Annotated in this window: 44 protein-coding genes and 1 tRNA gene (1 of these 45 running past the window's edge); 25 read left to right on the forward strand and 20 right to left on the reverse strand. The window is 71.0% G+C overall.

What is annotated here, in order from left to right:
* A partial coding sequence (locus tag ACTIF1_RS05165; RefSeq protein WP_439595316.1) for a hypothetical protein occupies positions 1-526 on the forward strand: 526 nt, incomplete at its 5' end.
* Positions 527-680: 154 nt separating this feature from the next.
* Positions 681-1,373, forward strand: coding sequence for a PEP-CTERM sorting domain-containing protein (locus ACTIF1_RS05170; protein WP_439595317.1), 693 nt, complete (start codon positions 681-683; stop codon positions 1,371-1,373).
* A gap of 83 nt (positions 1,374-1,456) precedes the next feature.
* Here ACTIF1_RS05170 and ACTIF1_RS05175 read toward each other — a convergent pair whose 3' ends face one another.
* From ACTIF1_RS05175 to ACTIF1_RS05190, 4 genes are read right to left on the reverse strand one after another with little or no spacing between them, the layout of a single operon-like run.
* Positions 1,457-2,197 (reverse strand): amino acid ABC transporter ATP-binding protein, encoded by a 741-nt coding sequence (locus ACTIF1_RS05175; protein WP_439595318.1) that lies wholly within the window; start codon positions 2,195-2,197, stop codon positions 1,457-1,459.
* Complete coding sequence (locus ACTIF1_RS05180; protein ID WP_439595319.1) at positions 2,194-2,847, reverse strand: amino acid ABC transporter permease; 654 nt, start codon at positions 2,845-2,847, stop codon at positions 2,194-2,196. The genes ACTIF1_RS05175 and ACTIF1_RS05180 overlap by 4 nt, the downstream gene beginning before the upstream one ends.
* Complete coding sequence (locus ACTIF1_RS05185) at positions 2,844-3,476, reverse strand: amino acid ABC transporter permease (protein WP_439595320.1); 633 nt, start codon at positions 3,474-3,476, stop codon at positions 2,844-2,846. The genes ACTIF1_RS05180 and ACTIF1_RS05185 overlap by 4 nt, the downstream gene beginning before the upstream one ends.
* 30 nt (positions 3,477-3,506) lie before the next feature.
* Positions 3,507-4,409: a transporter substrate-binding domain-containing protein gene (locus tag ACTIF1_RS05190; RefSeq protein ID WP_439595321.1), complete on the reverse strand. Its 903-nt coding sequence runs from the start codon at positions 4,407-4,409 to the stop codon at positions 3,507-3,509.
* A 91-nt stretch (positions 4,410-4,500) separates the two neighbouring features.
* On the opposite strand from ACTIF1_RS05190, the gene ACTIF1_RS05195 reads away from it, so the two are divergent.
* From ACTIF1_RS05195 to ACTIF1_RS05205, 3 genes are all read left to right on the forward strand, one after another.
* On the forward strand, positions 4,501-5,457 hold the full coding sequence (locus ACTIF1_RS05195) for an isopenicillin N synthase family dioxygenase (protein ID WP_439595322.1): 957 nt from the start codon (positions 4,501-4,503) through the stop codon (positions 5,455-5,457).
* 24 nt (positions 5,458-5,481) lie between these two features.
* Positions 5,482-6,198: a UTRA domain-containing protein gene (locus ACTIF1_RS05200; RefSeq protein ID WP_439595323.1), complete on the forward strand. Its 717-nt coding sequence runs from the start codon at positions 5,482-5,484 to the stop codon at positions 6,196-6,198.
* 74 nt (positions 6,199-6,272) lie between these two features.
* Positions 6,273-6,962 carry an extensin-like domain-containing protein gene (locus tag ACTIF1_RS05205; RefSeq protein WP_439595324.1) on the forward strand — a complete coding sequence of 230 codons (690 nt, stop codon included), beginning with the start codon at positions 6,273-6,275 and terminating at the stop codon, positions 6,960-6,962.
* Here the strand turns inward: ACTIF1_RS05205 and ACTIF1_RS05210 are convergent, their stop codons facing one another.
* Positions 6,963-7,355: a DUF1622 domain-containing protein gene (locus ACTIF1_RS05210; RefSeq protein WP_439595325.1), complete on the reverse strand. Its 393-nt coding sequence runs from the start codon at positions 7,353-7,355 to the stop codon at positions 6,963-6,965.
* Positions 7,356-7,422: 67 nt separating this feature from the next.
* Here ACTIF1_RS05210 and selA point away from each other — a divergent pair, with 67 nt between their 5' ends.
* The 3 genes from selA (at position 7,423) to ACTIF1_RS05225 (ending at position 10,740) form a co-directional block, all read left to right on the forward strand.
* The gene (gene selA, locus ACTIF1_RS05215; RefSeq protein ID WP_439595326.1) at positions 7,423-8,769 is read left to right on the forward strand and encodes an L-seryl-tRNA(Sec) selenium transferase; all 1,347 of its coding nucleotides are present in this window, start codon (positions 7,423-7,425) and stop codon (positions 8,767-8,769) included.
* Complete coding sequence (gene selB / locus ACTIF1_RS05220; protein WP_439595327.1) at positions 8,766-10,643, forward strand: selenocysteine-specific translation elongation factor; 1,878 nt, start codon at positions 8,766-8,768, stop codon at positions 10,641-10,643. The genes selA and selB overlap by 4 nt, the downstream gene beginning before the upstream one ends.
* A gap of 6 nt (positions 10,644-10,649) precedes the next feature.
* Positions 10,650-10,740, forward strand: a tRNA-Sec gene (locus ACTIF1_RS05225).
* Here the strand turns inward: ACTIF1_RS05225 and ACTIF1_RS05230 are convergent.
* The 9 genes from ACTIF1_RS05230 to ACTIF1_RS05270 form a co-directional block, all read right to left on the reverse strand.
* Positions 10,703-11,539 (reverse strand): formate/nitrite transporter family protein, encoded by an 837-nt coding sequence (locus ACTIF1_RS05230; protein WP_439595328.1) that lies wholly within the window; start codon positions 11,537-11,539, stop codon positions 10,703-10,705. The two genes, ACTIF1_RS05225 and ACTIF1_RS05230, sit on opposite strands and share 38 nt — an antisense overlap.
* Entirely contained in the window at positions 11,536-11,838 is a 303-nt protein-coding gene (locus ACTIF1_RS05235) for a hypothetical protein (protein ID WP_439595329.1), read from the reverse strand. The genes ACTIF1_RS05230 and ACTIF1_RS05235 overlap by 4 nt, the downstream gene beginning before the upstream one ends.
* Positions 11,835-12,740: an NrfD/PsrC family molybdoenzyme membrane anchor subunit gene (gene nrfD, locus ACTIF1_RS05240; protein WP_439595330.1), complete on the reverse strand. Its 906-nt coding sequence runs from the start codon at positions 12,738-12,740 to the stop codon at positions 11,835-11,837. The genes ACTIF1_RS05235 and nrfD overlap by 4 nt, the downstream gene beginning before the upstream one ends.
* Entirely contained in the window at positions 12,737-13,567 is an 831-nt protein-coding gene (locus ACTIF1_RS05245) for a 4Fe-4S dicluster domain-containing protein (RefSeq protein WP_439595331.1), read from the reverse strand. The genes nrfD and ACTIF1_RS05245 overlap by 4 nt, the downstream gene beginning before the upstream one ends.
* On the reverse strand, positions 13,564-16,734 hold the full coding sequence (gene fdh / locus ACTIF1_RS05250) for a formate dehydrogenase (RefSeq protein ID WP_439595332.1): 3,171 nt from the start codon (positions 16,732-16,734) through the stop codon (positions 13,564-13,566). Before fdh ends, ACTIF1_RS05245 begins: the two co-directional genes overlap by 4 nt.
* The gene (locus tag ACTIF1_RS05255) at positions 16,731-16,955 is read right to left on the reverse strand and encodes a hypothetical protein (RefSeq protein ID WP_439595333.1); all 225 of its coding nucleotides are present in this window, start codon (positions 16,953-16,955) and stop codon (positions 16,731-16,733) included. Before ACTIF1_RS05255 ends, fdh begins: the two co-directional genes overlap by 4 nt.
* Positions 16,928-19,144: a selenide, water dikinase SelD gene (selD, locus tag ACTIF1_RS05260; RefSeq protein WP_439595334.1), complete on the reverse strand. Its 2,217-nt coding sequence runs from the start codon at positions 19,142-19,144 to the stop codon at positions 16,928-16,930. Before selD ends, ACTIF1_RS05255 begins: the two co-directional genes overlap by 28 nt.
* Before the next feature lie 66 nt (positions 19,145-19,210).
* Complete coding sequence (locus ACTIF1_RS05265; RefSeq protein WP_439595335.1) at positions 19,211-20,302, reverse strand: isocitrate/isopropylmalate dehydrogenase family protein; 1,092 nt, start codon at positions 20,300-20,302, stop codon at positions 19,211-19,213.
* Positions 20,293-20,964 (reverse strand): GntR family transcriptional regulator, encoded by a 672-nt coding sequence (locus tag ACTIF1_RS05270; RefSeq protein ID WP_439595336.1) that lies wholly within the window; start codon positions 20,962-20,964, stop codon positions 20,293-20,295. Before ACTIF1_RS05270 ends, ACTIF1_RS05265 begins: the two co-directional genes overlap by 10 nt.
* Before the next feature lie 134 nt (positions 20,965-21,098).
* On the opposite strand from ACTIF1_RS05270, the gene ACTIF1_RS05275 reads away from it, so the two are divergent.
* Together ACTIF1_RS05275 and ACTIF1_RS05280 are read left to right on the forward strand one after the other, a co-directional pair.
* The gene (locus ACTIF1_RS05275; RefSeq protein WP_439595337.1) at positions 21,099-22,997 is read left to right on the forward strand and encodes an ABC1 kinase family protein; all 1,899 of its coding nucleotides are present in this window, start codon (positions 21,099-21,101) and stop codon (positions 22,995-22,997) included.
* A gap of 62 nt (positions 22,998-23,059) precedes the next feature.
* Positions 23,060-23,929 (forward strand): class I SAM-dependent methyltransferase, encoded by an 870-nt coding sequence (locus ACTIF1_RS05280; RefSeq protein ID WP_439595338.1) that lies wholly within the window; start codon positions 23,060-23,062, stop codon positions 23,927-23,929.
* Here the strand turns inward: ACTIF1_RS05280 and ACTIF1_RS05285 are convergent.
* Together ACTIF1_RS05285 and ACTIF1_RS05290 are read right to left on the reverse strand one after the other, a co-directional pair.
* Positions 23,926-25,242: a cytochrome P450 gene (locus ACTIF1_RS05285; RefSeq protein ID WP_439595339.1), complete on the reverse strand. Its 1,317-nt coding sequence runs from the start codon at positions 25,240-25,242 to the stop codon at positions 23,926-23,928. The two genes, ACTIF1_RS05280 and ACTIF1_RS05285, sit on opposite strands and share 4 nt — an antisense overlap.
* Positions 25,243-25,244: 2 nt before the next feature.
* A complete protein-coding gene (locus ACTIF1_RS05290) occupies positions 25,245-37,394 on the reverse strand; it encodes an SDR family oxidoreductase (RefSeq protein WP_439595340.1) in 12,150 nt (4,049 codons plus the stop codon).
* A gap of 175 nt (positions 37,395-37,569) precedes the next feature.
* Here ACTIF1_RS05290 and ACTIF1_RS05295 point away from each other — a divergent pair, with 175 nt between their 5' ends.
* The 9 genes from ACTIF1_RS05295 (at position 37,570) to ACTIF1_RS05335 (ending at position 45,825) form a co-directional block, all read left to right on the forward strand.
* Positions 37,570-37,944, forward strand: a complete 375-nt coding sequence (locus ACTIF1_RS05295; RefSeq protein ID WP_439595341.1) for a hypothetical protein — start codon at positions 37,570-37,572, stop codon at positions 37,942-37,944.
* Between the two features lie 57 nt (positions 37,945-38,001).
* Positions 38,002-38,304 (forward strand): hypothetical protein, encoded by a 303-nt coding sequence (locus ACTIF1_RS05300; RefSeq protein WP_439595342.1) that lies wholly within the window; start codon positions 38,002-38,004, stop codon positions 38,302-38,304.
* 32 nt (positions 38,305-38,336) lie between these two features.
* The gene (locus tag ACTIF1_RS05305; RefSeq protein WP_439595343.1) at positions 38,337-39,728 is read left to right on the forward strand and encodes a PfaD family polyunsaturated fatty acid/polyketide biosynthesis protein; all 1,392 of its coding nucleotides are present in this window, start codon (positions 38,337-38,339) and stop codon (positions 39,726-39,728) included.
* Positions 39,725-40,483: an alpha/beta hydrolase gene (locus ACTIF1_RS05310; RefSeq protein ID WP_439595344.1), complete on the forward strand. Its 759-nt coding sequence runs from the start codon at positions 39,725-39,727 to the stop codon at positions 40,481-40,483. The genes ACTIF1_RS05305 and ACTIF1_RS05310 overlap by 4 nt, the downstream gene beginning before the upstream one ends.
* 130 nt (positions 40,484-40,613) lie before the next feature.
* Entirely contained in the window at positions 40,614-41,261 is a 648-nt protein-coding gene (locus ACTIF1_RS05315) for a hypothetical protein (protein WP_439595345.1), read from the forward strand.
* A gap of 14 nt (positions 41,262-41,275) precedes the next feature.
* Positions 41,276-42,226 carry a hypothetical protein gene (locus ACTIF1_RS05320; protein WP_439595346.1) on the forward strand — a complete coding sequence of 317 codons (951 nt, stop codon included), beginning with the start codon at positions 41,276-41,278 and terminating at the stop codon, positions 42,224-42,226.
* Positions 42,227-42,239: 13 nt separating this feature from the next.
* Entirely contained in the window at positions 42,240-43,871 is a 1,632-nt protein-coding gene (locus tag ACTIF1_RS05325) for a Dyp-type peroxidase (protein ID WP_439595347.1), read from the forward strand.
* Positions 43,868-45,220: a cytochrome P450 gene (locus ACTIF1_RS05330; RefSeq protein ID WP_439595348.1), complete on the forward strand. Its 1,353-nt coding sequence runs from the start codon at positions 43,868-43,870 to the stop codon at positions 45,218-45,220. Before ACTIF1_RS05325 ends, ACTIF1_RS05330 begins: the two co-directional genes overlap by 4 nt.
* 56 nt (positions 45,221-45,276) lie before the next feature.
* Positions 45,277-45,825: a carboxymuconolactone decarboxylase family protein gene (locus ACTIF1_RS05335; RefSeq protein WP_439595349.1), complete on the forward strand. Its 549-nt coding sequence runs from the start codon at positions 45,277-45,279 to the stop codon at positions 45,823-45,825.
* On the opposite strand, the gene ACTIF1_RS05340 is transcribed toward ACTIF1_RS05335, so the two are convergent.
* The 3 genes from ACTIF1_RS05340 to ACTIF1_RS05350 are packed head-to-tail and all read right to left on the reverse strand — an operon-like array spanning position 45,822 to position 50,595.
* A complete protein-coding gene (locus tag ACTIF1_RS05340; protein ID WP_439595350.1) occupies positions 45,822-47,786 on the reverse strand; it encodes a hydantoinase B/oxoprolinase family protein in 1,965 nt (654 codons plus the stop codon). The genes ACTIF1_RS05335 and ACTIF1_RS05340 overlap by 4 nt on opposite strands.
* Before the next feature lie 11 nt (positions 47,787-47,797).
* On the reverse strand, positions 47,798-49,837 hold the full coding sequence (locus ACTIF1_RS05345; protein ID WP_439595351.1) for a hydantoinase/oxoprolinase family protein: 2,040 nt from the start codon (positions 49,835-49,837) through the stop codon (positions 47,798-47,800).
* A gap of 5 nt (positions 49,838-49,842) precedes the next feature.
* Positions 49,843-50,595, reverse strand: a complete 753-nt coding sequence (locus ACTIF1_RS05350; protein ID WP_439595352.1) for an SDR family NAD(P)-dependent oxidoreductase — start codon at positions 50,593-50,595, stop codon at positions 49,843-49,845.
* A 139-nt stretch (positions 50,596-50,734) separates the two neighbouring features.
* On the opposite strand from ACTIF1_RS05350, the gene ACTIF1_RS05355 reads away from it, so the two are divergent.
* From ACTIF1_RS05355 to ACTIF1_RS05375, 5 genes are read left to right on the forward strand one after another with little or no spacing between them, the layout of a single operon-like run.
* The gene (locus tag ACTIF1_RS05355) at positions 50,735-52,324 is read left to right on the forward strand and encodes an ABC transporter substrate-binding protein (RefSeq protein ID WP_439595353.1); all 1,590 of its coding nucleotides are present in this window, start codon (positions 50,735-50,737) and stop codon (positions 52,322-52,324) included.
* A 31-nt stretch (positions 52,325-52,355) separates the two neighbouring features.
* Positions 52,356-53,360, forward strand: coding sequence for an ABC transporter permease (locus ACTIF1_RS05360; protein WP_439595354.1), 1,005 nt, complete (start codon positions 52,356-52,358; stop codon positions 53,358-53,360).
* Complete coding sequence (locus tag ACTIF1_RS05365) at positions 53,360-54,211, forward strand: ABC transporter permease (protein WP_439595355.1); 852 nt, start codon at positions 53,360-53,362, stop codon at positions 54,209-54,211. Before ACTIF1_RS05360 ends, ACTIF1_RS05365 begins: the two co-directional genes overlap by 1 nt.
* A complete protein-coding gene (locus ACTIF1_RS05370; protein WP_439595356.1) occupies positions 54,201-55,211 on the forward strand; it encodes an ABC transporter ATP-binding protein in 1,011 nt (336 codons plus the stop codon). Before ACTIF1_RS05365 ends, ACTIF1_RS05370 begins: the two co-directional genes overlap by 11 nt.
* Entirely contained in the window at positions 55,208-56,173 is a 966-nt protein-coding gene (locus ACTIF1_RS05375; protein ID WP_439595357.1) for an ABC transporter ATP-binding protein, read from the forward strand. The genes ACTIF1_RS05370 and ACTIF1_RS05375 overlap by 4 nt, the downstream gene beginning before the upstream one ends.
* On the opposite strand, the gene ACTIF1_RS05380 is transcribed toward ACTIF1_RS05375, so the two are convergent.
* Positions 56,174-57,499: an NAD(P)/FAD-dependent oxidoreductase gene (locus tag ACTIF1_RS05380; protein WP_439595358.1), complete on the reverse strand. Its 1,326-nt coding sequence runs from the start codon at positions 57,497-57,499 to the stop codon at positions 56,174-56,176.
* 73 nt (positions 57,500-57,572) lie between these two features.
* On the opposite strand from ACTIF1_RS05380, the gene ACTIF1_RS05385 reads away from it, so the two are divergent.
* Positions 57,573-57,671: the 5' portion of a VOC family protein gene (locus ACTIF1_RS05385; protein WP_439595359.1), read on the forward strand. It continues 747 nt past the right edge of the window; 99 of the gene's 846 nt are visible here — the first part of the coding sequence; its start codon is at positions 57,573-57,575; its stop codon lies off the right edge, out of view.

A 57,671-nucleotide genomic window follows, 5' to 3' on the forward strand; every position in this document is an offset into this window, starting at 1 on the left:
CCCCCTGGCGGCGGCGCGGCTCGATGCCACGGTGGCGGCGCCGCGGGCGGAGGCCGCGCCCCTGGCCTCGCCCCAAGGCTGCCTGGCGGAGGGGCCGGTGCTGCGCTGCGCGGGCGCGACCGCCCAGGCCCGGCTGCTGGCCTTCGCGCCGGAGGCCAATTGGTCCGCCGTGGCCGCGGCGCGGCGCGCGGCTTTGGGCGGCGCGGATGATGAGGCGCTGACCTTCGGCCTCACGGCGCCCGGCATGGCCTGGCAGGTGCGGCAGGAGGCCGGGCGGCCCATGGTCGCGGCCGCCGCCTGGCGGGATGGCGCACCGGCCGGGGATGGCCTGCGCGCCCGGCTGGCGCAGGCGCTGTCCGTGCTGCGGGGCGATGCAGCGCGGCCGGTGCTGGTGGTGGTGGAGCTGGCGCCGGATGCCCTGGCCGGACCGCATCCGCAGCAGCTGCGCGCGACGATGCGCGCGCTGCTGGCGGCCCAGGGCGAGGGGCTGGCGGCGGTCGCCGCCGCACGCTCCGCCCGCCGCTGAACCGCCCTGTCGGCGGGCCTTACGGCGTGCCGGCGGAGCCGCCAAATTGCCAATCAAGCCATTGAAGAAAAAAGGGAAAAATCCTGGCATGGGGCTTGCGATGAACAGTCCAGGGCGCGCCCGTCCAGCGCCCCGGCATCTGCAAGGAGACACCATGAACAAGATTCTCGCTGCCGGCTTCGGCCTCATCGGCCTGGCCGCCATCGGCACCGCCCAGGCGGCGCCCTCCCTCTCCGTCCAGGTCTTCGAGGACAATGTCCTCGTCGGCGGCCTGTCGCAGAGCACGAATACCGGCTCGCTTTCCGCCAGCGGCGCGACGCCGAACTTCAATGTCAGCGCCAGCGCCACCGGCGCGCCGCTGCTGGCCGAGCCGGCGCTGCTGGCGCAGACCACCACGGTCTCCGCGCTGGACTTCACCGGCTCCCACACCATCCGCATCGAGTTCACGCAGACCGGCCTGACCTCGGAACTGGCCGGTGGCCTCTTCGCCAGCCTGGCCTCCACCTTCACCTCCAACTTCCTGGTGAATGGCCAGCTGATCGAGGACATCACGCTGACCAACTATGTCAGCGCGGACAACGTGGCCTTCGGCCGCGACGAGCAGATCGCGACGCAGACCTGGTCGGATGGCCCGACCAATGCCTCCCCGGCCATCGTCGCGAATGTCGAACTGCCGAACCAGCTGTTCTCGGAGACGGTCGTGATCACCGCGACCTTCACCGGCGGCCAGGCTGGCCTGCAGGCCAGCTCGCAGATCGTGAAGGTGCCGGAGCCGGCCTCGCTGGCGCTGTTCGGCACGGCCCTGCTGGGCATGGGCCTGGTGCGTCGCGTGCGCCGGAAGGGCTGAAGGTGGCCGGCCCCTTCGCGGGGGCCGGTCCTGGTGCCTCCTGGACGCGCGTCCGGCCCTTCGGCCGGGCGCGCGTTCTGCGTTCAGGCGTCGCGCGCCCAGGCGACGCGGTCGAGATAGGTCTGCAGGAAGCTGCGCACGCGGGGCTCCGCGCCGGGGCTGAACAGCTCCGCCGGCGGCGCCGCCTGCACCACCACGCCGTGGTCGAGGAACACCACCCGCGTCGACAGCCGGGCGATGAATCCCATTTCGTGGCTGACCACCAGCATGGTGGTGCCGGCGGCGGCGAGGTCGCGGATCACGTCCAGCACCTCCGTCGTCAGCTCCGGATCCAGCGCCGCGGTGGGCTCGTCGAAGAGCAGCACGCGGGGTTCCATCGCCAGCGTGCGGGCGATGGCCACGCGCTGCTGCTGGCCGCCCGAGAGCGCCGCCGGTTTGCGCCCGCCCAGCGTGCCGAGACCCACGCGCGCCAGCGCGGCATCGGCCTTGGCCGCGGCGTCCGTGGCCGACATCCTGCGCACCAGCTTCAGCGCCAGCGCCACATTTTCCCGCGCCGTCAGATGCGGCCAGAGGTTGAACTGCTGGAAGACCATGCCGACGGCGCCATCGCCGGGCCGGGTCTGGCGGCCCTCCACCATCACGGCGCCGCCCGAGACCTCATCCAGCCCGGCGATGCAGCGCAGCAGGGAGGATTTGCCGGAGCCGCTCGGCCCGATGACGCCGATCGCCTCGCCCGGCATCACGTCGAGGTCGATGCGGCGCAGGATCTCGGTGTTTCCCACGCGGCGTTCCAGCGCGCGGACGGAGAGGATGGGCGTGCTCATGCCGCGAGCGCCCGTGCGATGCGGCGCTCCGCAAAACGCGAGGCCACGGCGGTCGCCTCCACCAGCGCCCAATAGACCAGGGCCAGCACCAGCGTGGTCTCCGCGAAGGCGAAGGTGGCGGAGCCGACGCCCTGCACCCGAAAGGTCAGCTCCGGCACGGTGATGATCGACAGGATGGCGGTCTCCTTGATCAGGATGACGGCGAGATTGGCGAGCGAGGGCAGCACGGCCAGCGCCATCATCGGCAGCATGATCCGCAGCACCGCCTGATTCCGGGAAATGCCGAGCATGCGCGCGGCCTCCAGATGTCCGGGCGGCACCGCCATGAAGCCGGCGCGGAACACCTCGGAGAAATAGGCCGCGCCATAGACGGACAGCGCGACCCAGCCGGCCATGATCGGGCTGAGGTCGATGCCGATGAAGGGCCCGCCGAAATACAGAAGAAAGCACTGCACCAGGAAGGGCACGCCGCGCACCGCCTCCACCGCCGCGGCCAGCGGCCAGGACAGGGCGGCGGGGGCGAAGAAGCGCACGGCGGCGATGACGAAGCCCAGCGCCAGACCCGTGGCCACGCCGGCGCCCCAGATGGCCAGCGTCAGCGGCAGGCCGCGCGCGGCGGCGGCGAAACTTTCCAGCAGCGCCTGCATCATGCCGCCCGTCCCTCCGCGCGCCCGCGCGCCAGAAGCATCAGCAGCAGGTTGATCGCCAGGTAGATGGCGCCGCAGAGCGCATAGGCGGGCAGCGGCTCGAAGGTGGAGGAGGCCAGCGCCTGGGCACTGCGGGTCAGTTCCAGGATCCCGACGACGGAAATGAGGGAGGAGGCCTTCACGATCAGGATCGCCTCGCTGATCAGCGCCGGGCGCATTGCCTGGGCCGCGATCGGCAGGCGGATGCGCAGCAGCGTCTGGCGCGGCGTGAGGCCGAGCAGCCGCGCCGCCTCCAGCCCCCCCTTCGGCACCAGCGCGAAGCCGCCGCGGATGATCTCCGCCATATAGGCGGCGCAGCACAGGCCGAGCGTGCCGATGGCCGCGACCAGCGGCGGCAGGTCGATGCCGATGAAGGGCAGGGCGTAATAGGCCAGCAGCAGCTGGATCAGCAGCGGCACGCCGCGGAAGAAGCTGACATACAGCAAGGCCCAGGCGCGCCCGCGATCGCAGGCGACCGCCAGCGGCACGCCGAGCGCGAAGCCGATGGCGACCGCGGCGGCCGAGATCCAGATGGTCGCCAGCGTGGCCTGGGTCATCGAGGGCAGGGCCTCGACCAGGAAGTCCCAGGTCACGCGCGGCTGCGGGCCGGTTTCAGGCCGGGATCAGGCATTCGCTTCGACCACGCGGGCCGGCACCTCGAAGGCCTGGCCGAACCACTTGGTCTGCAGCGCGGCCAGGCGGCCATCGCCGCGCATCGCGTCGATCACGCCATCGATCGCATCCAGCAGCGGCGCCGTCTCGGCATCCTTGCGGCCGAGATAGCCGAAATAGACCTTGGCGCCGAAGGGCGGGTTCACCACGGAGAAGACCCGGCGCTGCTGCGCCACATAGGCGATGTTCGGCAGCGAATTCGCCACCGCGACGATGCGGCCGGCGGCGAGATCCGCATAGGTCTCGCTGAAGGACTGGTATTCGCGGATCTGGACGTTCAGCCCCTTGTCGCGGATGAAGTTCTGCAGCTGGGTGAGCTGCGCGGTGGCCTGGGCGCAGCCCACGGTCTTGCCGTTGATATCCTCCGGCTTCGCGATGCTGGCATCGCTGGCGCGCTTCAGCAGGGCGACGGTCGCATCGGCGATCGGCGCGCAGAAGCGGTAGCGTTCCATGCGCGCGCGGGTGATGGTGGCGGGGCCGGCGACCAGGTCGAAGCGGCCGGCTTCCAGGCCGGGCAGCACGCCGGGCCAGGGCAGGTCCTGGAAGCGGATGCGCAGGTTCAGCGCCTTGCCCACCTCGGCGAAAAGCTCGCTGTTCATGCCCACCTGGCGGCCGCCCTCGGTGAAGTCGAAGGGGGCGAAGTGCAGCTCGGTCGCGATCAGCAGCTCACCGGCGGCGCGCGCCTTCTCCAGGTTGTTGGCGCGGGCACCACGGATGGCCAGCGCGGGGGCGGCGAGCGCCGCGGCGGCCAGCACCGCGCGCCGCGAGATCGGCAGCTTCGTCATCATGCTCTCCTGGGCCTTGGCGGCCTGCGTGTTGTCCCTGGGCCGCACCGGCGCATCCCTGTCCTGCATGCCCCGCTTGAAGCTGGTTGACATGACAGGTCATGACCCTAGGCTTGGCCCGCCCAGGCAATCAAGCCCGGATCGATCGGACCATTTCACCATGCCCGACGGCGCCGTCCAACAAGGACTTCCGGTGATCGATGCGGCGGATTGCGCCGAAGGCGGCGATCTGCCCAGGGTTGCGGCAGCCATCCGCGCCGCCTGCACAGGTCCTGGCTTCTTCTACATCCGCAACCACGGCGTGGCGCCCGAGATCATCGCTGCGGCGGTGGAGGCCTCCCGCCGCTTCTTCCATCTGCCGGAGGCGGTGAAGGCCGAAACCCGCGCCAACCTGGTGCATCGCGGCTGGCACCGGGCCGGCGGCGCGGTGATGGAGGGTGCGACCAAGCCCGACCTGAAGGAGTTCTTTTCCATCGGCCTTGACCTGCCGGAGGATCATCCGGTGGTGCTGGCAGGCGAAAAGCTGCGTGGGCCGAACCAATGGCCCGCGGCGGTGCCGGAGTTGCGGCCCGCCATGGAGGCCTATTTCGCCGCGATTGGCGCCTGTGGCGCGCGGCTGCTGCGCGCCATCGCCGTCAGCCTTGGATTGCCGGCGGACTTCTTTGCGAAGGACTACAGGCTGCCGCTGCAGCGCACCCAGGCGATCTTCTACCCGCCGCAGCCACCCGACGACACCGAGGGCTTCGGCGTCGCCCCGCACACCGATTTCGGCTGCATCACCCTGCTCTGGCAGGATGACAGCGGCGGGCTGGAGGTGCGGGAGCGGCAGTCCGGCGCCTGGATCCCGGCGCCGCCGCTCCCCGGCACGCTGGTGGTGAATGTCGGCGACCTGCTCGGCCGCTGGTCGAACAATCGCTTCGCCAGCACGCCGCATCGCGTGGTCAACCGCTCGGGGCATGAGCGCATGTCCATCGCCACCTTCTACGACCCCGATTTTTCCGCGATCATCGACCCGCGGGCGCTGGGCGCCACGGAGCCGGTCTATGAACCCACCACCTGCGGCGCGCATATCCTGGGGCGCTTCGCCCAGGCCTTCGCCTATCGCAAGGCAGGCTGAGGCGCGGCGGCGCGGCACCGGCCCATGACGGCGCCGAAGCCGCTCTATGCCGTGGTGAAGGCGCATGTCATGGCGCATATCCGCGATGGCAGCTGGCCGCCCGGCACGCGCATCCCTTCCGAGAATGCGCTGGGTCCGGCGCTCGGCGTCTCCCGCATCACCATCAACCGCGCCTTTGCCGAACTGGCGCGGGATGGGGTGCTGCACAAGGTGGCGGGTGTCGGCACCTTCGTCGCGCGCGCCAAGCCCCGCTTCGGCCTGGTGACCATCCAGGATATCGCGGAGGAAATCGCCGCCCGCGGCATGGCCTGGTCCTGCCAGGTGCTGAAGCTGGCGGAGGAGGCATTGCCGGCGGAGGCCGCGGCGGCACTCGGCCTGCCGGCGGGCCAGCCGGTGCCGCATAGCCGCATCCTGCATCGCGGCGATGGCGCGCCGATCCAGCTGGAGGCGCGCTGGCTGCGCCCCGGCTATGGCGCGGGCTACCTCACGCAAGATTTCACCCGCGCCACCACCTTCGCCCATCTGGTCCGCACCGGCCGCGCGACGGAAATGGAGCAGTCCATCAGCGCCCTGCTGCCGGATGCGACGCTGGCACGGCTGCTGGACCTGCCGCGCAGCCAGCCCTGCCTGGTGATCCGCCGCACCACCTTTACCGAAGGCGTGCCGATGACCTTCTCCCGCCTGGTGCAGCCGGCGGACCGTTTCGAGATCGCGGGGCGCGCGGCGCTGGCGCCGCTCTGACCCGCGGGGTTGATGCGCGGGGCGTGCGGGCCACATCGCGCATCATGAACCATGCCCTCCCGGCCGGCTGATCCTTGGCGCGCGCCTTCCGCTGGCTCGTGGCGCTCGGCCTTCTGGCCGGGCTCGGATGGCTCGGGCTGCGGCACCTGCCGCCCGAATGGGACCCCCGTGCGCCGCTCGACCTGACCGCCGCGCCCAACCTGATGACCGGCCTGAAGCTGCGCCGCCTGGCGGTGCAGCCGGAGGCCTGCTTCGCCGCGCTGGAAACCACCGGCCGGCCGATCTCCCGCATCCCGGACCGGGATTCCGACATCGGCTGCGAGATCCGCCATGCCGTGCGGCTGCCGGCCTCCACCCGCATGACGCCTTCGACCCCCTTCGCCACCTGCCGCGTCGCCGCCGCCTGGCTGCTGTTCGAGACTCAGGTGATGCAGCCCGCCGCGCGCCAGCACCTGGGCAGCGAGGTCGCCAGCACGCGCCATATGGGCACGCAGAACTGCCGCAACGTGAATCACGCCAGCCGCGGCCGCCGCAGCCAGCACGCCACGGCGAATGCCATCGACATCGCCGGCTTCACCCTGCGCGACGGGCGGGAGGTGACGCTGCTGCGGCACTGGGATTCGGGCGGCGCGGAGGCCGCCTTCCTGCGGGCGCTCCGGGATGGGGCCTGCGGCTGGTTCCGTGCCGTGCTGGGCCCGGACTACAATGCGGCGCACCGGGACCATTTCCATTTCGACATGGGCCCCTGGCGCGCCTGCCGTTAGCTATTCCTGCTTCGGCGCGGAGGGCCGTTCCCGCTGCCAGGGCCAGCGGCCCTCGATCTCCACCTCCAGCGACAGGCTGAGCACGGTGCGGATCAGCACGACCAGGCCGAGCGTCGCCACCGTCTCCAGCGTCATCGGCGCGGCCACGGTATGCACGATATCGGCGGCGACCAGCAGCTCCAGCCCCAGCAGGATCGCCCGGCCGAGCTGGGCGCGATAGGGCGTGAAGGCCTCCGCCCAGCCCGGCGCGCCGCGGCGCAGGCCATTGCGCAGGAACAGGAAGGTGGTGGCCAGGACGCCGAGCATCAGCACCACCACGCCGAGCAGCTCCAGCCCGGCGGCCACCCAATCCGCGAAGACACCGACCAGGGCGCCAGGTTCCAAATCCGCCATCCGCCGATAATGCGATGAGAGCGGTCAGGGTTGCGGAACCACCACGGGCGAAAGCCGTCTTGAGGGGATGGATGCAACCGCCCTGCGTACCTTGCCCGCCCTGCACCGGCTTCTGGAGCGGCCGGAGGGCGTCGCCCTGCTGCGGCAGCATCCCCGCGCGGCCGTGGTCGACGCCCTGCGGGCGGAGCTGGCGGTGCTGCGGCGCCAGCTGCTGCCCTTCGATCCCGCGCCGTTCTTCGCCACGGCGGCGGCGGGGCTGGCGGCGGCGGCCCGGCCCGGCCTGCGCCAGGTCATCAACGCCACCGGCGTGGTGCTGCACACCAATCTCGGCCGCGCCCCCCTGCCGCAGGCGGCGCGGGAGGCGGTGGCGGCGGAGGCCGCCGGCTATTGCAACCTGGAGCTGGACCTGGAGACCGGCCGCCGCGGCCATCGCCACGCCGCCTGCGCCGCGCTTCTCACGGAACTGACCGGCGCGGAGGCGGCGCTGGTGGTGAACAACGGGGCCGCTGCCATGCTGCTGGCGCTGTCGGCCCTCGCGGCCGGGGGCGAGGCCGTGGTTTCCCGCGGCGAGCTGGTGGAGATCGGCGGCGGCTTTCGGATTCCGGACGTGATCCGCCAGGGTGGCGCCCGGCTGGTCGAGGTGGGCGCCACCAACCGCACCCGGCTGGCCGATTACGAGGCCGCCATCGGCCCCGAAACCCGCCTGCTGCTGCGCGTTCACCAGAGCAATTTCTTGCAGCTCGGCTTCACCGCGATGGTGGAACCCGGCGCCCTCGCCACGCTGGCGAAGGCGCGTGGGCTGCTCTCCGTGGTCGATCTCGGCAGTGGGGCGCTGGTGGATCTCTCTGCCTACGGGCTGCCGGCGGAACCCACCATGGGCCAGGCGGTGGCGCAGGGCTTCGACCTGGTGGTGGCCAGCGGCGACAAGCTGCTGGGCGGGCCGCAGGCGGGGCTGCTGCTGGGCCGTGCCGAGGTGGTGGCGCAGCTGGCCGCGCATCCGCTGATGCGGGCGCTGCGCTGCGACAAGCTGACCCTCGCGGCGCTGGAGGCGACGCTGCGCCTCTATCGCGACCCCACGCGGCTGCTTCAGGCGGTGCCCACGCTGGCCATGCTGGCCGCGACCCCGGCCGGGATCGGCGACCGCGCCGCCCGCCTGCTGGCGCTGCTGCCGGATGGCACGGGCGAGATCATCGAGGGCACCTCCCTGGTCGGCGGTGGATCCCTGCCCGGCGCAGAGCTGCCGACACGGTTGATTGCCCTGCAGGGGCCGGCGGAGGCGCTGGCCAGGCGGCTACGGCTCGGCCGGCCCGCGGTGATGGGCCGCATCGCCCAGGACCGGCTGCTGCTGGACCTGCGGACGGTGGCGGAGGCGGAGCTGCCGGCCCTGGCCGAAGCGCTGCGGGCTGCGGCATGAGGAGCGTGCTGGTCGGCGTGCTCGGCCATGTCGACCACGGCAAGACCGCGCTGGTCCGCGCGCTGACCGGCATCGAGACGGACCGGCTGCCGGAGGAGAAGGCGCGCGGCATCTCCATCGCGCTCGGCTTCGCCCGGCTGGTGCGGGACGAGGCCGAGATCGACCTGGTGGACGTGCCGGGTCATGAGCGCTTCCTGCGCACCATGGTGGCTGGCGCCACGGCCATGCGGGCGGCGCTTCTGTGCATCGACGCGCGCGAAGGCGTGCGGGCACAGACCGTGGAGCATGCGGAAGTCGCGTCCCTGCTCGGCCTTTCGCGCGGGGTCCTGGCCATCACGCGCTGTGACCTGGCGTCCGGCGAGGCGGCCGCGGCCGAGGCGCGCGCCCTGCTGGCGCGGCTGGGCTTGGGGGACTGGCCGGTGGTCGAGACCTCCGCCGTCACCGGCGCGGGCCTCGACGAGCTGAAGGCGCAGCTCGCCCGGCTCGCGCGGCCGGCGGAGGCCACGGCCATGGGCGCCTGGCTGCCGGTGGACCGGTCCTTCTCCCGCCCAGGCGCCGGCACGGTGGTGACCGGCGCGCTGCGCCGGGCGCCGCTGGCGGTGGAGGATGAGGTGGAAATCTGGCCCGGCGGCCAGCGCGCCCGGCTGCGCGGCGTGCAGCTGCACGGCCAGGCCGTGGCACGAGCCATGCCCGGCCGCCGCACCGCGCTCGCCTTGCGCGGCGTGACGGCGGCCGAGGTGCCGCCGGGCAGCGCGCTGGCCACGCCGGGGCTGCTGGCGGATTCGCTTCGGCTGGATACGCAAGTGGTTCTGCTGGCCTCCGCGCCTGCCGGCGTGCTGCGCGGTGATGCGTTGCGGCTGCTGGCCGGCACCACGGAGGTCGGCGCACGGCTGCATCTGCTGGCGGAGGAACGGCTGGCGCCCGGGGAGACGGCGGTGGCGCAGCTGCGGCTGGAGGCGCCGCTGGCGCTGCCGGCGCGGGAGCGTTTCGTGCTGCGCACGGTATCGCCGGCGCGGACCATCGGCGGCGGCATGGTGCTGGACCCGACGCCGCCACGCCGGACTTTTCGCGATGCGCCGCTCCTGGCGGCGATGGCGGCTTCCGGGCCGCGCGAGGCGGCGCTGCTGCGCCTGCGCGCAGCCGGCCCGCATGGCGCCACCTCCGCCGCCCTGGCCCGCGTGGCGGGTGTGCTGCCGGAGGCGCTGGACCTGCCGGAGGCGGTGCGCCTGACCGGCGGCCTGCTGCTGCACGGGGAGGTGGCCTCCGCGCTGGAAGCCGCGGCGCTGGCGGCGGTGGAGGCGGCCCAGATGCGCGATCCCGCCGCCTCCGGCCCGGCCCTGACGGAACTGCGCGCCGCGCTGCCGCAGGGCGCGCCGGCGGAGGCGCTGCTGGCGCGGCTGGTCGCGGCGCAGGCGCTGGATCTGGCGGGCGGGCGCTTCACCCGGCGCGGGCTGGACCCGCTGGCCCTGCTGCCGCCGGCGGCGCGCGCGCTGCTGGAGGCGGTGGAGGCCGCGTTCCGCGATGGCGGCCTGGCGCCGCCGGATGCGGTGACGGTCATCGGCGGGCAGCGCCCGCGCGCCCAGGCCGTGGCGCTGCTGCTGCGCCGCGGCTTGCTGGTCCGCGCGCCGGATGCGGTGCAGAAGCGCGAGATCCTGTTCCACCGCAGCGCGCTGGCCAAGGCGCGGCAGGCCTTGCGCGAAACCTTCGGCGGCAGCGCAACGGGTTTCCTGGTCGGCGAATGCGGCCGCCGGCTTGGCATTTCGCGTCGCTTCGCGGTCCCGCTGCTGGAACGCCTGGATGCGGAGGGTGTGACGCGCCGCGATGGCGACCGCCGCCACATCGCCACGGAACCGGAGCGGCCACCGGGCGCTTGAAGCGGCGGAGGCGACTGGTGGCCTGGTGGCCCCCGCGGTCTTCAAAACCGTTGGTCCGCTTACCCCGGATGGTGGGTTCGATTCCCATCCGCCTCCGCCTGCGGCCGCAGATAGGCGAACCAATAGGCCAGGCCGATGCCGGCGCCGCCGATGATATTGCCCAGCGTCACCGGCACGAGATTGCCGAGAAAGCTCGCCAGGTCGATCGGCCCTTCCGCCCCCTGCACCATCCAGCCGAAGGGGATCAGCGACATGTTGGCCACCGAATGCTCAAAACCCATGGCGACGAAGGCGGCGATCGGCGGGATGATGACCAGCACCTTGTCCGCCGCGCTGCGCGCGCCGAAGGCCAGCCACACCGCAAGGCAGACCAGCATATTGGCGAGGATGCCGCTGGCCAGCGCCGGCCAGAAGTCGAGCCCCACCTTGCGCGTGGCGGTCGCCAGCGCGGCTGCGCCGACCGCGCCATCGCCGGCCTGGTGCAGCCCCGCCTGATGCGCCAGCCAGGCGATGCCGACCGAGCCCACGAAGTTCGCGACATAGGCCAGCAGCAGCGCCCAGAGGATGGGCGCGAAGCGGGCCCTTCCCTCCGCCCAGGCCACCACCAGCAGCGTATTGCCGGTGAAGAGCTCCGCCCCACCCAGCAGAACCAGGATCAGGCCGAGGGCAAAGACCACGCCCGCCAGCACCTGCGCCGGGCCATGCGGCATCACGTCGCTGGTGCCGGCCAGCGCCGTCATCGCGAAGAGCCCGCCGAAGGCGACATAGGCGCCGGCGAGCAGCCCCAGCATCAGCAGCACGGGCGCATCCAGCCCGGCCTTTGTCTTGCCCTTCTGGCGCGCCGCGATGGCGATCTTCCGCGGGGGGCGGATGTCGCCGGGCTGGGCGTCGCTCATGCCATGGCCTCGCTGTCCTGAAGCGCCGCGCGCGCCCGTTCCAGCCGCTCGCGCCGGAAACCCGAAGTCGGCACGGCACCGGACCAGGTCAGGCTCAGCACCGCGTTGACGCAGGCGAGCCGCGAGTCCAGGGCGGCCGTGGCGCCACGGCTGCGGCGTTCCGCCACCAGCATGTCGCGCAGCGCGACCACGTCCTTCAGCGCCTGCATCGCCTCCTCCACCGTGGCCGGTGGTGCCACCGCGATCAGCCGGTCGAGCGAGGCGAGTGCGGCGCTGCGCGCCTCCGCCTCCGCGCTCATCGCCGCGTCGTCCGGAACACGTCCTGCGGCCGCTTCGCGCTGTCATTGCCGGCCAGCAGCACGCCGTGGCGCATGGTGGCGCTGCCGATCAGCATGGCGATGGAGGCGATCTCCGGCATCGCCGTGGCGGCGCGACCGCCGAGCGCCCGGCCGAGGCTTTTTGCCGCGAAGGGCAGCAGGAAGCCGGCGATGGTGCCGCCGCCGGTGATCATCGCATCCGGCTTCTTCGCGGGTTCGATGCCGGCGCGCTGCCACTGTGCTTTGGCGGCCTGGGAGGCGACCGCCTCCAGGCCCCCCGCAACCATCGCGAGGCGTTCCAGGCGCCGCGCCATCTCATCCTGCCCGTCGCGGCGTTGCAGCAGCGCGAGGACGGAGGCGGCGCCGGCCATGGCGGCGCTGCCGAATTGCGCGGCCAGCGGCGTCGGCGCTGCGGCCCAGAGCGGCGTGCTGGTGGAGGAGAGGAGGGAGGCGGTGTAGACGCTCATCCCCGCGCCCGCGATCGCGGCCGGGGCCTGCGTCGCCTCCGAGACCCGGCGGGCAAAAGGCCAGCGCCGGCCGAAGAGATCGCCCAGCACGTTCAGCGCCGAAAGGCCACCGAAGGCGCTCAGCAGCCAGGACCCCATGGACATTGGCGAGGTCGGCCGCGCGATGCGCAGCATATTGTACCAGCGCGACGGCGTCTTCAGGTTCCGGATCAGGATCAGCGGCCCGAGGATGGATCCACCCAACGCCAACCAGCGCGCCTGCCGCGCCACGCCGCTGTTCGGCCGCGCCACGCCCGCGATGATCTGCGACGACCCGGCAATGCCGAGGATGAAGATATAGGCAGAAACTTTCCAATCGAAGCTGCTGGCCTTGGTGACCGGGCGGCCGTGATAGGTCTCGCCATTCCATGCGCTCATCGCCGTCCCACTCCGATCATCAGGGCTGCCACCGTAAGACCCGCCATGGTGGCAAGGCCGGTCAGGAAGGAGGGCGCCGCATTGCGGCCCGGACGCTTGGGGCGCGGCGGCAGGTTGTAGGTCTCCGGCTGCTCGGTCAGCAGGAAGAAGGCGTTCAGGTGATGCAGCCCTTCGCCGGTGCCGGGCGCATCCGGCGTGCCGTAGAGATAGGCCTTGGGCTGGCCCTGTTCGTGCAGCTGTTCCACCCGCTGCTCCGCGCGGGCGATGAGGTCGCCGAGCTCACCGAACTGGATGCTGTCGGTCGGGCAGGACTTCGCGCAGGCCGGCTCCAGCCCGCCCTTCAGGCGGTCGTAGCAGAGCGTGCATTTGTGAGCCTTGCCGTCTTCCTTCGCCAGTTCCACCACGCCGAAGGGACAGGCCGGCACGCAATAGCCGCAGCCGTTGCAGATATCCTGCTGCACCACGACGGTGTCGAATTCCGTGCGGAAAAGCGCGCCGGTTGGGCAGGCCTCGAGGCAGGGCGCCGGGCTGCAATGCTTGCAGACATCGGACATCATCAGCCAGTTGGACTGGTAGGGCGGCATGCTGGTGGCATCCGCCACCTTCTCCTTGAAGGTGACGTGGCGCCAGGTGGTCGCGTTCAGCTCCCCGGTATTGTCGTAGCTGTGGCCGGTCATCGGGCCGATCTCGGCCGGCAGGTTGTTCCATTCCTTGCAGGCCACCTCACAGGCCTTGCAGCCGATGCAGAGCGTGGTGTCGGTGAAGAAGCCGTAGCTGCGGCCAGGCTCGATCACGCAGCCCGCGGTGATTTCGGCCTCCTGGGTCATGCCCGATCTCCGCGGGCGAGGCGGCCCGGTCGCAGGGCGCAGGTCAGCGCCTTGTTCTCATGCATCGCGGTATTGGCGTCGCCGACCACCGCCGTCAGCACATTGGCGATGTCGCCGGTGGCATAGCCCTCCCAGCCGAAATGCCAGGGCATGCCGAGCTGCCAGACCAGGCGGTTGCCGAGGCAGAAGGGACGCAGCCGGTCCGTCACCAGCGCCCGCGTTTCCACCTCCCCGCGCGCCGTGGAGAGCACCACCCAATCCGTGTCGCGGATGCCGAGCGCGCCGGCGAGTTCGGTCGGAATCTCGCAAAAGCCCTGCGGCATCAGCTCCGCCGTCGTCGCCACGCTGCGCGTCGGCGTGCCGCCGGCATGGTGCTCCGTCAGGCGATAGGTGGTCAGCACATGCGGAAAGCGCGCGTCATCCGTCTCATGCAGCGGGTTGTCGCCATGTTCCCAGCGCTTCGCCGCCGGACTCGCATCCTGCGCATAGAGCGCATTGTGCACGGGGCTTTCGATCGGCTCGTAATGCGCCGGCAGGGGGCCGTCCTTCAGCCCACTCGGTACGAAGAGTCCGATGACGCCATCGGGCAGCATGATGAAGGGCTGGTCGCCGCGATGCGCCGCGATGCCGGCGGGCTTGCTGTCCCAGTCCGGTGCGAAGTCCGGGCGCTTGTCGGGCGGGAAGTCCACCTTGTCCGGGCTTTTCCACTGTTCCGCCGCCGCATCCCACCAGACCAGCGTCTTGCGCGCGGACCAGGGTTCTCCCGCCGGGTCGGCGGAGGCGCGGTTGTTCAGCGTGCGGCGATTGTCGGGCCAGGCGAAGCCCCAGCCGAGATGCGTGCCCGGCCCTTCCGGCCCATCCGGCCTGCGCGCGCGTGCCAGATTCTTGCCCGGCTCCGGGAAGACGCCGGAATAGATCCAGCAGCCGCAGGCGGTGGAGCCGTCATCCTTGAGTTCCGAAAAGCCGCTGAGCTGCGTCTTCTCCGGCCAGGTATAGCCGTTGATCTCGCGCAGCACGGCTTCCGCATCCGGCTCGCCATCGCCATCCACCGGATAGTCCCAGGTCAGCGCCCGGATCGGCCGATCCTCCTCCCGCATGCTGTCGGCACAGGCCTCCTTCAGCAGGCGGCCGAGATGATAGGTGAACCACAGCTCGGACCGGCTTTCGCCTGGCGCCTGCACCACCTTGTCGTGCCACTGGATCAGCCGGTGGGTATTGGTGAAGCTGCCGGCCTTTTCGCCGGAGAGCGAGGCCGGCATCAGGAAGACCTCCGTGCCGATCTCCTCCGGCTTCATCTCGCCGTCGCGGATGATATGGCCGTCGCGCCAGAAATTCGCGGTTTCCGTCTCCGCGAAATCGCGCACCACCAGCCAATCCAGCTTCGCCAGGCCGCGCTGCACCAGGCGGCTGTTACTGCCGCCGACCACGGGGTTCTGGCCCATGACGAACAGGCCCTTGAGGATGCCGTCGCGCATCGCGATGGACATCGGCAGCTGCGAATGATCGCCCGTCATGCGCTGCAGGAAATCGAAGCCGAAGCCGTTCTCCTTGGTCCCCGCATCGCCATACCAGGCGCGCATGAGGCTGGTCGCGTATTTCGGGAAATTGTTCCACCAGCCGGTCGGGCTGGTCTCGGCTTCAAGATATTCCGCAAAAGTCCCATGCGGCTTCATCGCATGCGGCTGCGGCAGATAGCCCGGCAGCATGTCATACAGCGTCGGGATATCCGTGCTGCCCTGGATGCTCGTATGCCCGCGCAGCGCGAGAATGCCGCCGCCGGGGCGGCCGACATTGCCGAGCAGGCCCTGCAGGATGGCGGCGGCGCGGATGATCTGCACGCCCGTGCTGTGATGCGTCCAGCCCACAGCGTAGCAGATGGTGCCGGTGCGCTCGCGCCCGCTGTTGCGGGCCATGGCATCTGCCACTTGCAGGAAGGTCTCGCGCGGGCAGCCTGTGACCTGCTCCACCATCTCCGGCGTATAGCGGGCGAAGTGGCGCTTCAGGATCTGGTAGACGCAGCGCGGATGCTGCAGCGTCGGGTCCTTCGGGGTCGGCCCGTCATGCAGCCGCTGCGTCGCCTCGCCAAAACCCTCCGCCTCGATGAAGGATTCCGCCAGCGCGGAGGGCACCATCAGCCCCTCATACTGCCAGCTCTTCGGGTTGTAGCGTTTCTGCTCATCCGACCATCCGGAAAACAGGCCATCCAGCTCCTCCGGCCCCTGGTAATCCTCGTCGATGATGGTGGAGATGTTGGTGTAGGGCAGCGCGAAATCGCGGAACCAGAGGTCGTTCTCCAGCACATGCCGGATGATGCCGCCAAGGAAGGCGATGTCGCTGCCCGCGCGCAGCGGCGCGTAGATGTCGGCCATGGCGCTGGTCCGCGTGAAGCGCGGATCGGCATGGATGATGGTTGCCCCCTTCTGCTTCGCCTGCAGGGCGAAGCGGAAGGCGATGGGATGGTTCTCGGCCATGTTGGAGCCCATGATCAGCACGCAATCCGCGCGCGCCAGGTCCCATTGGGGCAGCGTCGCCGCGCCCCGGCCGAAGGTGGCACCCAGACTGGGCACCGAGGAGGAGTGTCAGACCCTCGCCTGGTTCTCGATGAAGGCCATGCCGAGGCCCCCCGAGAACAGCTTCTTCATCAGGTAGTTTTCCTCGTTGTCCAGCGTCGCGCCGCCCAGCGAGCCGATGTTCAGCGTCTGGTTCAGCCGCGTGCCATCCGGCAGGTGGCTGACGAAGCCCTCGTCGCGCGTCCGCTTCGTCAGATGCGCGATGCGCCGCATCGCCCAGTCGAGCGGCACCTGCTTCCAGGCGGTGCCGCCGGGTTCTCGATGCAGGCAATGGTCGAGCCGCGCCGGGCTGGTCAGCAGGGAGAGCGTGGCGGCGCCCTTCGGGCACAGCGTGCCCTGGTTGATCGGGCTGCGCGGATCGCCCTCCACATGGATCGGCTTGTCGTCCTTCGCATAGACCAGCTGCGCGCAGCCCACGGCGCAATAGGGGCAGATGGAAGTGCCGACCTTGTCCGCCTGTTCCAGACGGGGCCGCAGGCTGCGGGAGGTTTCGCTCTCCGCCGCCGTGCTGCGATGCGGCGCGCCGCGCAACTGCCGTGGCACCGACCAGTCCTTGGCGATGCGCGTGATGCGGCGGCCGGTCGGGGGTTTGGTCATCGCGCGGGCTCCAGCAGATGCAGCTTCTGGGCGATATGGGCCCGCAGGCCTGGCGCTTCGGCGTAGTCGACGCGCAGCCGGCGATGCGTGAAGGCCGGCAGGTCCTGCGGTTCCAGCGCCGCATCATGGGCGAGAATGAACAGCAACCCGCGTCCCGCATCCGTCAGAAGACGAAAGCGGCTTTCCTGCACGATCAGCATGGTGCCGGTTGCGGAAGGCATATGGATGAAACTCCGTTCATGCAGCCCGGTTCCAGGCGAATGCGCGGGGCGCCGTCTTCAACCTGGCCGATGATGCTGGCGGTGCAGCCGGCGGCGCGCAGCGCCCCGAGGCATGCTTCCGCCCGCCCCGCCGGCACGCCGGCCAGCAGCCCACCCGCCGTCTGCGGATCCAGCAGCAGCGCCAGCCGCTCGCTCGTCCCTTCCAGGAAGGCCAGGGCCGCGGCGCGGTTGCCCGGGTCCAGCGTGCTCAGATGGCCGGCCGCCAGCATCGCCTCCGCCCCCTCCAGCGCCGGCACCGCGGAGGGATCCAGCCGCGCCGCGCAGCCGGAGGCGCGCAGCATCTCCAGCAGATGGCCGAGCAGGCCGAAGCCGGTGACATCGGCGCAGGCCGTGGCGTCGTGCGCGGCCAGGATGCCGGCGGCGGGAAAGGGGCTTTGCTGCATCTGCGCCAGCGCCGCCTCCACCCAACCGGCACGCGCGGCGCCGGCCATGGCGGCGGCCAGTAGCGTGCCGGTGCCGAGCTTCTTGGTCAGCAGCAGCACATCCCCCGGCCGCAGCCCGCCGCGGCGCAGCGGCGCGTCTTCCGCCACCTCCCCGGTGATGGCGAAGCCGAGCATGGCCTCCGCCGCCTCTGCAGTATGGCCGCCGACCAGGCGAGCGCCGGCTTCCTCCAGCACCAGCTGGCCGCCGCGCAGCATGGCCAGCAGATCCGCCTCCTGCACCGCCGGCGCCGCGGCGGGCAGGGCGGCGATGGCGAGGGCGACGCGGGGGATGGCGCCCATGGCGGCGATATCGCCCAGCGCGTGGGTGGCGGCGATGCGGCCGAAGAGGAAGGGGTCCTCCACCGGCGCGCGGAACATGTCCACCGTCTGCACCAGCAGATGCCCGGCTGCGGAGGGCAGGCGCAGCAGGGCCGCATCGTCCGGCGCCTCCAGCCCCGCCACGACATCGGGGCAGGCCGCGGCGCGCGGCAGGGCGGCCAGGGCACGGGCCAGCACCGGGGCGGCCAGCTTGGCGCCACAACCGCCGCAGCGCATTTCGGCCGGGGGCGCCGGGCGCGGCGGCGGCATGGTGGGCATCCGGTCCGCCATGCCGATCCAGCGCCGGTCGATCGCGTCCTTCACCCGCAGCAGGCAGGGTGCGGAGAGCGCGGCGCCGCCCCAGGCGGCGATCGCGGCCTCCCCGGTCGAGACCAGCGCCAGGTATCGCCGCTGCGGCCGGAAGGGGCGCGGCGCCTTTCCGGCCAGGCTGCGGCGCAGATTGGCCGCGAGCGGCGCGCCCTGCCGCACCGCGAAAACCCCGGCCCGCGGCCGGGGATGCGGCAGCACCGTGGCCACATCGCCGGCGGCGAAGATCCTGGGGTGCGACAGGCTGCGCAGGGAGGCGTCCACCGCCAGAAAGCCCTTGGGGCACAGCGCCAGCCCGCTGCCGGAAAGCCAGGCGGGGGGCGTGGCGCCGGCGGCCCATATGGCGGCGTCGCAGGGCAGGGCGCGGCCATCGGCCAGCCACAGCGCATCCGGCGCCACGCGCACCACCTCCACCCGCGGATACCAGGCCACCTGCTGCGCGGCCAGGGCCGCGCTGGCGGCGCGGCCGGCGGTGGGCGCCAGGCCGGGCAGGGGTGAGGCGCCGCGCCCCACCAGGCCGATCCGTGCCGCGACGCCCAGCCGCTGCCGCAGGGCCAGCGCCACCTCGACCCCAGCCGCGCCGCCGCCCACCACCAGCAGCCGCAGTGGGCGCCGCGCCATGCGGCCCAGCAGCGCCCGCCAATCCGCCAGGAAGCGGTCGAAGGGCCGCAGGATCAGCGCATGCTCCGCTGCCCCAGGCACCAAGGCCGGCGCCGCGCCGCTATTGATGGAGAGCAGGTCGAAGCGCAGCGGCGGCCGACCCCCGTCGCAAATCACCTGGCCGCCGGCGGCATCCAGCCCGCGCGCCTCCGCCCGCAGGAAGCGCGCCCCGGCCGCGCGCGCCAGGCGCGGCAGGTCGATCACGCAATCCCGTTCCGTGAAGCGGCCGGCGATCAGGCCGGGCAGCATGCCGGAATAAAGCGCCTCCGCCTCCCGCGCCACAAGGGTGACGCGGATGCCGGCGGGCAGCGGCCGGCGCGCCAGGCGGCGCAGCACGCCGAGATGGGCGTGTCCGCCGCCGAGCAGCAGCAGTTCGCGTTCTACCGGCGCATCGCTCCGCATGGTTGCTCCCCGTTGCACCCGGCTGCGTTGCAGGGTGCGGGGCAAACGCGGCGGGCAGCGCCGCGTTCAACCGCGAATCTGAGCCGCCACCGCCTGCACCACGTCGCGCGTGCCGACACCGCCGAATTCCGCGGTGCGCAGCCCCTGCGCGAAGGCGGCATCCACCGCGGCCTCCAGCTCCGTCGCCGCATCGGACCAGGCCTGGCCGGCACCGCGGGTGCCGAGCCAGTCCAGCATCAGCGCGGCGGAGAGCAGCATGGCGGTGGGATTCGCCACCCCCTTGCCGGCGATATCCGGCCCGGTGCCGTGGCTCGGCTGGAACACAGCGTGGTTGTCGCCGATATCGGCGGAGGGCGCGTAGCCCATGCCGCCGATCAGCCCCGCGCCGAGGTCGGAGATGATGTCGCCGAACATGTTCTCCATGGGCAGCACGTCGAAGTCCCAGGGCCGCCGCACCAGGTCCAGCGCCATAGCGTCAATATAGTGGTTGTCATGCGGCACGCCGGGGAATTCCGCCGCGACCTCCGCGAAGACCCGGCGCATGAAGGCCATGCTGAGGAAGACATTCGCCTTGTCCACCAGCGTCACCTTCTGCGGCCGGCGCAGTCTTTCGGCGCGGCGCTCCGCCAGGCGGAAGGAGAAGCGCGCCAGGCGTTCGGTGGTGGCGCGGGTGATGACCATGGTGTCGCGCGCCTCGCGGTCCTCAATCATCTCGCCGCGGCCGCGCGCCCAGAACAGGCCCTCCGTGCTCTCGCGCAGGATCACCAGGTCGATCTTCTGGGCCCGCTCGTCGCGCAGCGCCAGCGGCACGCCGGGGATGGCGCGGATCGGACGGACGCCGGCATAGAGGCCGAGCCGGAAACGCAGGTCCAGCTGCGGCGCGATCTCCGTCCCGTCGGGGTAGCGGATGCCGGGCCAGCCCATGGCGCCGAGCAGGATGGCATCCGCCGCCTCGGCCTTGCGAAACGTCTCCTCCGTCATCGCCGTGCCGGTTTCCTGGTAGAGGAAGGCGCCGGCCTCCAGCGTCTCCGTCGCCAGGCCCAGCCCGTGGCGGCGCACCAGCTTCTCCAGCACGAAGCTCGCGGCCTCCGTCACCTCCACGCCGATGCCGTCGCCGGGCATCACGGCGATGCGCAGCGCATTCGTGGTCACAGCCATGCCAGGCCACTCCGTTCGATCAGGGCAATGAGTTCCGCACCCCCGCGCTGGCGGTGCTGGCGATAGACTTCGCGCGCGCCATCGGCATCGCCGGCGCGGATGGCGACCAGGGTCGCGCGATGCTCGGCGGTGGAGCGTGCGGGCAGCGGGCGCATGGCCAGGGTGAACATCCGCGCGCGGTGCGACTGGTCCCAGACCTGCATGACCATGGCGGACAGCCGCCGATTGCCGCAGAGCGCGGCCAGGCCGTGGTGGAAGGCCTCGTCGGCGCGGGCCCAGGCCATCCGGTCCTCGACGGCGATCGCCGCTTCCATGGCGTCGCAGGCCTCGGCCAGCGGGCGCAGCGCCGCATCGTCCAGCCGCAGGCGGGCCAGCAGCTCGGCCGCCTTGGGCTCCAGGCTTTCCAGAACGTCGTAGATGTCGCGCATATCGGCGGCCGAGATCGGCTGCACGCGCATGCCGTGGCGCGGCGTCACCGTCACCAGCCCATCCTGCTGCAGGCGCAGCATCGCCTCCCGCACCGGGGTGCGGGACAGGCCGAGCTGCACCGCCAGCTCCGCCTCCAGCCGCTGCGCGCCGGGCGGCAGCAGGTTGTCGAGGATCATCGCCTTCAGCCGCTGATAGGCGGTCTCGGCGGCGGTGGCGTTGCGCGCGGGGGTCACGCTTATAATAACGCATACGTTGTTGCATGCGACAAGGGGGCGCCCGGCCGGCCAATCGCCGCGCTGGCTAAAGACGCACCCTGCCGGGCCGTGTAGGCTACCTGCGGTTGCACGGTGCGGAGACCGGTCGCGGGATGGAGGGAAGGGACAATCTGCGGCGGGTGACGGCGGTGCGCCGGGTGCGGTTCCGCGACACGGCGGCGCTCGCGGCGCGACCGGGCGAGGAGGAAGCCGCCCCCACCCCCTCGCGCAAAACCTCGGCCCTGTCCGAGCATCTGCGGCCGAGCGACCTCATCCCGGTCACCACCAGCGCGCCGATGACCTTCGATGCGCCGCCTTCCGTGGCCCGCCTGGCCACGCTGCGCATCGTGCTGAAACTGTCCGGCTACGGGCTGCGCGTGCTCGCCCGGCGCATCACCGGCCGCTACGACCCCACCGCCGCGGCCCGCGACCTGCGCGAGATCTTCGAGAAGCTCGGCGGGCTCTGGGTGAAGATGGGCCAGCTGATCGCGCTGCGCTCCGACCTGCTGGACCCCGCCTTCTGCGAGGAGATGAACCGGCTGCAGTACCGGGCGGTGGGATTCCCGCCGGAGGAATCGCTGCGCATCATCCGGGCGGAGCTCGGCGAGCACCGGCTGGAGGATGTCTTCGAGAGCCTGAACCCGCTGCCCTTCGCCGCCGCCTCCATCGCCCAGGTGCATCTGGCGCGGCTCCGCAAGCCGAATGTCGATGTCATCATCAAGGTGCTGCGGCCCGGCGTGCAGGAGATCTTTGAGCGCGATTTCCGCCTGCTGCGGACCCTCGTCACCATCATCGACCTGATGCCGAGCATCCGCGTGCTGCGCCTCGGCGACGCCCTGTCGGAGCTGCGCCGCATCATCGCGGAGGAGACGGATTTCCGCTTCGAAGCGGCGAATATGAAGCGCATGCGGCAGCTGCTGCGCGACGAGAAGGTGCTGATCCCGCGCGTCTTCCGGCAGTATTCCAGCGCCCGTATCCTGGTCTCCGAATGCGTCTGGGGCGTGCTGATGGCGGACTATATCCGCGTCAGTGCGCAGGACCCGGAACGCGTCCGCCGCTGGCGAGCCGAGAACGACATCGAGCCGGAGGAGGTGGGGGAACGGCTGTTTTCCAGCTATCTGCGCCAGCTGATGGAGGAGAACTTCTTCCACGCCGACATGCATCCGGGCAATATCATCCTGCTGCGCAACGGGCGCTTCGCGCTGATCGACCTCGGCAGCGTCGGCTCCGTGGATCGCGAATTCCTCGGCATCTACCAGGCCATGCTGCGCTCCCTCGGCAACCAGGATTTTGCCAAGGCGGCGGACCTGCTGCTGCGCATCTGCAGCAATGTGCGCGCGGCCGACCTGCAGCAGATCCGCGCCGAGCTGATCCGCTGCTACCGGGACTGGGCGGCCAAGGTGCATGTGGAGGGCCTGCCCTATCACGAGCGCAACATCCTCTCGGGCAGCAATGCGGCGGGCCAGGTGCTGGCGCGCTATGGCGTGGCGCAGAGCTGGGACCTGCTGAAGCTCGGCCGCGCCTGGGCAACGATGGACGCCTCGCTGAACCAGCTCTTCCCGGACATGAACTACATCAAGCTGTTCCGCGCCTATTTCGGCGATGCGCAGCGCCGCCAGCTGCGCCGCATGTTCCGCCCCAACACGCTGCGCAAGCAGATCGGCGGCGCCTTCAGCACCATCTCCGAATACAACCTGGTGCTCGGGTCCCTGCTGCGCACCCAGGCCATTGCGCTGCAGACCACCACCTCGAAGCTGTCGCGCATCGGCGTGATCCTGGCGCGCGGCATGAAGCTCGGCACCGGCGTGGCGCTGCTGGTCTTCCTGATGACCTATCTGGAGCAGCACCAGCCGCAGCTGGCCGAGGCCGCCGGCCTGTCCCGGCTGAACCCGCTCTCCGGCGTCGGCATGCCGGTGCTCAGCCCGATGTGGTGGGGGCTGCTGCTGCTGGGCGGCTTCGTGTCCTGGCGCGCGCTGAAGCGCATGCAGCGGGAGCTCGCACGACGCGAATGATCCTTTCGCCCCCACACGCAACGCGATAGTCTCTCGCGCCTGCTGCAAGGGAAACGCCACCGATGTCGCAGACCGCAACCGCCGAGGCGCCGCAGCGCTCCGCCCTCGGCCTGCTCGGCCGGCTGCTGCTGGCCCGCGGCCGCAACCGGGCCGACCTGTGCTACGAATTCATGGGCACCCGCAACTGCCCGACCACCGACTGCACCTATCTCAACCTCGGCTACTGGCGCGACGCCACCGGCTACCGCGAGGCGGCGGAGGCCATGGTGGACCTGCTGGGCGAAGCCGCCGGCATCGGCCCGGGCGATATCGTGGTCGATGCCGGCTGCGGTTTTGGCGACCAGGACCTGCGCCTGGCCACCACGCGCGACCCGGCCCGCATCCACGCGCTGAACATCACCAGCCTGCAGGTGGAACATGCGCGAATCCACCGCGCCGATCCGCGCATCACCTATCACTGCGCCTCCGCCACGAAACTTCCCTTCGCCGATGGCAGCATCGATCGCGTGGTGTCGCTGGAGGCCGCCTTCCACTTCGACACGCGCGAGGATTTTCTGCGCGAGGCTTTCCGGGTGCTGCGGCCGGGCGGGCGTCTGGCCGTGATCGACCTGGTGCCGCTGGAACGCGAGGGCCGCGTGGTGACGGGCGGGCTGCGCGGCACGCTGGAACGCTGGGCCTCGCAGATCCCCAACGCCAATGTCTATGGCGTGACGCGCTACAACGCGCTGCTGGAGGAGATCGGCTTCACGGACCGCGTGCTGCGCTCCATCACCGATGACGTGGTGCCCGCCTATCTCACCTTCATGCGCGGCGTGCTGAACGACCCGGCCGAGGGCGCTCGCTTCCACCCGATGATCCGGGAGACGATGAAGCGCAACGGCAATCCCTTCGCCATGTCCGACTACATCCTGGTGACCGCCGGCAAGCCCTAACGCCGCCCCTCGTAGCGCACCGGCACGCCGGCCGCCGGCGAGACGAGAAAGCCCACGCGCTTCAGCGGCGGCACGCCCGGCTGCAACAGCGAAAAGCGGCAGCGGGCGAGCAAGGTCCCCAGAAGCACCTTCAGCTCGAACATCGAGAATTGCGCGCCGGGGCACATGCGCTCCCCGCCGCCGAAGGGGAAATACTCCCAGGGCGCGTAGCTGCGCTCCAGAAAACGTTCGGGGCGGAAGACCTCCGGCTCCGGGAAGAGCACCGGGTCGTAGTGCAGGATGGCGGAGGCCGCGGCGACCGTGATGCCGGGCGGAATCTCGTAGCCGCCCAGCGTCATCGGCCTGGCCAGCACGCGGTTCACATCGGTCACCGCAGGCCAGAGCCGCAGCACTTCCCGTACCACGGCATCCAGATATTGCAGTTTGCCCAGCGCCTCCGGCGCCGGTTCCTCCCCCAGCGGCGCCAGCTCCTCCAGGAGGCGCGCCAGCGCATGTGGCGTGCTGTGCAGCCAGTGCACGGCCCAGGTGAGGGAGACGGCGGAGGTTTCGTGGCCGGCGACGATGGTGGTGATGAGGTTATCGACCAGCGCGGCTTCCGACATGCCGCGGCCATCCTCGTAGCGCGCCGCCACCAGGTGGCCGAGCGTATCGCCCCGCCCCGCCCCCGCGCTTCGCGCGCGCGCGATGGCCTCCCGCAGCAGGGCTTCCAAGCGCGCCCGCGCGACCGCAAAGCGCCGGAAGGGCGGCAGCCAGTTCCATTCGAAGCGCAGTGCCGAGAGCAGCAGGAAGGACGGTCGGCCGAAGGCCAGCACGAAATCCCGCAGCGCCGCATCAAAATCCGCGCGCTGCCGGGGCGTATCGGCGCCGAAGACGGTGCGCAGGATGACGTCCAGCGCGATTTCCAGCGAGGCCTCGCGCAGCACGAATTCCTCGCCCGGCTTCCAGCGATCCGTCACCTCCCGCACCGCGTCGCGCATCATGCCGCCCTGGCGGGCCAGCACCTCCCCCTGGAAATTCGGCACCAGCAGCCGGCGGTCGCGGCGCAGGGCGCGGCCGGCGAGCTGGGCCATGCCGTTCTCGCCCAGCACGCGGCGCGGGCCGATCTCGGTATTCACGCCATATTGGTCGACGGGCGCCCCAAAGATCTGGCGCACCAGGTCCGGCCGGCCCGTCATGACGCAGCGGCGCGCGGTGCGGATGGTGAAGACATCGCCGTAGCGGCGCGCGGCCTCGCGCAGCAAGGTATAGGGATCGGCCACATAGCGTGCCGCCTGCAGTGCGCCGAAACCGGGGCCGGGGGGCAGCCGCGCCATGCTCAGCCCCGCTGCGCCAGGCGCGCGGGGGCGGGCGGCGCAAGGATTTCGCCGATGCGCCGGCCATGCTCGCCCTGCAGCAGGCCAAAGTGGTCGCAGTCCATCGTGATTCGGGCGATCGGTCGGGCGAACAGCGCCTGCCATCCCTCCCGGTAGCCGCGCGTCGCCGCCGCATCCGGCAGGCCGAGCAGATTGCCTGGCGCCGCCAGGCCGTCGCGGCATTCGAACAGCAGCACCTCGATGTCGTGGTCGAGCGGCGCCGGGCGATAGGCGCGCAGCGCATCGCCGATGGCCCAGCCGATGCGGTCCATCGCGGCGAGCTGCCGGCGCAGCTCGTCCTCCGGCAGCGGCGGCGCGGCATGCCGCAGCAGATGCGCGACCACGCGATCCAGCGCCGCGTCGCGGTCGAGCCCCGCCAGATCCTCCAGCACCAGCCGGCGCTGCATGCCCCAGCGCGCGCCGAGCCAATTGCCGGCGACGAGGTGGATATAGCCGGGGCCGAAGCCGGCTTGCAGCGCCAGCAGCGCCGGATTGCCGGGCGCATTGGCATCCAGCAGCACCAGTCTTTCGACCGCCTGGCCGGCGTCCAGAAGCTGCCGCGCGACCTCGAAGGCGATGGCGCCGCCGCCGGAATAGCCGCCGATCCGGAAGGGCGCTGGCAGGCCGCTGCGCCGCAGGGCCGCGACGTAATGCGCCGCCATCGCCTCCACCGTCGGCAGTGGCGCGCCCGTGCCATCGAGGCCCGGCGCCTCCAGCCCGAAGACGCGCTGATCGGCGCCCAGGTGATGCGCGAGCTCCGGCAGCCAATGCAGGTCGCCGGAGCCGCCATGCACGAAGATCCAGGCGGGGCCCTCGCCGGTGTCGCGGATCGGCACCAGCGGATTGCCGCCCTCCGCCATGGCGATGCGCCAGGCAGCCCGCGGTGCCGGCGGCTGGCGCGCGATGAAGGCGGCGAGCCGCGCCGGCGTCGGATGGTCCCAGAGCGCAATGGGCGGCAGGCGCACGCCGAATTCCCGCTCCGCCGCCTGCATCAGCGCGATGGCCGCGGCGGAATCCAGGCCGAGCGTGCCGAAGGGCGCATCGGGCGCCACCAGGTCCAGGCGCAGCTGCGCCGCCACCAGCGCGCAGAGTTTTTCCACCCCCGGCTCCGCCGCCGCGCGCGGCCGCAGCGGCACGGGTTCGGCGGCAGGCACCGCCACCGGCTCTACCCAATGCCGGGTGCGGGCGAAGGGGTAGCCGGGCAGGGGCAGCACGCGCCCCTGCGGCATCACGGCGGCCCAGTCCACGCTCGCGCCCGCCTGCCAGCGCGCCGCAGCCGCATGCAGTGGCCCGCCCTCGCGCTGCGACGCGTCACCCGCCAGCGCCGCGCGCAATTCCTCCGCAGTCGCGACGACGATCGCCCGGCGTGCCGCGAAGACCGCGCGTCGACGCGCGAGCGTATAGGCGATATCGCCCAGCGCCGCCTCCGGATGCCGCGCCAGCCAGCGGGCCAGCGCCGCCGCGCTGCGCTCCAGCGCCGCCGCATCGCGCGCGGAAAGCAGGACCACCTCCAGCTCTCGCGCCTCGGCGGGGGCGGGGTCGGGCGCCGAATCCTCGGCGAGGACGAGGTGGGCATTGGTGCCGCTGAAGCCGAAGGCGCTGATCGCGGCGCGGCGCGGCGCGCCATCGGCGGGCGCCGGCCAGGGCTGCGTCCCGGTCGCGATGCGGAAGGGCGTGCCGGCCAGTTCGAAATGTGGGTTCGGCCTGATGCAATGCAGGCTGGCCGGGATCGTCCGGTGCCGCAGCGCCAGCAGCAGCTTGATCAGCCCGGCGATGCCGGAGGCCGCCAGCGTATGTCCGATATTGCCCTTCACCGAGCCCAGCGCACAGTCGCCCGCAGGCCCAAAAACCTCAGCCAGCGCGGACAGTTCGATCGGGTCGCCGAGCTGCGTGCCGGTGCCATGCGCCTCCACCAGCCCGATCCGCGCCGGGTCGATGCCGTGGCGCTGATGCACGGCGCGCAGCAACCGCACCTGGGAGGCGGCACTGGGCGCCGTCAGGCTCGCGGTGCGGCCATCCTGGTTGGTGCCGGAGCCCTCGATGATGGCGAGCACGGCATCGCCATCCCGCCGCGCCAGGTCGAGCCGCTTCAGGACGACCACGCCCACACCCTCACCGGGCACAAAGCCATCCGCCGCGGCATCGAAGGGCCGGCAGCGGCCGGTGGCGGAAAGCATGCCCGCGGCGCCGGTCATCAGCTGCATCTGCGGCGTCAGCATCAGCGAGACGCCGCCGGCCAGCGCCATGTCGCATTCCCCGTCCAGGATGCTGCGCCGGGCGAGATGGGTGGCGACCAAGGCCGAGGAGCAGGCCGTATCCACCGCCAGCGCCGGCCCCTGCAGATCCAGCGCATAGGACAGCCGCGCGGCGAGGATCGAGGCCGCATTGCCGAGCAGCGTCAGCCCCGAAATCTGCGCCGGATCGCGCGGCAGCAGCTGGGAATAATCGCCCTGGCCGCAGCCGACAAAAATGCCGCAGGCGGTGCCGGCGAGACGTTCCGGCGTCTGTCCCGCATCCTCCAGCGCATGCCAGGCGGATTCCAGGAACAGCCGCTGCTGCGGGTCCATCAGCGCGGCTTCCTGCGGCGACAGGCCGAAGAAGGGGGCGTCGAAGCGATCCGCCTCCGTGATCGTGCCGGCCCAGGGGGTGGTCTCCGGGCGCTGGGCCGCCGAAAGAATGCGGCGATAGATCGCCTCCCGCCACGGCTCCTCCGGCATCGGCGTGACAGCGTCGCGGCCTTCCGCCAGCAGCGCCCAGAAGGCCTCGGCATCCGGCGCGCCGGGCAGGCGGCAGGCGAAGCCGATGATGGCGACGCGGTCCTGGTCCGCGGGCGCCGTGGCCGGGGCGTCGGCGCTGGGCTCCGGCTTGGCGGGTGGTGCGCGGGTCGGGCTGGGTGGTGGCTCGGGCGGCGTGCGGCTGGCGACGAGAGTCGCCAGGGCGCCGAGATCGGCACAGCGCCCGACCTCCTCCGCCGTGATCGCACTGTTGAAGTGGCGGTTCACCGCATCGAGCAGCGCCATGGCCGCCGCCGGCTCCAGCGCGATCTCGGCCAGCGGCGTGGCGGCCATGCAGCCCGGCAGGCGTTCGCACAGGAAATCCAGCACGTCGCGCGCGCGTCCTGTCAGCAGTGCCGGCTGCGGAGAACCGGCGCGCAGCCCGCGCAGATGGGCGGCGAGCGCGGCGAGATTCGCATGGTCATAAAGCCGCGCGGCGCTGAGCGAGAGGCCGAAGCGGTCATTGACCACACGGGTGAATTCGACGGCCAGGATGCTGTCCAGGCCGAGATCGCCGAAGCTGGCCTGCGGGTCGAGATCCGAAGGCTCCAGGAACAGCGCGGCGGCAAGCAGTCGGCGCAGCTCCTCCGCCGTGTCATCGGCCGGTGGCGGTGCCTGCGTGCTGCCGGCCAGATGATCGGCCAGCGCATCGATGGTGGCGTAGTCGTAGAGCCGCGCGGCCTGCAGTGCGGTGCCGAAGGTGGCATTCACCTCCCGCGTCAGCTCCACGGCCAGGATGCTGTCCACGCCGAGATCGCCGAAGCCGGTTGCGGTGCCAATCGCCTCCGGCTCCAGATACAGCGCCCGCGCCACCATTTTCTTCAGAACCTGACGCGGGTCCGTGGGACTCGCCGGAACGGGCGCGGGCGGCGCCGGGGCTTCGGGCACCATGACGGGGGCCGGCGGCGTGGGTGGCGCCGCCGCGGCGGGATGGTCGAACCAGCAGCGCTGCCGCGCAAAACGCGTGCCCGGCAGCGGCACGCGTCGCCGGCCGGGGCCGAGAAGGCCGGGAAAGTCCAGCGCGGTGCCCTGGACCCAGAGCGATGCGAGCGGCGCCAGCTGGCCCGCCGCCCAGATCTCGGCATGCATCGCCGCCTCGGCCGGCGGCGTGGCCGCCGCAGCCTCCGGCACCGTGCCGAGCCAGATCGCATCGCGCGGCGCCGCCGTATCCGCCAGCGCGGCGCGCGCCGCCTCCAGCCGCGCCGCGATCTCCTCGCCGGGGCGCAGCAGCAGCGCGGCGCGCGCGGCCATCGCCTCTCGTCCCAGCATCAGCGTATCCGCCATGGCCTGCGCATCCAGCGCCGGGCCCTGCGCCCGCGCATGCGCGGCGAGCGCCGCCAGCATCTCGCCCAGCCGCGCCGCATCCCCCGCCGAGACCAGCAGCAGCAGCGGCCTGGTCGGCATCACGGCGGGCGGCGCGGGTGGCGCTTCCTGCAGCACAACATGTGCATTGCTGCCACCAAAGCCGAAGGCGCTGACCCCCGCGCGCCGAGGCAGCACCGTGCCATCCCGCGCCCGCAGCGGCGCCCAGACGGCCATGCGCCCGTCCATCACCAGCGGACTTCCCGTAAGATCCACATGCGGGTTCAACTGGCGAAAATTGCGCGTCGCCGGCTGGATGCGGTGGCGCATCGCCAGCACCACCTTGATCAGCCCCGCGATGCCGGAGGCGGGTTCGAGATGGCCGAGGCTCGGCTTCAGCGCGCCGATCCGGCAGCGCGGTTCCGCCACCACATCGCCGGCCGTCGCCGCAAAGGCCTGGCGCAGCGCCAGCGCCTCCACCGGGTCGCCGAGTTCCGTGCCGGTTCCATGCGCCTCCACCCAGCCGATGCTGTCGCTGCTGATGCCGGCGCGACGGATCGCCGCCTGGATCACCGCGGATTGCGCCAGGGCATTGGGCGCGGTCAGCGATTGCGCGCGCCCGCCATGCCCTTCCGCGCTGCCCAGGATCACCGCCTGCACCGGATCGCCATCCGCCAGCGCACGGGACAGCGGCTTCAGCAGCACGCAGCCGACGCCCTCCCCCTTCACATAGCCGCGCCCCTCCGCATCGAAGGCGCGGCAGATGCCATCGGGGGCCAGGATGCCCAGGCGCTGCGTGCTGGCGAGGCTTTCGACGGACAGCATCAGGGAGACGCCGCCGGCCAGCGCCATCTCGCATTCGCCATGCGCCACCGCGCGTGCCGCGCGATGCAGCGCGACGAGGGCGGAGGAACAGGCGGTGTCCACCGCCTCGCTCGGCCCGCGCAAATCGAACAGGAAGGAGATGCGGTTGGGCAGCATGGCCGCGATATTGCCGAGCGTGATCTGGGCTCGCGCCTCCTCCCGCGCCGCGGGCAGCAGGGCGGCATAGTCGTTCACCTGCGCGCCGAAGAAGACGCCGATCTCGCGGCCCGCGAGGTCGGACATGCGCAGCCCCGCATCCTCCACGCAGTGCCAGGCCGCCTCCAGCGCCAGACGATGCTGCGGGTCCATATGCACGGCCTCCCGCAGGCTCAGCCGGAAGAAGCCGGGATCGAAGTTCTCGACGTCCTCCAAGAAGCCGCCGCGCAAGGCGAGGGAGGCATCGGGCGTGACATGCGGCTGCCAGCCCAGGCGTTCCGGTGGCAGCGGGCCGGTCATGTCCTCCGCCGCCTCCAGCCGGCGCCAGAAGGCGTCGAGATCCGGCGCGCCGGGAAAACGGCCGGACAGGCCGATGATGGCGATCGGCTCGCTGGCCGCGGGCGTCGCGGCGATGGCTGGCCTGGAGGCGGGCTGTGCGGCGGCGGGGAATGCGGCGGCGGGGAATGCGGGCGCGACCCCATGCGCCTCCAGCAGATGCCGTGCCAGCGCCGCCACGGTGCCATGCGCGAAGAAGACCGCCGGCGTGATCGCAACCCCCCAACTGTCGCTGAGAAGGGCGGCAAATTCCTTCAGCGCGATGGAGTCGAAGCCGAACTCGGCAAACCCGGTCTCGCGACCTATGCGGGCCAGGTCGATATGCAGCAGCCGCCCGATCTGCGCCGTGATGCGGCGCTCCGCCTCGGCCAGGTCGGCCGGGGCCGGCTGTGCGATGGCGGGCATGGCGGTGGGCTCCGTCTTGCGGGGGGGCGGCGGCGTGAAGAGGCGTGCGGCGGCGGCCTCGCCGGGCAGCACGGCATAGGCGCCGCTGCCCTGGGCCAGCGCGCCGTGGAAGGCGGCGAGGCCGGCCTCGGTCTCCAGCGGCGGCAGGCCGGCAGTCTTGAGGAATACCGCCTCGCCTTCCGTCGAGAGAACGCGGCGACCTTCGCGCCACAACGGCCAGCCGAGCGTGACGCTGCGCCCAGGTCGGCCGGCGGCCGCGCGTTCCTCGGCGAAGGCAGCCAAGAAGGCATTGGCCATGGCATAGTCGCCCTGGCCGAAATCGCCGAGTTCCGCGGCCAGCGAGCCGAAGGCGGCGAAGACATCCAGCGGATCCCCGGCGGTCGCCGCATCCAGCGCCCGGGCGCCCTGGATCTTTGGCGCCAGCACCCGGGCGATCTCGGACCAGTCCTTCTGCGCCAGCACGGCGCCGCCCGGCACGCCGGCCGCATGCAGCACGCCGTGGATCGGCCCGAAGCGCGCGCGCACCGCCTGCAGGGTCGCGGCGACGGCGGCGGCATCCGTCACATCCACCTGCCACCAGCCGGCCTCCGCCGCGCCGGCCTCGCGCAGCGCCGCGAGACGATCCTGCATCATCGCGCCATCGCCACGGCCGAGCAGCGCGATGCGGCCGCCGGTGCGGCGTGCGATGTCCTGGGCGAAGAGTTTGGCGAGCACGCCGCCGCCGCCGCTGAGCACGAAAGTGCCGCCGCGGCGCAGTGGCGCGGCGGTGCCCGCCGGCGGGACGGCGCGCAGCCGGCGTTCGCGCCGCCCGCCTTGCGCGGTCCAGGCCACCGGCGCCTGGCCCGGCATGGCGAGTTCCGCCAGCACCAGCGCGGCCGAAACCTCGCCCGGTGGCACTTGCACCATGCGCAGCTCTACCGGCGTGCCGACGAAGGCGAGGCTGGCGCCAAGTGGCTGCGCGGCCAGTGCCTCCGCCGTGCCGTGATGCAGCCGCAGCACGCGCGGCGCCGCCGGCGCCACCGCCTGCAGCAGCGCCACCAGCGGCCGCAGCGCGGCTTCCGTGCCTGCTGCGGTGGGCGGCATCACCACGCAGGCCTGCGGCGCGCCCTGGGCCGCGAGGGCGGCGAAATCCGCGGCTGGCGGCACTTCCACCACCCGCCAGCCGCCGGCGCGCAGCGGCGGTGCCAGCCCGGCGGGCTCGCCCAGCAGCCAGACCAGGCCGGGCGCCGCCTGCCCGGCTGCGGGTGCCTCCTCCCAAACCGGCACAAGAAGCGTCACGGCGGGCGCTGGCGCGCCGATCCAGTAGCTTTGTTCGGCGAAGGGATAGGCGGGCAGGGAGATGCGGCGACCGTGCCACTCCGCCCCGTCCGGGTCCTCGCCCGCCAGGTAGCGCGCGGCCCTTGCCTGCAACGCGGCGCTGCCGGTGCCGGATGCGCCGCGCAACCCCGCGACCAGCGCCGCGCGATCTGCGCCGATCACGGCCATGCGTTGCCCAAAATGGCTGCGGCCCATCGCCAGGGTGAAGGCGACATCGCCGAGATCGGCGGTGGGATGTGCCTCCAGCCATTCCGCCAGATCCGCAGCGCGTCGTGCCAGCGCCGGCGCATCCTTGGCCGAGAGCAGCAGCAGGAAAGGGGGTGCCACGGCCGGCGCCGGGGCGCGCGGCGGCGCTTCCGCCGCCACCACATGCGCATTGGTCCCCGAAAAGCCGAAGGAGGAGACGCCGCCGATGCGCGCGCCGCCGCCCGGCACCACCCAGTCCCGCGCCTCCGTCGCCACCGCGAAGGGCGTCTCCACCAGCCGCAGATGTGGATTTTCCGTGCGGAAATTCAGCGACGCATAGATGCGCCGATCGCGCAGCTGCAGCACGAGTTTCAGGAAGCCCGCGATGCCGGCGGCATGCGCCGCATGGCCGATATTGGTCTTCACCGAGCCCAGCGCGACGGAGCCGGGGGGGTTCGCGCCGCGGCGGAAGGCGCGGGTCAGCCCCTCCACCTCGATCGGGTCGCCGAGCGGCGTGCCGGTGCCATGCGCCTCGATCAGCGTCACCGCATCGGGCGCGATGCCGGCCGCATCCTGCGCCTCCGCGATGCAGGCGGATTGGGATTCGGGGCTGGGCGCGGTGATGCCATTGGTGCGGCCATCCTGGTTCACCGCGCTGCCGAGAATCACCGCCTCGATATGATCGCCGTCGCGCAGCGCATCGGCCAGGCGCTTCAGCACCACCACACCCGCCCCTTCGCCCGGCACGAAACCATCCGCCGCGGCATCGAAGGTGTGGCAGCGGCCGTTGGGAGACAGCATGCCCGCCTTCGCTGCCGCCACGTTGAAGCCCATCGTCGTGGTGATGAAGGCGCCGCCCGCCAGCGCCATCTCGCATTCGCCCGCGACCAGGCTGCGGCAGGCGAGGTGCAGCGCGACGAGGGAGGAGGAGCAGGCGGTATCCACCGCCAGGCAGGGCCCCTTCAGGTTCAGCACATAGGCGATGCGGGCCGCCAAAATGCTCGCGGCATTGCCCATGAAGGCGAAGGCCTCCGGCACGATGTCAAGCTGCGCCATGCGATGCGTGTAGTCGCCGCCATGCGCGCCAACGAAGACGCCGCAGCGCGTGCCGTCCAGCGCGGCCTCGCCATAGCCGGCATCCTCCAGCGCGCGCCAGGCCTCGGTCAGGAAGATGCGGTGCTGCGGGTCCGTCAGCTCCGCCTCCTTGCCGGAGATGCGGAAGAACAGCGGGTCGAAGCGGTCCGCATCGCGCAGGAATCCGCCCCATCGGAGATAGGGCGCGGCGTCCTGCGCGGTCGCGGGCAGGTCCTGCGTGGTCCAGCGCTGCGCCGGCGCCTCCGTGATGCCGGCGCGGCCCTCGGCCAGCATGGCGTGGAATTCGGCCAGGCTGGCGCTGTCGCCGAAGCGGCCCGAGAGGCCGATGACCGCGATGCGGTTGTCAGCCTTTTCCGTGCGCGAGTCCGGCATCGGCGCGGGCGCGGCGGCTTCCGCGGCGAGGCCCAGCGTGCCGAGATGCCGCGCCAGGGCCTCCGGCGTCGGATGGTCGAAGAGAACGGTGGGGCGCAGGTCGAGGCCGAAGCGGGCATTCAGCCGCGCCACCACCTTCAGCCCCATCAGCGAATCCACGCCGAGATCGACGAAGCGATCGCGCCGTTCGAACTGCGCCGCGGGCAGTTCGAGCGCCGCCGCCACATCCGCCAGCACGGCGCCGAGCAATCCCTCCGCCGGCACGGCGGATTTCGCGATGACCGATCTTGCGACGGGTGCCGCGACCGGCGCCAGGGCCACCGCCGGCTCGTCCCGCTGCGCCACCAGGATCGCCTGGCCGAAGCTGGCTTCCTCCGTCTCGCCGGGCAGGCCCTGCGCCCGGCTGATGGCAAAACCCGCGGCGGCAAATGCGGCGCGCCAGCCGGGCACGTCGAGCAGCGGCGAGCCCGGGATGCGCGCCTCGCCGGCCTCCGCCGCCCACCAGCCATCGGTCAGGCCGAAGGTCAGCGTCGCAAAATCCTGCAGCGCCGTGACCTCGTTCAGCACCAGCGCGCCGCCATCCGGCGCTACCAGCCGGTGCAGCCGGGCCAGCGCCGGCGCGATGCCGCGCATGGCATGCACGACATTGGCGGCGATGACGATGTCGAAGCCGCCGGCAGGCAGGCCCTGCGCCTCCGGATCGCGCTCCAGGTCGAAAAGCGCCGTCTCGAAGCCCGCATGCCGGTCGGCGAAGCGGGCGCGACCCGCCTGCAGGAAGGCGGCGGAAACATCGGTGTAGAGATAGCGCGCCGCGCCCAGGCCGGCGGCGCCGAGCGCGGCCAGGATCCCTTCGGTCGCACCGCCGATGCCGGCGCCGACTTCCAGGATGCGCGGCGCGGCATGGCGCCGGGCGAGCGAAACCACCGTCTCCGCCAGCGTCGCGTTGAACTGGTCCGCCAGGCGATTGCCGCGATAGACGCCTTCCACCAGCGTCATGTCGCCATTCGGGAACAGGATCTCGGGCGCGGTGATGCGACCCTGCAGCAGCGCCGGCAGGTTTTGGGTGCAGCGCGCGAGCAGCGCGAGGAAGGGCGCCATCGCGGGTGCCTTCGCCACCAGCGCCTGCCGAGCCGCCTCCAGCGCGGCCGCGGTCTCCGGCACGAAGCCGGGCGCAGGCCGCAGCAGCCCGTCGCGCCAGGTGACGGCGCCCGCGCGTTCCAGCATCGCCAGCAGCGCCGCGTGCAGCCCGTGCCGCGCCGGCTGGAGGCCCAGCGTGCGGATCAGCCCGGCCGGGGTATGCGCCCGGCGCCCGTGAAAAAGGCCGAGTTCGCCATAGGCGGCGGCCAGCGCCTGCCGGCCCCAATCCTCCACGCGGGCGAAATCGGCGCCCTGGGTGGCGAGATCGGGCGCGGTCTTGCCCGATGGCGGGACGAAATGGCGGCTGCGGCTGAAGGGCGCGCTGGGCAGGCTGATGCGTCGCGCCGCGGCATCGCGCGCCGCCGCGGCGCCAGGCACGGCGCCGCCCTGCAGGAATCGCGCGGCCCAATCCTCCAGCGCCGACCCGGCCGGCAGCGGCGCGAGGCCCGGCGCCTCCGCCCCGCTGCCCGTCATCACCCCTTCCGCCACGCCGTCGCGGGCGAAGGCGGCCAGGCGGGCGCGCAGCGTGGCGAGATCGGGCGCGAGGGTGGCCAGCCGCTGCGGCAGAACGGCGCGGCCCTCGGCCAGGGTGAAGGCAAGATCCCGCGCCTCGCAGGGCGGCACCTCGGCCAGCAGCGCGGCCTGGCGACGCAGCACGGCCTCGCTGCGGGCCGACAGCAGGAACAGGCGCGGCTGCGGCACCTCCGCCGCGCGCGGCGCAGCAGCGGGCGCCTCTTCCAGCACCAGATGCGCATTGGTGCCGCTGAAGCCGAAGGCGGAAAGCGCGGCGCGGCGCGGATGCGCGCCCGTCGGCCAGGTTTTTGACACGCGCGGGACGACGAAGGGCGTATTCGCCAGATCCAGTCGCGGATTGGGATGGACGAAATGCGGCTGCGGCGGAATCACGCCGTGGCGCAGCATCAGCAGCAGCTTCAGCAGCCCGGCGACGCCGGCCGCCGTCAGCGCATGGCCGATCGCCGCCTTGGCCGAGCCGAGCGCGATGCTCCCCTTGGGCGCACCGCCCAGCGCCCGCAGCGCGGCCGAAAGTCCCTCCAGTTCGATCGGGTCGCCGAGCGGCGTGCCGGTGCCATGCGCCTCGATATAGTCGAGCCCGGTGGGGTTGAGGCCGGCCTGGCGCCAGACCGCCTCCTCCAGCGCCGCCTGGGCGCTGGCGCTGGGCGCGGTGATGCCGTTGGTGCGGCCATCCTGGTTCAGCCCGCTGGCGCGGATCACGCCATGGATCACATCGCCGTCGCGCAGCGCCTCCGCCAACCGCTTCAGCACCACCACCCCCGCACCCTCGCCAGGGACAAAACCGTCCGCCGCGGCATCGAAGGCGTGGCAGGCGCCGGTCGGGGAAATGGCGCCGCCGCGCGCCATGGCGGTGACGAAGGCGGGGGTGGAGATCACCGCCGCACCGCCGGCGAGCGCCAGGTCGCAGCCGCCGGAGCGCAGGCTCTCGCAGGCCAGGTGGATGGCGGCGAGCGAGGAGGAGCAGGCGGTATCCACCGCGATCGCCGGCCCCTTGAGGTTCAGGTGATAGGCGATGCGCGCGGCGAGGATGGAGGCGACATTGCCGAGCAGGCCCAGCGGATCCTCCGCCGCCGCGGTGCCGGCGAAGCGATGCGCGTAATCGCCGGACCCGGCGCCGGCGAAGACGCCGCAGCGCGTGCCGGCGATGGCGGCGCCGGCATGGCCCGCATCCTCCAGCGCCAGCCAGGCCTGTTCCAGGAACAGCCGCTGCTGCGGATCGATCAGCGCCGCCTCGGCGGGGGCGATTCGGAAGAAGGACGGGTCGAAGTCCTCGGCATCCGGCAGGAAGCCGCCGCGCAGGCCGGGCGCCGCCGTGCCCCATCGGGCGGCGGGCGCCTCGGTCAGGGAATCGCCGCCGGAGGCGAGCAGGGCCCAATAGGCCTCGAGGTCCGCGCAGCCGGCGAAGCGCCCGGCCATGCCGATCACGGCGATGGCGTCGCCGCCTGGCGGCGCAGTGATCTTGCCGCCTGGCGGCGCAGTGGTCTCATCCCGCGGCGGCGCGGCCGGGGGCTCCGGCAGGCGGCGCAGCAGACGCTCGGCCTCCACCGCGCCGATCTCGCCCTCCGCCACCATGCGGAAGATGATGGATTTCAGGCTCGGGGCGGGGGCGCGTCCGGGAGCGGGTGGTGCCGTCATGCTTTCACCCCCATCCCTTCGTTGCATCGCCCGCCCGGGACACAAGTATCACGCGAGGACGGGCAGATGATGCTTCCCAAGGCACCCGTTCCGCAATAGTGTTCAACCGAAGCGAAGCGTCGGAGAGAACGCCGTGCCCAGCATCGTTTTCAGGAAGCGAGCCACCTTGCGCGGCGTGCGGAAGGTTTCCGTGGTGAAGATCGGGCGGCATGGGCGGGCGCAGGAACGCGTCCTGTTCCGCTCGCGCGGCGGCAGCCGGGCGGAGGATGTGGTGAACGACATCCTGGACGACGGCGTGCGCATCCATGTGGTGCGGCCGCATAGCGGCGTGGTGCGGTCCGGGGAGCTGGACGATGCCGGGCCGCGCCGACGCAAGCAGGCGAAGATCCTGAAGCCGCTGGAGCGCGGCATGCGGAAGCTGATCCGCCGCCAGCTCGGCGTGGCGCAGATCTATCTGGCGCGGCACGAACGCTCCAACCGCCGCAAGCGCGACGGCTGGTTGAAGGACCTGCCGCGCAATGTCTTCCGCGCGGTGCGCGACAGCGACTGATCCGGTCCTCTGTTGTCCTTCGGGCGGCCGGCCCGGCAAGGGAGAGAAGGGTTCGCAATGACCGACGCAACCACCACCCGCAAGGCGCCGCCGCCACCGACGCCGGAGGACAACGACGAATTCTACATCGTCGATCTCGGCCGGCAGAGCCGCAAGCGCATCCGCCGCCTGCGCCGCGGCGCCGGGCCGCTGATGCGCAAGGTGGACAATTCGGTGGAGGCACTGCGCGAGGACGGCGTCATCAAGGCCGATGCCTCCGTCGTCGTCGTCCTGGTGCGGGAGAAGGCGACGCTCGCCTCCCTGCTCGATGACGATGATGACGACGATGATGACGATGACGACGACGATGATGATGATTGAGCCGCGGCGCGGCTGACGGGAAGCGGTCGCGCTTGGACGGATCGGGGCAGCTGCCCACGGCGCGCTTCGCGGCGTGCGACCTCGGCGATCGGGACTTCCTCGCAGCCCATGGCGTGCGGCTGGCCTATGTGGTCGGCGCCATGGTCAAGGGCATTGCCTCGGAGCCGATGCTGGAGCGGCTGGCGCGGGCCGGGCTGCTGGGGTTCTTCGGAGCGGGGGGCTGCGCGCTGCCGCGCATCGCGCAGGCGATCGACCGGCTGCAGGCGGCCCTGCCGCCGGAGGCGCCCTGGGGCATCAATTTCCTTCACAACTTCGTGCTGCCGGCGCAGGAGGAGGCGCTGGTGGACCTGCTGCTGGCGCGCGGCGTCACGCGCATCGAGGCCTCGGCCTTCGTCCAGGTGACGCCGGCGCTGGTTCGCTACCGGCTCCACGGGCTGGCGCGGGATACGGCGGGCGTCGTGCGGCCGCGCAACCGGGTGATGGCGAAGCTGTCGCGGCCCGAAGTGGCGCGGCAGTTCCTGGCACCGCCGCCCGCTGACATCGTGGCGGCGTTGGCTTCGGCCGGGCGCGTCACACCTGACGAAGCGGCGCTTTCGCAGAAGATCCCGCTGGCGGACGATATCTGCGCGGAGGCGGATTCAGGTGGCCATACGGATCGCCGCGTCGCCTTCACACTGGTCCCCCATTTCTGCCAGTTGCGCGACAGCCTGGCCGCCGCGCACGGGCTGGCGCAGCGCGTGCGGATCGGCGCGGCCGGCGGCCTCGGCACGCCGGAGGCGATCGCGGCGGCCTTCATGCTGGGCGCCGATTTCGTCCTCACCGGCTCGATCAACCAGGCGACGCCGGAGGCCGGGACCAGCGAGGCGGTGAAGGACCTGCTGGCCCAGGCCGGCATCGCGGATACGGACATGGCCCCCGCCGGCGACATGTTCGAGATCGGCGCCAAGGTCCAGGTGCTGCGCCGCGGCACGCTGTTTCCGGGCCGCGCGCAACGGCTCTATGAACTCTATCTCCGCCACGAGGGCCTGCACGAGATTCCCGCCGCGACACTGACAGAGATCGAGACGCGGTGGTTCGGCCGCAGCGTCGCGGATGTCTGGGCGGAGACCGCCGCCTACTACGCCCGCGCCGCGCCGGCGGAGCTGGCGGCGGCGGAGGCCAATCCGAAGAAGCGCATGGGCATGGTCTTCCGCTGGTACTTTGTTCACACCAACCGCCTGGCGATCGAGGGACGGGCCGCGGATCGTGCGAATTTCCAGGTGCATTGCGGCCCGGCCATGGGCGCGCTGAATGGCTGGCTGGCAGGCACGCCGCTGGCGGACTGGCGCGCGCGGCATGTGGATGTGCTGGCGGAGCGGTTGATGGCGGGCGCCGCCGAGGTCGTTTCCCAACGCCTGGCGGCGCTGGTTGCGCATCGGCGATGACGGTCTGGCTGGGCTATGACCAGGCGGCGCTCGATGCCGCCTATGACCAGCGCGTCTGGGCGCCGGACATGGCGGAATGGCTGGCCCGCTACCGGGCCGATACAGCGGCGGCCCGCGCCGCGCTGCGACCGGAGATACTCTCCTATGGTCCGCATCTGCTGGACCTTTACCCGGCGCGCGGTACCCCGCGCGGCATCCACCTGCACATCCATGGCGGCGCCTGGCGGGCGCAATCCCGGGATGATTCGGGCTTCCTGGCGCCGGCGCTGACGGCGGCGGGTTTTGCGGTCGCGGTGCCGGATTTCAGCCTGCTGCCGGCGCGCCGCCTTCCGGATGTGGTGGCGGAGCTGCGGGACTGCGTCGCCTGGCTGCGGCCGCGCGGGCCGATTCACCTCTCGGGCCATTCCTCCGGCGCGCATCTGGCGGCCGTGCTGGCGACCGAGATGGCCTTTGCCAGCGTCACCCTGGTCTCCGGCATCTATGACCTGGCACCCGTGCTGCTCTCCGCCCGTCGCCACTATGTGCAGCTCGAGGCCGCGGAGGCCGCGGCGCTGAGCCCGATCCGCCAGGCCGCGCGCATCGCGCCCCCGCTGCGCCTGGCCTGGGGCACGGCGGAAAGCCCGGAATTCATCCGGCAATCCGAGGCCATGGCGGCGGCGACCGGCGCCGAGACCTTCGTGCTGCCGGGCGTGAACCACTTTGGTGCCGCCTATGCGCCGGCGCAGGGGCCACTCCAAGCGGCGCTGACCGCCTGAGAGACCCCGCGCGTGACTCCCGTGTTTCCGACGGTTTCACGCGAGACCTGTTTTGTCTTGCAACGATCGGCCGGCGCGATAGCGTGCGACCCGTCACGCGGCGCAGGTCGCGATGCGCGGGGGGCTGCCGATGTCGAATGTCGCGGGCAAGGCCTATGGGATGAACGTCGTCACCCCCATGCGGCCCTGGAAGACCTGGATCAACCGGCTGCTCTTCATGGTGGCGCGGACCCAGCCGCAGCAGCTGGGCGGCTTGCTCGGCCTGTCCATCATCCACTTCGCGCGCTGGGTGATGATCAAGCGGGACCAGTGGCCGGACCTTGGCCAGGGCAGGCCGGATATCGAGAACGACTACATGCTGTTCGTCAGCAACTTCAACGGCACCTGGGACCAGTATATCGACGCCTTCAGCGACGGCATCCCCAACGGGCTCGACCTGTTCTGGTATTCCAGCACGAAGTACCCGGGCTCCATCCCGATCACGCCGTTCAAGAACTATATCCGCGCCAATCAGGTGGACACCGACTACTACTACAACGCCACCCCTGGCGCGGCGCAGCGCGACATCAAGGCGGCGCTGCGGCTGTGGTCGGTGCTGGATGATCTGCGCAGCCAGCATGCGACGCTGCCGCCCGCGGACTTCGCGGAGGCATTCCGGAAAGCCTTCGTCGCCGTGCAGAACGACCTGCCCTCGCCCGGCTATGCGCCGGTGGCGAGCAACGACACGCAGAATGCCGACCTGAACCGCGAGGCGCTGATCCGCCGGCCACCGACCTGAGAGGGAGACCGCGCATGCCCAATTTCGACGGCGGCCACTACTTCCTCACCGCCCTGATCCCGGTGCGTACCGGACTCTGCGCCGATCCGCGCACGGATGCGACCGTCACCTCCCATGCGCATGAGCTGCGCGCGACGCTGGCGGCGATGCCGACCGCGCTGCAGACGCCGGCGACGGAGAAGATCGGCATCAACAGCCCATTCGCGCGCAGCAACCGCACGCATTTCGCGCGCTTCGCCATTCTGGACGATGTCGCCTTCAATGGCCGCGGCCAGCGCGACCCGATCAAGGTGGCGCTGAAGCTGGCGCCGCAGCCGAGCGAGGCGGATCCGGTGGACCGGCTGCCCTGTTCCTATCTGATCTTCGTGGTGGATTTCGACGCGCCGGATGGCAGCGAGGCCGCGCTGACGGATTACCTCACCCATCTCTGGTCCGTCATGGAGCCGGAGCTGCGGGCGATCCTGGTGCATACGGAAGGGCATGAGCGCGCCAAGGATGCCGCGGGCTTCGTGCGGCTGATCCGCGCCTGCCAGCTTGAGACCACCATGCCTTTCAACGACTACTGGCAGGGCGCCCCGCCGCTGGTGCCGCTGCCGCTGAAGCCCCTGCTGATTCCGGCGATCCTCGCTGCCGGGGCGCTGGTGCTTGGGCTGGTGATCGGCATTTTCGCGAAGGGCTGGCTCTGGCTGGCGCTGGCCGGTCTGGTGGCGCTGCCGCTGGCCCTGTGGTGGGCCTGGAGCCGCGTGATGCAGGCCGGCGCAAAGCCCTTTCCCATGGCGCCGCGCTCCGACCTGCCTTCGGTGCTGAAGGCGCTCTACCTGCAGCAGCAATTCACCCGCTTCGCGATCGCGACGCAGGGCCAGGGGCCGGAGGCGCTGCACGCCGCCTTCGGCGCCTTCCTGGCGGCGCATCGGCCGGAGGATGTGGCCGCGCCCACCCAGCACCGGGGCGTGGTGCGAAGCTGAGGAGGCGATGACCATGGCAACCCAGCTCGATCTCGCGGATATCCAGGGCAATGTCCTGACCGCCTATGGGCGCCTCGGCTTTCCCAAGGGGCGCTGCCTGCTGCTGAATATCGGCGATGCGCGGGCCGGGCGCACGCTGCTCGACATGGTGCGGCCCTATGTCACCACGGCGCTGCGCTGGCCTTCCTCCAAGGACAAGGCGCCACCGCCGGGCACGGTCTTCCAGCGGCGCCCGCAGGTCGCGGTGAATGTCTCCTTCACCTTCTGGGGGCTGCTGGCGCTGGGCGTGCCGATCCGCACGCTGCGCGGCATGCCGGACGAATTCATCGACGGCATGCCCGCCCGCGCCGATATCCTGTGCGACAATTTCCCGCATGCGATCGGCGAGACCTGGGACCCGGTCTGGCTGTGGCGGGAGGATCCGCGGCGGCGCGTGCATGTGCTGCTGACGCTGAATGCGCAGGCCAATCCGGATGGCACGCCCGTGGCGCGGCTGGATGAGCTGACGGCGGAGATCGAGGCCCTGGTGCGCGCCACCGAGGGCAAGGTGACGCTGCTCGCCGGCCATCGCGGGCCGGAGGCGCGCTGGCAGGATCTTTCGGCCCTGATGGAGCGCCTGCCGGATGGCAGCATGGCGCCGACGCCGAAGGAGCATTTCGGCTTCACCGATGCCATCGGCGATGCAGTCTTCGACGGGCAATACTCGCCGGACCGGATGGCCACGGCCGTGATCGGGCAGGGCAAGCTGTTGCCGGACCAGAGCTGGGCGCCGCTGGCCACCGGCGAATTCCTGCTCGGCCATCCGGATGAATCGCAGGAGATCCCCTCGGCCGGCATGCCGCTGGATTTCAGCCGCAACGGCACCTTCGTCGCCTATCGCAAGCTGCACCAGAATGTCGCTGCCTGGCATGCCGCGATGGACCGCATGGCGGTGCAGTTCGCCGCCGTGATGGGCGTGCCGCAGGAGGAGGCCTGCGAGACGCTGAAGGCCAAGATCGCCGGCCGCTGGACGGATGGCGTGCCGCTGATGGCGGCCCCCACCTATCCCGAATGGCGCGCCTTCCAGCAGCGCCGCGCGACGGCGGAGGCGCAGGACGACAAGGCGACGCTCCTCGCCCTGGCGCGCGCCATGGTGGACTTCACTTTTCGGAGCGATCCGCTCGGCGCGAAATGCCCTTTCGGGTCGCATCTGCGGCGGTCCAATACGCGGGACATGATGGACCCGCTGCTGGCCTCGGATGATCCGAAGCAGCTGAACGGCTCCGTCCTCAACAACCGCCGCCGCATCCTGCGTCGCGGCCTGCCCTATGGCGGCGCGGCGCCGGGCGCGACCGCGGATGACCAGGAGCATGGCATCGTCATGCTGGCGACCTGCGCGAACCTGTTCCGGCAGTTCGAATTCGTGCAGCAGCAATGGATGCAATACGGGCTGGACTTCAACACCGGCAACGACACCTGCCCGATCGTCGGCAATCACGGCGAGGATGCGAAATTCGTCATCGCGGCCGATCCCGCATCCGGCAAGCCGCCCTTCATCTGCGACCGCCTGCCGCAATTCGTCGAGACACGCGGCGGCGAGTATTTCTTCACGCCCAGCATGACCGCACTGCGGATGATCGCCGCCGGCATCGTCGATCCGACATGAGCCTTTTCGGGAATGTCGCCAGCGCGGCGGGCGTGCGGCTGGGCATGGTGGGTGCGGCGCTGGGGGCGGCCGGCAAGCTGGCGGTGCGCGGCGCCAGAGCCTATGCCGGCGGGGCGGAGGGGCGCGGGCCGCGCATCGCGGCGCTGCTGGGCGCCACGGAAAACCAGCGCCTGGTCTTCGACCTGCTGCGCGCGACGAAACCCAACCTGGCGCTGTCCCGCAAGCTGATCGCGGCCTACGAAAACACCGGCACCGTGATCGTCACGCGCCATGCCGATGTGACGGAGGTGCTGGAGCGCGAGAGCGATTTCGCCGTCGTCTACGAGCCGAAGATGCGCGCCATCACGAATGGCCAAAACTTCTTCCTCGGCATGCAGGACAGCCCCGCCTATACGCGCGACGTGTCGAACATGCGGCTCGCCGTGCGGCGCAGCGACGTAGCGGAGATCGTGATTCCCCATGTGGCGACGCAGGCCGATGCGATCGTCGCGGCCGCCGGCGGGCGCATCGACGTGCCGCAGGCCTTGACCCTGCCGGTGCTGACCGGGCTGCTCGGCGCCTATTTCGGCACGCCCGGCCCCTCCGGCCCCGTCATGGCCGACTGGACCACGCGGATGTTCTGGTACCTCTTCGTCGACCTGGCGGGGGAGGCGGCGGTGACGCGCGCGGCGATGGATTCGGCCAGTGCCTGCCGCGCCTATCTCGACGCCACCATCGCGACGCGCAAGGCGGCACCCACCGGCACGGACCAGGTGCTGGACCGCTGCCTGGCGCTGCAGGCCGCAGGCGTGCCGGGCATGGACGACCTCGGCATCCGCAACAACCTGATCGGCCTGCTGATCGGGCTGGTGCCGACCCTGTCCAAGGCCAGCGTGAAGGCGCTGGACACGCTGCTGGACCGGCCGGATGCGCTCGCCGCCGCGCAGGACGCTGCGCGCCGCGATGACGACGCCGCGCTCGCCGCCCTGCTGTGGGAGGCGCTGCGCTTCGACCCCGTAAACCCCTTCATCTATCGCCGCGCGGTGCGGGAGACGGTGATCGCCCGCGGCACGCTGCGGGCGCAGCGCGTGCCGGAGGGCGCCATGGTGCTGGCCGCCAACCTTTCGGCCATGTTCGACCCCATCGCGCATGAGCGGCCCGAGGAGTTTCGCGCCGGACGCGGGCCGGAGGCCTATATCCTCTGGGGCTATGGCATGCACACCTGCTTCGGCGCGCATATCAACCAGGCGGTGATCCCGCAGCTGCTGAAGCCGCTGCTGCGCCGCCCGGGCCTGCGCCGCGCCGGCCCGGTGGATGGCGCGGGCACGCCCTTCCCGGTGCATTTCCCGGTGACCTTCGACGCCGCCTGAACGGCTTGCCGCGTCGCCTGCAGGCTGGTCTGCTGCCGGAAACGGAGGAGGCCGGCATGGCGAGACTGCCCTATCGCGACGTCGCGGATCTGGCGCCGCAGGACCAGGCGCTGCTGGTGCGGCCGATCAACCTCTACCGCGCCATGGTGAACAGCCCGGGCATGACGCGCGCCTTCCTGGGGCTCGCGCACCACATCCGTCATCACAGCGCCCTGGATGCGCGGCTGCGGGAGCTGGCGATCCTGCAGGTGGGCTGGGTGACGCGTAGCCCCTACGAATGGTCGCACCACGTGGCGATCGGCCGCGACTTCGGCGTGACGGATGACGATATCCGCGCCATTGCCGTGGAGACCGATGGCGGCACCTCCGCCCTGGAGCCCGCCGCCCGCGCCGTGCTGCGCGCCGCGCGCGAAATGGCGGAGGGTGCCGATACGCTGAGCGACGCCACCTTCGCCGAGGTGCAGGCGCATCTGGACCTGGCAAGCGTCACCGACCTGCTGGTGATCATCGCCTTCTATTGCGGCGTGGTGCGCTTTCTCGGCGCGGCGGGGATCGAGGTGGAGCCGTCCTACCAGCCCTGCCTCGACGAGCACCCGCTGCCTTAACCGGCGATCTGCGGGAAGTCCTCGCGCAGCGCGGCGAAGGCGGCTCGCACCTCGCTGCCATCCCCGCGCCGCTCCGCCGCGGCATCGATCCGGGCAAAGATCTGGCGCTTGGCGTAGTGGCGCCAATGGATCGGCAGGCTGGCGAGGATCCTGGTCAGTTCCGCGTAATTCGCATCGGTCCAGACCTGCTCATAGGCCTCGCGCTCCGGACCCGGATCGAAATCGCGGCGCGGTGCGACGGCCAGGGCGGCGCGCAGGCGCTGGGTTTCCGCCGCATCGCCCGGAACGACGCCGTAGTCGCGCGCCGCCGCCTCGGCCGAAATCTTGCCCGCGGCGAGGTCCGCTTCCACCGCCGCCACCGGCCTCTCCCAGGCCGGCCCCCAGCCGGAGGCGCCGGAGCAGACGATGCGGATGACATCGCCGGGGTCCAGCGTCACCACATCCGTATTGCCGAGATTCTCGGCCCGCGCCGTGCCCGGATTGCGCCAGAACTGGGAAGCCGCGCCGGGCAGCCCGCCCTGCACGCCCCAGGACCGGAAGCGGGACCGGTCGCGGTTGCGCGCCGTCACCACCGTGCCCGGCGCATGCACCCGGAACTCCAGCACCGTCGCCATGCCGCCGCGATGGCGGCCCGCGCCGCCGGAATCCGGTTCCAGCCCATAGCGCAGGATGCGGATCGGCACTTCCGCCTCGTTGATCTCCACCGGCGTGTTCTTCAGGAAGCCGCTATTGCCGCCGGATCCGTCATTGCCGTCCGCATCCGGCGCACCGCCGCCGCCCCCGGTGATGGGGTCGATCGCCGCCATCACGCGGCGGCCGGTGCGGTTGTCCGTGGTGTTGACGTTCATCATCGGCCCGCCGCTGGCCGGCCCGGCCGGCAGCCGGTCCGGCACCGCGCGCTGGAAGGCGCCCATCAGCACGCCCTGCAGCCGCATGCAGGTCATCGACCGCATGCCGACCGCGGCGGGGAAGACCGGGTTCAGCACGGTCCCCTCCGGCACGATGCAGGTCGCCGGCCGCACCAGCCCGCCATTCAGCAGCATGGTCGGGTCCAGCGTGTAGAGCACATAGTTCCATCCCACCATGAGCAGGATGTGCCGCGCCGATCCGCCCGTGGGCATATTGAGCGATGCCGCGAGTTGCGGGTCGGATCCCGTGAAATCCAGCTCCGCCGTCTCGCCCCGGATGCGCATGTTGAGCTGCAGGCGGCAGGGCAGGCCGCCAGGCGAATCCTCGTCCAGGTAGTCGTGGAACTCGTAGTCGCCATCCGGGATCGAGGCCAGCACACGCCGCGCCTGCCTGTCCGCGAGATCCAGCAGCCCCTCCATGCCCGCACGAAACGTCGCCAGGCCGAAGCGGCGGATCATTTCGTGCACCTTGCGCTCGCCGGTGGTCATGGCGGCGAGCTGAGCCTTGAGGTCGCCCCAGTTCTGCGTCGGCGCGCGCACATTCAGCAGCATGATGTCCAGCAGCCGTTGGTCCAGCACCCCCTCCGCCACCAGCTTCACGGGCGGGAAGCGGATGCCTTCCTGGTGCACCTCCGTCAAAGCGCGGGAGAGGGAGGCGGGCACCGCGCCGCCGACATCCGTGTTGTGGATATGCCCCACGGCGAAGCAGACCAGCTCGCCCTCCCAGAAGATCGGCTTCCACAAATGGATGTCGGGCGAATGGGTGCAGACGAAGCCGCTGTAGGGATCGTTGGTCATGCCAACATCGCCCTCGCGATAATCGGTCAGCGCGCGGATCACCGGCCCGTATTCCAGTCCGATGAACCAGGTGGCGCCCAATTCGCGCGGGCTCGCGAAGGTCAGCCCCTCCGGCGTGCAGAGGCCGGTGGTGAAATCCTCGGTCTCCTTCACGAAGGTGGAATGGGCGGTGCGGAACAGGGTGAAGGCCATCGCCTCCGCCGCCGCCTGGGCGTGGTTGCCGAAGATCTGCAGGGTGACCGGGTCGATCGACATGGCGTGTCTCCTCAGCCGGCGGTCAGGCGCAGATTGCCGAAGCGGTCCACCTCGCCCGTCATGCCGGGCGGGATGCAGCTGGTGGTATCGTCCTGCAGCACGATGCAGGGGCCGCTGAAACGGTGGCCGTGGCGCAGCGCATTGCGGAGGTAGAGCGGCGCGGTCTGCGCGCGGCCATCGAGCCAGACCTCCACCTCGCGCAGGATTTCGGGCGTGCCGGTGACGCGGTCCTGCTCCGGGAAGCGCGGCGCTGGCACGGTGCCGGCTACCACCATGCGCAGTGCGATGGCCTGGATCGGCGCGCCGCGATCCGCATGGCCGTAAAGCTTCTCGTGTGCCTGATGAAAGGCCTCCGCCATTGCCGCCAGGTCGCCGGCTTCGATCCAGTCCTGCGCGATTGGCACTTCAATCTCGAAGGACTGGCCACGATAGCGCATCTCGGCGGAGGGTTTGAAGGCAACCTCGCCACCGAACTTCTGGTCCTCTCGGATCCAGCGCGTCGCGTCCGCGCGCAGTCGCTGGAAGGCGGCGGTGAGGCCGGGCAGGGCCTCGACCTCGAGATCGGCATAGACCGTCTCGATGAAGTCGCTGCGGATATCGGCGATCAGCCCGCCGAGCGCCGAAAGCACGCCGGGCGTCAGGGGGATCAGCACCTCCCGCATCCCCAGCTCCTGCGCCAGCAGCGCGCCGAGCATCGGGCCGGCCCCGCCGAAGGGCATGAGGCAGAAATCGCGCGGATCGACGCCCTGGCGCGCGGAAAGCTTGCTGACCTCGCGATACATGCCGCTGACCGCGACCTGCACGATGGCCTCCGCCGTTTCCTGCCGCCCGCGGCCGAGCGCCTGCGCGACCTCGTCCACCGCCTGGGCGGCCAGGTCTGCGCGCACCCGCACACTGTCATAGCCCAGCGCGCCATGGCCGATGAAGCCGAGCACGCACATCGCATCCGTGATTGTGGCGCGCGAGCCGCCGCGGCCGTAGCAGGCCGGGCCGGGGGTGGAGCCCGCGCTCTCCGGCCCCACCGTCAGCAGCCCCAGCGAATCCACCGCGGCGATGGAGCCGCCGCCCTCGCCGATCGAGGTGACGGCGACCGTCGGGATATAGACCGGGAAATCACCGACCCGCTCGCCGGTGCCATAGCTCGGCGCGCCGTCCACGATGACGGCGACATCCGCGCTGGTACCGCCGATATCGAGGCTCATCGCCCGTGGCACGCCGGCGGCGCGTGCGACGAAGGCCGCGCCGATGGCGCCGGCGGCGGTGCCGGAGAGCAGCATCTCCACGCAGCGCGTCTTGCCGAGCTCGGCACGCATCACGCCGCCATTGGACTTCGTCACCATCGGTTCCGCCACAACGCCCGCTTCGCGCAACGCGCGCTGCAAGGAGGCGAGGTAGAAGGCGACGCGCGGCTGCACATGGCCATGCACCACGGCCGTCACGCTGCGCTCGTATTCGCGGATGATCGGCCAGATATCAGCGGAGCAATAGACCGGCATGTCCGGCCGCAATTTCCGCAACAGCGTCTGCGCCGCATGCTCATGGGCCGGGTTGCGATAGCTGTGCAGCAAGGCGAGCACGATGCCCTCGGCACCCCGCGCCTCCGCCTGTTCCAGCGCGGCGATGACGGAGGCCTCGTCCAGCCGCTCCGCCTCGCTGCCATCGGCATTCAGCCGCCCATCGATCTCGATCACCCGTTCGCGCGGCACCAGCGGCGGCGGGCGGCGGGAGAGCAGGTCGTAGGGATCGGGCGTCTTCAGCCGCGCCAGCTCCAGCACGTCCCGAAAATTCCGGGTCACGAAGAGCGCGAGGCGGATTCCCTTGCGCTGGATCACCGCATTCACGCCAACCGTCGTGCCATGCGTGAACCAGGCCAAGTCGGTCGGCGCGATGCCGAAACGCGATTGCACCCCCCGCAGCCCGTCGATCACCTCCTGCCCCGGCGTCGCCGGGGTGGAGAGGACCTTCAACGTCGAAACCTCGCCGGTCGTCTCATTCAGCACGCAGAAGTCCGCGAAAGTGCCGCCGATATCCACGCCGAGGCGGTAGCGCATGGGGGTCAGATCTCCCACTGGAAGCCGTCGATGGTGATGGCTTGGCCGGTGATGAAGAAGGGCTCGGCCGTGGCCAGGAAGGCGACCAGCTGCGCCACATCGGCGGGCGTGCCCAGCCGGCCGAGCATGATCTTCTTCGCCAGCTCCGGCCCGCGTGACTTGGTCAGGCTATTGCCCACCTCCGTCTCGATCACGCCCGGGCAGACGCAGTTGATGGCGATCTCCGGGCCCAGCTCCTTGGCCAGCGCCTTGGTCATGCCGATGATGCCGGCCTTGGCCGCGGCATAGGAGAATTTCGAGACCGCGCTGGTCACCCCGCCGGTATGCGCATTTAGCGAGGACATGGAGACGATGCGCCCGCCGCCGCCTTCCCGCATCAGCGGCACCAGCGCCTGGATATAGTTGAAGCAGGACTTCAGGTTCACCGCGATGGTGCGGTCGAAGGCTTCCTCGGTGATCTCCAGGATGCCGGTGGGATTGCCGCGGCCGGCATTGTTCACCAGCACGTCGATGCGGCCGAAGCGGGCGCGGACCTCCGCCGCGATCTCCCGCGCCCGGGCATGGTCGGCGACATCCGCTTCCGCGATCATCGCCTGGCGACCCAGCGCTTCCACCTCCGCCTGGGTACGCTCCATCTCCGGCCGCAGCAGGTCGACGATGGCGATGTCGTAGCCGCGCTCCGCCAAGGCGAGGACGCAGCCGCGGCCGATGCCGCGTGCGCCGCCGGTGACCAAGGCCAGCTTCCGGTCGCTCGGCATATGTCCTGTCCTTTCGCACCCACCTGCGCGAACGCTATCCGCAGCCCCGTGCGGCGGCAACCGGGGGACGGCGCGAGGCGCCTTGACGCGCGCGATTTTCGCAGTGCAACCTTCCCGTCTCGCAAGCGGGGACGCGACGATGCCACAGCGCGACATGAGCAGCCTCTCGCCCGGGATCCGCCGCCGGACCCTCTTGGCCGCGGGCGCCGCCATCGGCGCCGCCGGCCTGCCGCGCATTGCGGAGGCGCAGCGTGGCGGCGGCGGGCGCATCGTCTTCGCCAATGGCAGTGCCTACGACACCATGGACCCGCATGCCACCTTCGATGTCGGCCGCGTCGCCTATCGGCTGAACTGCTATGACGGGCTGATGCGCTGGGTGGACAATCCGCCGAAGCTGGAGCCCTGGCTGGCGGAATCCTACACCACCTCCGAGGACGGCAAGACCTATACCTTCAAGCTGCGCCAGGGCGTCACCTTCCATGACGGCGCCCCGCTGACGGCGGAGGATGTGGTCTATTCCATGGAGCGCATCCTGGCGGTGAAGAAGGGCGCCTATCCGCTCTTCCAGCCACTCGTTGCGCCCGGCAGCACCAAGGCGCTGGACCGGCATACGGTGCAGTTCAACCTGACCACGCCATCCGCCATCTTCGCCGCCACCACCCATGACATCTATGTGGTGAACAGCGCCCTGCTGAAGCGGAACGAGCGAAACGGCGACTGGGGCCAGGCCTTCATCGACCGCAACGATGCCGGTAGCGGCTCCTACATCATCCGCCGCTTCGACCCGGCCCGCGGCTTCCTGGCGCAGCGTTTCGACAACCACTTCCTCGGCCCGGCCGGCATCGCCGAGATCGACTTCCGCTATGTGGCCGAGGTGAACAGCCGCGTGCTCGGCCTGATCCGCGGCGACTTCCAGGGCACCGACCCCTATATGCCGCAGGACCAGATCACGCGGCTGCAGGGCGACGGCAACCTGAACGTGATGGAGGCGGAATCGACGCGGCTCTTCTACGCCACCATCCACAACCAGCGCGCGCCGATGACGGATGTGAACTTCCGCAAGGCGCTGTGCCACGCCTTCGACTATGACGGATGGATCAACAACATCCTCGGCGGTTCCGTGGTGCGCAACACCGGCGTGGTGCCGAATCCGATGTGGGGCGCGCCGAAGGACCTGGTCGGCTATACCTACGATATCGACAAGGCGAAGTGGCACCTGGCCCGCGTGCAGGCGCCGATGCGGGAGATCGTGGTGGCCGGCATGATCGGCTACGAGCAGTCGATCCAGGCTGCCTCCCTGCTGCAGAACGGCCTGACCCGCGCCGGCATCCCGAGCCGGTTGCTGAACGAACCCTGGCCGGTCGTCTCGAACAAGATGCGCGACCCGGAACAGATGTACGACGTGCTGTTCCTCTGGCGCTCCACCTACTACGCGGATCCGCACAACTGGGCTGGCGAGATCCTGGCCACCGAACGCCATCGCGGCGGGAATGCCTCCTACTACACCAACCCGGAGGTCGATCGCCTGCTGGCGGAGGCGCTGGCCACGCCCGAGCAGGCGAAGCGCGCACCGCTGTACGAGCAGGTGGCGCGCATCTCGTCGGAGGATGCGGCGGCGATCTTCATCCACAACACCAAGTGGTACGGACCCTTCCGCAAGAATGTCAGCGGCGTACGGTTCTGTCCGATCGGCGATGGGCAGGAGATGCGCTGGCTCAGCATCGCGTGAGGCAAGGGCTGCACGGCGGGGCCGCGGCCCCGTGAAGATCCTCGTCCTGGTCGTCAACCGCGTGATCTGGTTCGTGCCGACGCTGCTCGGCCTGCTGGCGATCGTCTTCTTCATCTCCCACATCATCCCGGCCGATCCGGCGGCTTTCGCCGCCGGCGAGAATGCCTCTGCCGCCACCATTGCAGAGATGCGGGTGCGGCTGGGCCTGGATCAGCCGCTGCACATCCAGTTCCTGCGCTATCTGCAATCCATCCTGGCGGGCGACATGGGCCGCAGCATCTATACCGGCCGCCCGGTGGTGGAGGATCTGCTGAGCCGCCTGCCGGCGACGCTGGAACTCACGCTGGTCACCGTTGTGGTCGCCACGCTGATCGGCGTGCCGCTCGGCGTCATCAGTGCGCTGCGGCGCAATTCCTGGGTGGATCACGGGCTGCGCCTGGTGACCATCGCGGGTCTCGCCATTGCGAGCTTCTGGTTCGCCATCCTGCTGCAGCTCTTCTTCTCCATGCGCCTCGGTATCACGCCGCTGACCGGGCGTGTGGAGGGCTGGGGGCCGGAGCCGATCACCGGCTTCTACATCCTGGATTCCCTGATCAAATGGGACATGGAGACGCTGCTGGACGCGCTGCATCACATGATCCTGCCTGTCGCCACGCTTGCCCTGCCGGCGGCCGCCACCATCGTGCGCTTCACCCGTGCCGGCGTGCTGAATGCGCTGGAGAGCAACTACGTGCTCTATGAGACGGCGATGGGCTATCCGCGCCGGCAGATCGTGTGGAAATACGTTCTGCGCAATGCGTTGATCGGCACGGTGACGCAGATCGGCCTGATCTTCGGCATCCTGCTGGCTGGCGCGGTGGTGGTCGAGGCGGTCTTCGACTGGCCCGGCCTCGGCATGTTCGCGGTGAACTCCATCCTGAATTCCGACTACAACGCCGTCATGGGCTTTACGCTCATAGCCGGCACCATGTTCATCGTGGTGAACCTGCTGGTGGATATCCTGCAGGGCATCATCGACCCGCGGGAGACGCGCTGATGCGGCAGGTGCTGCGGAAGCTGGCGGAGGACCGGGCCTCCATGTTCGGCCTGGCGCTGATCCTCATCGTCGTCTTCGCCGCCATCCTGGCGCCCTGGCTGTCCACGCACCCGGGCGACGTGGCGGAATTCCATACCGCCATCCGCCTGAGCCCGCCCAATGCGGACAACTGGCTCGGCACGGATCGCATGGGCAGCGATATCTATTCGCGGCTGCTTTTCGGCGCGCGCATCACCCTGACCATCGCGGTGGTCGCCATCCTCGTCGCGGTGCTGATCGGCGTGCCGATCGGGCTGATCGCCGGCTATTACGAGGGCCTGGGCAGCGACATCCTGATGCGTGGCTCGGACGTCTTCCTCGCCGTGCCGCAGATCGTGCTGGCCATCGCCATCGCGCAGACGCTGGGCCCGTCGATCGAGAACGTCATCCTCGCCCTGTCCGCGACCTACTGGCCCTTCTGGGCGCGGCTGGTCTATGCCGAGACGCGGTCCTGCAAGAACGAGACCTTTGTGGAGGCCGCCATCGCCCTCGGCTGCTCGCCCTGGCGAGTCATGGTGCTGCATATCCTGCCCTCCATCTCCTCCTCCATCATCGTGCGCACCACCATCGGCATGGGCGGCACCATCCTCACCGCCGCGACCCTCGGCTTCCTCGGCCTCGGCCCGCCACCGCCGACGCCGGAATGGGGGCGGACCATTGCGGAGTCTCGGGAGTTTCTGCCGATGGCCTGGTGGTATGCGGCCTTCCCGGGGCTCGCCATCTTCATCGTGGTGATGGGCTTCAACCTGCTGGGCGACGGGCTGCGCGACGTGCTTGACCCGCGGTTGCGGCGGGCCTCCAGTGGACGCTGACCTCATCACCGTGCGCGATCTGCGCGTGGCCTTCGCCGGCAATGCCGGCCTGGCGAAGGTGCTGGATGGCGTGAGCTGCGCCATCCGCCCGGGCGAGATCCGCGGGCTGGTCGGCGAATCCGGCTGCGGCAAGACCACGCTGGCGCGCGCCATCCTCGGCATCCTGCCGCCCAACTCCGCGCGCATTGAGGGCGGCCAGGTGCTTTTCGGCGGCCGCGACCTGCTGAAGGTGCCGGAGGCGGCGCTGGCGCGAGAGGTGCGGGGGCGGGAGATCGCCTATATCCCGCAGGATCCCTCCACCGCCTTCAACCCGGTCTTCACCATAGGCACGCAGATCGCGGACCTGATGCACTGGAAGTCGCCGCTGCTGCGCGACCCGTCCTTCAAGGGCAATGCCCGCGCCCGTCGCGCGGCGGATCTCGCCCGCGTGGTGGAATGGCTGCGCCTGGTGCAGCTGCCGAATCCGGAGGCGCTGCTGCGCAAATATCCGCATGAGGTCTCGGGCGGACAGCGCCAGCGGCTGATGATCGCCATGGCGCTGCTGCCGGAACCCAAGCTGGTGATCGCGGATGAGCCGACCACGGCACTGGACGTGACGGTACAGGCACAGATCCTGAAGCTGCTGAAGGGCCTGGCGCGGGAGCGCAACGTCGCGGTGCTGTTTACCACCCACGACCTCGGCGCCGCCTACGAAATCTGCGACCGCATCACCGTGATGTATGCGGGGCAGGAGGTGGAGGAAGCGCCGGTTGCGGAATTCTTCAACCGCCCCAGCCATCCCTATACGCGCAAGCTGCTCGACAGCCTGCCGAGTGCGGAGACCGGGCTGCGCGGCATCCCTGGCGAAATCCCGCGCCTGGTCGATCCGCCGCCCGGCTGCCGCTTCAACCCGCGCTGCGAACGCGCCACCGCCATCTGCCAGCAGCGCCCCGCGCCGGAACTCGCCGGCCCCGGCCATAGCGTGCGCTGCCACCACCGGCTGACGGAATTCATCGCGTGAGCGCCCCGATCCTTGAGGTCCAGGGCCTCCGCAAATACTTCCCCGTGCGCAATCTGTGGAAGCGGCGCATCGGCTGGCTGCGTGCGCTGGACGATGTTTCCTTCAGCGTGCAGCCGGGCGAGATCCTGGGCATCGTCGGTGAATCCGGCTGCGGCAAATCCACCCTCGGCAAGACGCTGATGGGCATCCATACCGCCACCCAGGGCCGCATCCTGTTCCAGGACCAGGACATCGCGCCCCTGAAGCCGCACCAGTCCCGCAAATTCCGGCAGCACCTGCAATACTGCTACCAGGATCCCGGCGCCTCGCTCGATCCGCGCTGGACCATCCGCGCCTCGCTGCACGAGCCGCTGATCGTGCACACCGACCTGGACGAGGCGGCGCGGGAGGAGCGGGTACGGGAAATTCTCGCCGCCGTCGGCCTGCCGCTGACGCATCTCGATCTCTATCCGCACGAGATCAGTGGCGGCCAGCAGCGCCGTGTCGGCCTGGCGCGCATCCTCACCCTCAAGCCCTCGGTCGTGATCCTGGACGAGCCGACCTCCGGCCTCGATGTCTCGGTCCAGGCCACCATCCTGAAGCTGTTCCTGGCGCTGCAGCAGCAGTTCGGCCTGACCTATCTGTTCGTCAGCCACGACCTTTCCGTGGTGCGGCTGATCTGCGATCGGGTTGCGGTGATGTATCTTGGCCGCATCGTGGAGATCGGCGAGACCGCGCAGGTTTTTGGCACCCCGCGCCACCCCTATACGCAGTCCCTCCTCGCCGCGATCCCAAAGATCGGTGGCGCGCGCGTGACCGACACCTTCGCGTTGGAGGGCGAGCCGCCGAGCCCGACCAATCTGCCCTCCGGCTGCCGTTTCCGCACGCGCTGCCCGCGTGCGCAGGCGCTGTGCGCGGAACAGGACCCGGCGCTGCGGGCGGATTGGCCGAACCAGGCCGCCGCCTGCCACTTCGCCGAGTAGCTACACCTCGCGCGCGTCGCGATAGCGATAGAGGTTCAGCATCAGCGGCGCGACGCGGCGCGCCAGGCCGTGCAGAGGAATTGGCTTCGGTTCGGTGAAGGGCAGGCCGAGGTCCTGCTCCGGCACGCCCTGCACCGCGCGCGCGAATTCGCGCCCCAGCGCCACGGAAAGCGCCACGGCGCGGCCATTGCAGCCGGCCCAGGCATAGCCATCCGGGCCCAGGCGATGCAGATGCGGGAAATAGTCCGGCGTCATGCCGATATAGCCGCTCCAGACGTAATCGAATTGCACCTCCCCGATCTGTGGCCAGAGCCGCTGGAGCCGGGCCGTGATCATCGGCGGCAGGCGGCTCGCCTGGTTCACCGGGATGGCCACCGCGCCGCCCGTCACCAGCCGCCCACGCGCATCCCAGCGGCAGAAATACAGCTCGCCATGGGTGTCCGACATCGCCTCCCGCCCCGGGATGATGGTGGCGGCGACGTTGTGGCTGATCGGCTGCGTCGCCATCTGCCAGGACAGCAGGGGCACCACCTCCCGCGCAATCTCTGGCGCCAGGCGTTTTGAGAATTCGCCGGTATAGGCATTGGTGGCCAGCACCAGCGCGCGGGCGGTCACGCTGCCGGCCTCCGTCGTCACCACCCATTTGCCGTCGCGATGTTCCACGGAGACGGCGGGGGAGCGCGCATAGATGGTGGCGCCGGCGGCGAGCGCCGCCTTTGCCATGCCGCGCGCCAGCATCAGCGGGTTCACATGCCCCCCGCTGCTATTCGACCATCCTCCGAACCAGGCGTCGCTGCCGAGGCGGTCGCGCATCGCAGCAGCATCCAGCAGCGCCACGGGCGCGCCGTGGCTGCCCCAGTCCTTCACGCGGCGTTCCGCGATCTTCATGCGGCCGGGCGTGTGCACGGGTTGCAGCCAGCCGCTCTGCTCGGCCTCCGCCGCAACGCCATGGCGGCGCACCAGGTCGAACAGGATGGTGGCGCTGTCGCGCAGCACATGCACGAAGCGCAGCCCCGCATCCCCATGCCGCGCGATGATCGCCGCCGGGTCGTGGCGCGACAGCGTCGGGATCACCTGGCCGTTGTTGCGGCCCGATGCACCCCAGCCCGGCTCCGCCGCCTCCACCACCACCGTCTCGATCCCCGCCTCGCGCAGATGCAGCGCGGTGGACAGGCCGGTGAAGCCGGCGCCCACCACCACCGCCTCCGTCGCCACCGCGCCCTGCAGCATCGGTAGCTCGGGCCCCGGAGGCGAAACCTTCGCCCAGAGGGAAGGGGGCCAGGTCACGGCCATGCGCGGCGTCTCCATCACGGGCGGGGCCTGCATCAAAGACCCGTGCCGCGATTGCCTCAAGGGGCGTTGCGGTGTGTCATGATGCGCTCGGTGAAGGAGGGATGCGATGGCGCTGCGGCATGTGATCGGCGTGGACCATGTGGTGGTCGCCGTGCGCGACCTGGATGCGGCGGCCGCGGCCTGGCGCGCGCTGGGCTTCACCGTC

The organism is Falsiroseomonas sp., from assembly GCF_051860665.1.
GTDB lineage: Bacteria > Pseudomonadota > Alphaproteobacteria > Acetobacterales > Acetobacteraceae > Falsiroseomonas.

What these genes read in the sequence shown, in the direction of transcription:
- ACTIF1_RS05350 (WP_439595352.1), bottom strand. Translation starts at nt 50,595, where the DNA reads ATGCCGAGCGACCGGAAGCTGGCCTTGGTCACCGGCGGCGCACGCGGC.
- selB (WP_439595327.1), top strand. Translation starts at nt 8,766, where the DNA reads ATGAGGAGCGTGCTGGTCGGCGTGCTCGGCCATGTCGACCACGGCAAG.
- ACTIF1_RS05230 (WP_439595328.1), bottom strand. Translation starts at nt 11,539, where the DNA reads ATGAGCGACGCCCAGCCCGGCGACATCCGCCCCCCGCGGAAGATCGCC.
- ACTIF1_RS05235 (WP_439595329.1), bottom strand. Translation starts at nt 11,838, where the DNA reads ATGAGCGCGGAGGCGGAGGCGCGCAGCGCCGCACTCGCCTCGCTCGAC.
- ACTIF1_RS05365 (WP_439595355.1), top strand. Translation starts at nt 53,360, where the DNA reads ATGCGGCAGGTGCTGCGGAAGCTGGCGGAGGACCGGGCCTCCATGTTC.
- ACTIF1_RS05175 (WP_439595318.1), bottom strand. Translation starts at nt 2,197, where the DNA reads ATGAGCACGCCCATCCTCTCCGTCCGCGCGCTGGAACGCCGCGTGGGA.
- ACTIF1_RS05280 (WP_439595338.1), top strand. Translation starts at nt 23,060, where the DNA reads ATGTCGCAGACCGCAACCGCCGAGGCGCCGCAGCGCTCCGCCCTCGGC.
- selD (WP_439595334.1), bottom strand. Translation starts at nt 19,144, where the DNA reads ATGCGGAGCGATGCGCCGGTAGAACGCGAACTGCTGCTGCTCGGCGGC.
- ACTIF1_RS05315 (WP_439595345.1), top strand. Translation starts at nt 40,614, where the DNA reads ATGTCGAATGTCGCGGGCAAGGCCTATGGGATGAACGTCGTCACCCCC.
- ACTIF1_RS05245 (WP_439595331.1), bottom strand. Translation starts at nt 13,567, where the DNA reads ATGACCCAGGAGGCCGAAATCACCGCGGGCTGCGTGATCGAGCCTGGC.
- ACTIF1_RS05265 (WP_439595335.1), bottom strand. Translation starts at nt 20,302, where the DNA reads ATGGCTGTGACCACGAATGCGCTGCGCATCGCCGTGATGCCCGGCGAC.
- ACTIF1_RS05275 (WP_439595337.1), top strand. Translation starts at nt 21,099, where the DNA reads ATGGAGGGAAGGGACAATCTGCGGCGGGTGACGGCGGTGCGCCGGGTG.
- ACTIF1_RS05330 (WP_439595348.1), top strand. Translation starts at nt 43,868, where the DNA reads ATGAGCCTTTTCGGGAATGTCGCCAGCGCGGCGGGCGTGCGGCTGGGC.
- ACTIF1_RS05320 (WP_439595346.1), top strand. Translation starts at nt 41,276, where the DNA reads ATGCCCAATTTCGACGGCGGCCACTACTTCCTCACCGCCCTGATCCCG.
- ACTIF1_RS05210 (WP_439595325.1), bottom strand. Translation starts at nt 7,355, where the DNA reads ATGGCGGATTTGGAACCTGGCGCCCTGGTCGGTGTCTTCGCGGATTGG.
- ACTIF1_RS05300 (WP_439595342.1), top strand. Translation starts at nt 38,002, where the DNA reads ATGACCGACGCAACCACCACCCGCAAGGCGCCGCCGCCACCGACGCCG.
- ACTIF1_RS05325 (WP_439595347.1), top strand. Translation starts at nt 42,240, where the DNA reads ATGGCAACCCAGCTCGATCTCGCGGATATCCAGGGCAATGTCCTGACC.
- ACTIF1_RS05310 (WP_439595344.1), top strand. Translation starts at nt 39,725, where the DNA reads ATGACGGTCTGGCTGGGCTATGACCAGGCGGCGCTCGATGCCGCCTAT.
- nrfD (WP_439595330.1), bottom strand. Translation starts at nt 12,740, where the DNA reads ATGAGCGCATGGAATGGCGAGACCTATCACGGCCGCCCGGTCACCAAG.
- ACTIF1_RS05255 (WP_439595333.1), bottom strand. Translation starts at nt 16,955, where the DNA reads ATGCCTTCCGCAACCGGCACCATGCTGATCGTGCAGGAAAGCCGCTTT.
- ACTIF1_RS05335 (WP_439595349.1), top strand. Translation starts at nt 45,277, where the DNA reads ATGGCGAGACTGCCCTATCGCGACGTCGCGGATCTGGCGCCGCAGGAC.
- ACTIF1_RS05355 (WP_439595353.1), top strand. Translation starts at nt 50,735, where the DNA reads ATGCCACAGCGCGACATGAGCAGCCTCTCGCCCGGGATCCGCCGCCGG.
- selA (WP_439595326.1), top strand. Translation starts at nt 7,423, where the DNA reads ATGGATGCAACCGCCCTGCGTACCTTGCCCGCCCTGCACCGGCTTCTG.
- ACTIF1_RS05200 (WP_439595323.1), top strand. Translation starts at nt 5,482, where the DNA reads ATGACGGCGCCGAAGCCGCTCTATGCCGTGGTGAAGGCGCATGTCATG.
- ACTIF1_RS05190 (WP_439595321.1), bottom strand. Translation starts at nt 4,409, where the DNA reads ATGCAGGACAGGGATGCGCCGGTGCGGCCCAGGGACAACACGCAGGCC.
- ACTIF1_RS05285 (WP_439595339.1), bottom strand. Translation starts at nt 25,242, where the DNA reads ATGGCGCGGCTGCCCCCCGGCCCCGGTTTCGGCGCACTGCAGGCGGCA.
- ACTIF1_RS05180 (WP_439595319.1), bottom strand. Translation starts at nt 2,847, where the DNA reads ATGATGCAGGCGCTGCTGGAAAGTTTCGCCGCCGCCGCGCGCGGCCTG.
- ACTIF1_RS05195 (WP_439595322.1), top strand. Translation starts at nt 4,501, where the DNA reads ATGCCCGACGGCGCCGTCCAACAAGGACTTCCGGTGATCGATGCGGCG.
- ACTIF1_RS05380 (WP_439595358.1), bottom strand. Translation starts at nt 57,499, where the DNA reads ATGCAGGCCCCGCCCGTGATGGAGACGCCGCGCATGGCCGTGACCTGG.
- ACTIF1_RS05345 (WP_439595351.1), bottom strand. Translation starts at nt 49,837, where the DNA reads ATGCGCTACCGCCTCGGCGTGGATATCGGCGGCACTTTCGCGGACTTC.
- ACTIF1_RS05340 (WP_439595350.1), bottom strand. Translation starts at nt 47,786, where the DNA reads ATGTCGATCGACCCGGTCACCCTGCAGATCTTCGGCAACCACGCCCAG.
- ACTIF1_RS05170 (WP_439595317.1), top strand. Translation starts at nt 681, where the DNA reads ATGAACAAGATTCTCGCTGCCGGCTTCGGCCTCATCGGCCTGGCCGCC.
- ACTIF1_RS05290 (WP_439595340.1), bottom strand. Translation starts at nt 37,394, where the DNA reads ATGACGGCACCACCCGCTCCCGGACGCGCCCCCGCCCCGAGCCTGAAA.